48 protein-coding genes and 1 pseudogene (2 of these 49 cut by a window edge) are annotated in these 57,671 nt (G+C 52.3%); 37 read left to right on the forward strand and 12 right to left on the reverse strand.

Annotation, left to right across the window (positions count from 1 at the left end):
* The 3 genes from FW415_RS10670 to FW415_RS10680 form a co-directional block, all read right to left on the reverse strand.
* A protein-coding gene (locus FW415_RS10670; protein ID WP_168208767.1) for a SusC/RagA family TonB-linked outer membrane protein crosses the window boundary here: on the reverse strand, positions 1 to 3,209 show its 5' portion. Its footprint begins 250 nt before the window's first position; the window shows 3,209 of its 3,459 coding nt (coding positions 1-3,209); its start codon is at positions 3,207 to 3,209; the stop codon falls past the left edge of the window.
* A gap of 234 nt (positions 3,210 to 3,443) precedes the next feature.
* Positions 3,444 to 4,559, reverse strand: a complete 1,116-nt coding sequence (locus FW415_RS10675; protein ID WP_148384598.1) for a FecR family protein — start codon at positions 4,557 to 4,559, stop codon at positions 3,444 to 3,446.
* 60 nt (positions 4,560 to 4,619) lie between these two features.
* Entirely contained in the window at positions 4,620 to 5,243 is a 624-nt protein-coding gene (locus FW415_RS10680) for an RNA polymerase sigma factor (protein ID WP_168208768.1), read from the reverse strand.
* 258 nt (positions 5,244 to 5,501) lie between these two features.
* Here FW415_RS10680 and FW415_RS10685 point away from each other — a divergent pair, with 258 nt between their 5' ends.
* Positions 5,502 to 5,900, forward strand: coding sequence for a hypothetical protein (locus tag FW415_RS10685; protein ID WP_148384602.1), 399 nt, complete (start codon positions 5,502 to 5,504; stop codon positions 5,898 to 5,900).
* A 125-nt stretch (positions 5,901 to 6,025) separates the two neighbouring features.
* On the opposite strand, the gene FW415_RS10690 is transcribed toward FW415_RS10685, so the two are convergent.
* From FW415_RS10690 to FW415_RS10700, 3 genes are all read right to left on the reverse strand, one after another.
* Positions 6,026 to 6,760 carry an endonuclease gene (locus tag FW415_RS10690; RefSeq protein ID WP_148384604.1) on the reverse strand — a complete coding sequence of 245 codons (735 nt, stop codon included), beginning with the start codon at positions 6,758 to 6,760 and terminating at the stop codon, positions 6,026 to 6,028.
* Between the two features lie 29 nt (positions 6,761 to 6,789).
* On the reverse strand, positions 6,790 to 8,097 hold the full coding sequence (locus tag FW415_RS10695) for a GntP family permease (RefSeq protein WP_148384606.1): 1,308 nt from the start codon (positions 8,095 to 8,097) through the stop codon (positions 6,790 to 6,792).
* 106 nt (positions 8,098 to 8,203) lie between these two features.
* A complete protein-coding gene (locus tag FW415_RS10700; protein WP_148384608.1) occupies positions 8,204 to 9,433 on the reverse strand; it encodes an ROK family transcriptional regulator in 1,230 nt (409 codons plus the stop codon).
* Between the two features lie 493 nt (positions 9,434 to 9,926).
* Between FW415_RS10700 and FW415_RS10705 the strand changes: the two genes are divergently transcribed.
* The 13 genes from FW415_RS10705 to FW415_RS10765 all read left to right on the forward strand — a co-directional run bounded on the left by FW415_RS10705 (position 9,927) and on the right by FW415_RS10765 (position 28,416).
* Positions 9,927 to 11,789 carry an FAD-dependent oxidoreductase gene (locus FW415_RS10705; RefSeq protein WP_148384610.1) on the forward strand — a complete coding sequence of 621 codons (1,863 nt, stop codon included), beginning with the start codon at positions 9,927 to 9,929 and terminating at the stop codon, positions 11,787 to 11,789.
* Positions 11,790 to 11,948: 159 nt separating this feature from the next.
* Complete coding sequence (locus FW415_RS10710) at positions 11,949 to 15,119, forward strand: TonB-dependent receptor (RefSeq protein ID WP_168208769.1); 3,171 nt, start codon at positions 11,949 to 11,951, stop codon at positions 15,117 to 15,119.
* A gap of 13 nt (positions 15,120 to 15,132) precedes the next feature.
* Positions 15,133 to 16,839 (forward strand): RagB/SusD family nutrient uptake outer membrane protein, encoded by a 1,707-nt coding sequence (locus FW415_RS10715; RefSeq protein ID WP_148384614.1) that lies wholly within the window; start codon positions 15,133 to 15,135, stop codon positions 16,837 to 16,839.
* Positions 16,840 to 16,939: 100 nt separating this feature from the next.
* Entirely contained in the window at positions 16,940 to 18,616 is a 1,677-nt protein-coding gene (locus tag FW415_RS10720; protein ID WP_148384616.1) for a DUF5018 domain-containing protein, read from the forward strand.
* A 45-nt stretch (positions 18,617 to 18,661) separates the two neighbouring features.
* Positions 18,662 to 20,068: an alpha amylase family protein gene (locus tag FW415_RS10725; RefSeq protein ID WP_148384618.1), complete on the forward strand. Its 1,407-nt coding sequence runs from the start codon at positions 18,662 to 18,664 to the stop codon at positions 20,066 to 20,068.
* A gap of 79 nt (positions 20,069 to 20,147) precedes the next feature.
* Positions 20,148 to 21,479 carry a DUF5009 domain-containing protein gene (locus tag FW415_RS10730; RefSeq protein WP_148384620.1) on the forward strand — a complete coding sequence of 444 codons (1,332 nt, stop codon included), beginning with the start codon at positions 20,148 to 20,150 and terminating at the stop codon, positions 21,477 to 21,479.
* Between the two features lie 10 nt (positions 21,480 to 21,489).
* Positions 21,490 to 23,322, forward strand: coding sequence for a sodium:solute symporter family protein (locus FW415_RS10735; protein ID WP_148384622.1), 1,833 nt, complete (start codon positions 21,490 to 21,492; stop codon positions 23,320 to 23,322).
* Positions 23,323 to 23,402: 80 nt separating this feature from the next.
* Complete coding sequence (locus FW415_RS10740) at positions 23,403 to 24,086, forward strand: GDSL-type esterase/lipase family protein (RefSeq protein WP_148384624.1); 684 nt, start codon at positions 23,403 to 23,405, stop codon at positions 24,084 to 24,086.
* Between the two features lie 26 nt (positions 24,087 to 24,112).
* Positions 24,113 to 24,790, forward strand: a complete 678-nt coding sequence (locus FW415_RS10745) for a GDSL-type esterase/lipase family protein (protein ID WP_210420859.1) — start codon at positions 24,113 to 24,115, stop codon at positions 24,788 to 24,790.
* A gap of 98 nt (positions 24,791 to 24,888) precedes the next feature.
* A complete protein-coding gene (locus FW415_RS10750) occupies positions 24,889 to 25,824 on the forward strand; it encodes a DUF4434 domain-containing protein (RefSeq protein WP_148384626.1) in 936 nt (311 codons plus the stop codon).
* 175 nt (positions 25,825 to 25,999) lie between these two features.
* Positions 26,000 to 27,184: an AGE family epimerase/isomerase gene (locus FW415_RS10755; protein WP_148384628.1), complete on the forward strand. Its 1,185-nt coding sequence runs from the start codon at positions 26,000 to 26,002 to the stop codon at positions 27,182 to 27,184.
* A gap of 60 nt (positions 27,185 to 27,244) precedes the next feature.
* A complete protein-coding gene (locus FW415_RS10760) occupies positions 27,245 to 28,099 on the forward strand; it encodes an alpha/beta hydrolase (protein ID WP_148384630.1) in 855 nt (284 codons plus the stop codon).
* Between the two features lie 122 nt (positions 28,100 to 28,221).
* The gene (locus tag FW415_RS10765; RefSeq protein WP_148384632.1) at positions 28,222 to 28,416 is read left to right on the forward strand and encodes a hypothetical protein; all 195 of its coding nucleotides are present in this window, start codon (positions 28,222 to 28,224) and stop codon (positions 28,414 to 28,416) included.
* A gap of 1 nt (position 28,417) precedes the next feature.
* On the opposite strand, the gene FW415_RS10770 is transcribed toward FW415_RS10765, so the two are convergent.
* From FW415_RS10770 to FW415_RS10780, 3 genes are read right to left on the reverse strand one after another with little or no spacing between them, the layout of a single operon-like run.
* Positions 28,418 to 29,278, reverse strand: a complete 861-nt coding sequence (locus tag FW415_RS10770; RefSeq protein ID WP_148384634.1) for a phosphatase PAP2 family protein — start codon at positions 29,276 to 29,278, stop codon at positions 28,418 to 28,420.
* A gap of 19 nt (positions 29,279 to 29,297) precedes the next feature.
* Entirely contained in the window at positions 29,298 to 29,987 is a 690-nt protein-coding gene (locus FW415_RS10775) for a LytTR family DNA-binding domain-containing protein (RefSeq protein WP_148384636.1), read from the reverse strand.
* The gene (locus FW415_RS10780; RefSeq protein ID WP_148384638.1) at positions 29,956 to 30,990 is read right to left on the reverse strand and encodes a sensor histidine kinase; all 1,035 of its coding nucleotides are present in this window, start codon (positions 30,988 to 30,990) and stop codon (positions 29,956 to 29,958) included. The genes FW415_RS10775 and FW415_RS10780 overlap by 32 nt, the downstream gene beginning before the upstream one ends.
* Before the next feature lie 119 nt (positions 30,991 to 31,109).
* Between FW415_RS10780 and FW415_RS10785 the strand changes: the two genes are divergently transcribed.
* Positions 31,110 to 31,850, forward strand: coding sequence for an EcsC family protein (locus tag FW415_RS10785; protein ID WP_148384640.1), 741 nt, complete (start codon positions 31,110 to 31,112; stop codon positions 31,848 to 31,850).
* Here FW415_RS10785 and FW415_RS10790 read toward each other — a convergent pair.
* Positions 31,836 to 33,227 (reverse strand): aminopeptidase P family protein, encoded by a 1,392-nt coding sequence (locus FW415_RS10790; RefSeq protein WP_148384641.1) that lies wholly within the window; start codon positions 33,225 to 33,227, stop codon positions 31,836 to 31,838. The genes FW415_RS10785 and FW415_RS10790 overlap by 15 nt on opposite strands.
* Positions 33,228 to 33,605: 378 nt before the next feature.
* Between FW415_RS10790 and hisG the strand changes: the two genes are divergently transcribed.
* The 20 genes from hisG to FW415_RS10890 all read left to right on the forward strand — a co-directional run bounded on the left by hisG (position 33,606) and on the right by FW415_RS10890 (position 54,049).
* On the forward strand, positions 33,606 to 34,460 hold the full coding sequence (gene hisG, locus FW415_RS10795; protein WP_148384642.1) for an ATP phosphoribosyltransferase: 855 nt from the start codon (positions 33,606 to 33,608) through the stop codon (positions 34,458 to 34,460).
* Positions 34,461 to 34,470: 10 nt separating this feature from the next.
* Positions 34,471 to 35,748, forward strand: a complete 1,278-nt coding sequence (gene hisD / locus FW415_RS10800) for a histidinol dehydrogenase (RefSeq protein WP_148384643.1) — start codon at positions 34,471 to 34,473, stop codon at positions 35,746 to 35,748.
* A 9-nt stretch (positions 35,749 to 35,757) separates the two neighbouring features.
* Positions 35,758 to 36,822, forward strand: coding sequence for a histidinol-phosphate transaminase (gene hisC / locus FW415_RS10805; protein ID WP_148384645.1), 1,065 nt, complete (start codon positions 35,758 to 35,760; stop codon positions 36,820 to 36,822).
* Between the two features lie 25 nt (positions 36,823 to 36,847).
* Positions 36,848 to 37,981 (forward strand): bifunctional histidinol-phosphatase/imidazoleglycerol-phosphate dehydratase HisB, encoded by a 1,134-nt coding sequence (hisB, locus tag FW415_RS10810; protein ID WP_148384647.1) that lies wholly within the window; start codon positions 36,848 to 36,850, stop codon positions 37,979 to 37,981.
* A 263-nt stretch (positions 37,982 to 38,244) separates the two neighbouring features.
* On the forward strand, positions 38,245 to 39,654 hold the full coding sequence (locus tag FW415_RS10815; RefSeq protein ID WP_148384649.1) for an anthranilate synthase component I family protein: 1,410 nt from the start codon (positions 38,245 to 38,247) through the stop codon (positions 39,652 to 39,654).
* A gap of 1 nt (position 39,655) precedes the next feature.
* A complete protein-coding gene (locus FW415_RS10820) occupies positions 39,656 to 40,228 on the forward strand; it encodes an aminodeoxychorismate/anthranilate synthase component II (protein ID WP_148384651.1) in 573 nt (190 codons plus the stop codon).
* Positions 40,229 to 40,281: 53 nt separating this feature from the next.
* Positions 40,282 to 41,274, forward strand: a complete 993-nt coding sequence (gene trpD, locus FW415_RS10825) for an anthranilate phosphoribosyltransferase (protein WP_148384653.1) — start codon at positions 40,282 to 40,284, stop codon at positions 41,272 to 41,274.
* Between the two features lie 45 nt (positions 41,275 to 41,319).
* A complete protein-coding gene (gene trpC, locus FW415_RS10830; protein ID WP_148384655.1) occupies positions 41,320 to 42,147 on the forward strand; it encodes an indole-3-glycerol phosphate synthase TrpC in 828 nt (275 codons plus the stop codon).
* A gap of 34 nt (positions 42,148 to 42,181) precedes the next feature.
* Positions 42,182 to 42,811 carry a phosphoribosylanthranilate isomerase gene (locus tag FW415_RS10835; RefSeq protein ID WP_148384657.1) on the forward strand — a complete coding sequence of 210 codons (630 nt, stop codon included), beginning with the start codon at positions 42,182 to 42,184 and terminating at the stop codon, positions 42,809 to 42,811.
* A gap of 8 nt (positions 42,812 to 42,819) precedes the next feature.
* A complete protein-coding gene (gene trpB, locus FW415_RS10840) occupies positions 42,820 to 44,025 on the forward strand; it encodes a tryptophan synthase subunit beta (RefSeq protein WP_148384658.1) in 1,206 nt (401 codons plus the stop codon).
* A gap of 5 nt (positions 44,026 to 44,030) precedes the next feature.
* Positions 44,031 to 44,801 carry a tryptophan synthase subunit alpha gene (gene trpA, locus FW415_RS10845; RefSeq protein ID WP_148384661.1) on the forward strand — a complete coding sequence of 257 codons (771 nt, stop codon included), beginning with the start codon at positions 44,031 to 44,033 and terminating at the stop codon, positions 44,799 to 44,801.
* An 86-nt stretch (positions 44,802 to 44,887) separates the two neighbouring features.
* A complete protein-coding gene (hisH, locus tag FW415_RS10850) occupies positions 44,888 to 45,481 on the forward strand; it encodes an imidazole glycerol phosphate synthase subunit HisH (protein WP_148384663.1) in 594 nt (197 codons plus the stop codon).
* Positions 45,482 to 45,483: 2 nt separating this feature from the next.
* Entirely contained in the window at positions 45,484 to 46,623 is a 1,140-nt protein-coding gene (gene hisA / locus FW415_RS10855; protein ID WP_148384665.1) for a 1-(5-phosphoribosyl)-5-[(5-phosphoribosylamino)methylideneamino]imidazole-4-carboxamide isomerase, read from the forward strand.
* Complete coding sequence (gene hisF / locus FW415_RS10860) at positions 46,623 to 47,378, forward strand: imidazole glycerol phosphate synthase subunit HisF (RefSeq protein WP_148384667.1); 756 nt, start codon at positions 46,623 to 46,625, stop codon at positions 47,376 to 47,378. Before hisA ends, hisF begins: the two co-directional genes overlap by 1 nt.
* Before the next feature lie 136 nt (positions 47,379 to 47,514).
* Positions 47,515 to 48,111: a bifunctional phosphoribosyl-AMP cyclohydrolase/phosphoribosyl-ATP diphosphatase HisIE gene (gene hisIE / locus FW415_RS10865; protein WP_148384669.1), complete on the forward strand. Its 597-nt coding sequence runs from the start codon at positions 47,515 to 47,517 to the stop codon at positions 48,109 to 48,111.
* Positions 48,108 to 49,196, forward strand: coding sequence for a TlpA disulfide reductase family protein (locus FW415_RS10870; RefSeq protein WP_148384671.1), 1,089 nt, complete (start codon positions 48,108 to 48,110; stop codon positions 49,194 to 49,196). Before hisIE ends, FW415_RS10870 begins: the two co-directional genes overlap by 4 nt.
* A 79-nt stretch (positions 49,197 to 49,275) precedes the next feature.
* Positions 49,276 to 50,406: a TlpA disulfide reductase family protein gene (locus FW415_RS10875; protein WP_148384673.1), complete on the forward strand. Its 1,131-nt coding sequence runs from the start codon at positions 49,276 to 49,278 to the stop codon at positions 50,404 to 50,406.
* A 281-nt stretch (positions 50,407 to 50,687) separates the two neighbouring features.
* A complete protein-coding gene (locus FW415_RS10880; protein ID WP_148384675.1) occupies positions 50,688 to 51,824 on the forward strand; it encodes a carboxypeptidase-like regulatory domain-containing protein in 1,137 nt (378 codons plus the stop codon).
* A gap of 22 nt (positions 51,825 to 51,846) precedes the next feature.
* Positions 51,847 to 52,206, forward strand: coding sequence for a BlaI/MecI/CopY family transcriptional regulator (locus FW415_RS10885; RefSeq protein ID WP_148384677.1), 360 nt, complete (start codon positions 51,847 to 51,849; stop codon positions 52,204 to 52,206).
* A gap of 37 nt (positions 52,207 to 52,243) precedes the next feature.
* Positions 52,244 to 54,049 carry a T9SS type A sorting domain-containing protein gene (locus tag FW415_RS10890; protein WP_148384679.1) on the forward strand — a complete coding sequence of 602 codons (1,806 nt, stop codon included), beginning with the start codon at positions 52,244 to 52,246 and terminating at the stop codon, positions 54,047 to 54,049.
* A 69-nt stretch (positions 54,050 to 54,118) separates the two neighbouring features.
* Here FW415_RS10890 and FW415_RS10895 read toward each other — a convergent pair whose 3' ends face one another.
* The gene (locus FW415_RS10895) at positions 54,119 to 55,165 is read right to left on the reverse strand and encodes a formylglycine-generating enzyme family protein (protein WP_148384681.1); all 1,047 of its coding nucleotides are present in this window, start codon (positions 55,163 to 55,165) and stop codon (positions 54,119 to 54,121) included.
* A 174-nt stretch (positions 55,166 to 55,339) separates the two neighbouring features.
* Between FW415_RS10895 and FW415_RS10900 the strand changes: the two genes are divergently transcribed.
* The gene (locus FW415_RS10900; RefSeq protein WP_148384684.1) at positions 55,340 to 56,680 is read left to right on the forward strand and encodes a GH1 family beta-glucosidase; all 1,341 of its coding nucleotides are present in this window, start codon (positions 55,340 to 55,342) and stop codon (positions 56,678 to 56,680) included.
* 19 nt (positions 56,681 to 56,699) lie between these two features.
* On the opposite strand, the pseudogene FW415_RS25355 reads toward FW415_RS10900, so the two are convergent.
* Positions 56,700 to 57,287, reverse strand: a pseudogene (locus FW415_RS25355) (helix-turn-helix transcriptional regulator); the annotation flags it as partial.
* Between FW415_RS25355 and FW415_RS10910 the strand changes: the two are divergent.
* Positions 57,273 to 57,671, forward strand: partial view of a lysophospholipid acyltransferase family protein gene (locus tag FW415_RS10910; protein ID WP_148384689.1) — the 5' portion only. The gene runs 468 nt beyond the window's last position; 399 of the gene's 867 nt are visible here — the first part of the coding sequence; it begins with the start codon at positions 57,273 to 57,275; its stop codon lies beyond the right edge, outside the window. The pseudogene FW415_RS25355 and the gene FW415_RS10910 sit on opposite strands and share 15 nt — an antisense overlap.

A 57,671-nucleotide genomic window follows, 5' to 3' on the forward strand; every position in this document is an offset into this window, starting at 1 on the left:
TCCCAGAAATAATAGCGGTCTTCGATATCATTCAGGGGCAGGGGAACGATCCTGGAAGGATCGCCGTTCGCCACTTCCGAATACTTCGCATTGGGCAACAGGCGGCTATACCACAGCGGCGGATAGTTGAAGCCCATGCGCTGGAAGACATGACCGAATTTGCCGGTGATGATGAAGGAGAGATCGAAATCGTATATGCGGAAAGTGTTCATGAAGCCCAGTGTGTACGGCGCCACAGTGGTGCCCATGTTCAGCAGGTAGTCCCGTCCGTCGCCGGGCGTCCATGCGCCGAAATTATACAAGGCGCCTTTTTCTCCCTTTACGACAGGCTGGTTGTCCTGTATGCCGGCATATTCAAAACGCCAGAGCGCGTCGGCATTTTCCCCTTCCACATAGGCGCCGGTACCGCCATTGAACAGGCTGTAAGCGGAATAGGTGGCCACGAACAGTTTTTCTATCCTGTTCCTGTTATAGGAAAAGTTCAGATTGCCCTGCCAGGAGATCCTTTCCGCGATACGCTGGCTTGTTCCCAACTCTATTTCAATACCCCTGTTGCTGATCTCGGCATTGTTCAGCTTCTGGGAAGTGGTGCCGTTCACAGCGGGAATGGAGAGTTGCGCGATCTGATCCCTGCCGTATTTGCTATACACATCGATCTTGCCGAACAGCTTGTTGGAAAACAGGCTGTAGTCCACACCGGCGTTCCAGGTGGCTGTTTTTTCCCAGCGGAGGGTAGGATTGCCATAGCTGGCTATCGTGGCCGTGTAATCGTTCGTATAGATGTTTGGTGTGGGATTGGCGGATATCAGCGGTTTGAAGGAGGTGGAACGGTCTTCGTTGCCATTGAAGCCGTAAGTGAGGCGCATATTCAGCCGGTTGAGCCAGCTGGCATGACTGAGAAAATCTTCTTTGTGCATCTGCCAGGCCAGGCCGGCGGACCAGAAAGGAGAATAGCGGTATTTCGGATCGTCTGCAATGATATTGGAGGCGTCCGTACGGAAGCTGCCGGATACCGTGTACTTGCTCAGGTAAGTATAGGCCAGGTTGGCGAAGGACGAGAAGTAACGGTTCGTGCTGTAGCTGAAAGTGTTGGAGTACGGGAATGTTATATTGCTGCCCAGCCAGTTCTGAATCGTTCTGAAAGTACCGCCGGGGCCGTTGGGGAACGTGCCGGAAGTAAGCGTTTCATCGTTGTATCCGTAGGTGAGCGGATTGCCGAACCCTTCGGATACCTGGTTGGCGATCTCCACACCGGCGATGAAGTTGACCTCATGGTCCCTGCCCAGCAGGTTATTGTAACTGACAGAATTCCGGATGTTGTAAGATTGGGAGCGGCTTCTGTATTGTGACAGGATGCCTCCTTTCGGGAGGTTGGGCGTCATCACATCGGTCGCCTGGTCCCAGGATGTGGCGATGTTGACGCGATTCCTGACATAAAAGGTGTTTTCGTTGTTATGCTGCCTGTCCCATGCATTGTGCAGTTCATATTGCAGCTTGCTGTCGAACGTAAGACCTTTCATCAGCTTCAGGGTGATGCCGGCCTGGAGCCGGGCATGCAACTGCGTGTTCGTCCGGTCACGGTTCCGGATCTCCTGCACAGGATTATAGGTCCAGTCCGCATACGGGAACAGCTCGGTGGGCACGAACCTGTCGATGATCGGGTAGTAATACTGATGGATATTGGTCAGGGAGCCATCTTCATGCTGCAGCATTTCATATGGAGCCAGCCCTTGAATATCGGCCAGTGATACACCGTTGCTTTTTTCCTTGTTATAATGCACCATGCCGCCTATGTGAAGGTCCAGCCACTTCGTGATGTTGGAAGTGGAGCGGAAGTTGAGGAGGTATTTCTGGTAACCGCTTTCCTTAAAGTTGGACTGGTTGTTCTCAAAGAGCATGGAGAGCATATTGGTCATTCTGCCGGTGGAGCCCGAGAGGCTCAGGTTGTATTGTTGTGTGGCGGGATTGGCCAGCAACAGGTCCCTGATCTGCTGTTTGTTGCTTTGGGTCGCCAACCTGGCGATGATGGCTTCTCTTTCCGCCGCGGTGATGAATCCCAGGGTTTCCTCGCTGAGCGCGATGGTGGCTTCGGACCATGCGAAACTGTACCCGCCGGCAAGTGAACCGGGATTGACACGGGCGCTCCATTTGTTGAAAGCGCGTTGCTCGTAATCTACTGTTTCCGCGGATGAAGCGAGGGGATTGACATAATCCAGGTCAAACTTGCCGCCCATTTTGGTAAAAGCGGAAAATTCCACCTTCAGCGGCGTGTTCCTGCGGCCCTTTTTGGTCACCACCACAATCACGCCATTGGCGGAGCGGGCGCCCCAGATAGATGCGGCGGCAGCGTCTTTCAATACCGTTACGCTTTCCACATCATTCGGATTGATGGTATTGAAATCACCCTGGATGGGGAAGCCGTCCACAACCACCAGTGGCCTGGCGGTAGCGTAAAGGCTGGTCTTGCCGCGGATCTCGAAAGTAGGGTTCCCGTCCACATCCAGCGTTGCCTGTACACCGGCAGTGGTGCCGATAATGCGGCTGGCAATGTTGGTGGTCGGGCGTGCCAGCTGTTCTTTGTCGATATACCCGAAAGAGCCCGTTGCGCGTTCCTTGTTGAATTGCTGGAAACCGGTGTTCACAACGGTAACGGTGCTCAGTTGCCGTGCGCCCTTCATCACCACTTCGATCGTTTTCCTGCCTTTCAGGGGAATGACCTGTGTTTCGAGGCCAACATAGCTGAATACGAGCTCGGCATTTTCATCAGGCACATCCAGCGAAAAGAACCCGTCTGCTGCGGTAAATGTGCCTCCGCTGGATCCTTTGATGGTGACGCTGACCCCTTCGAGCGGCTCGCCGTTCGCGTCCGTCACTTTACCGCCGATGCGAACGACCTGGCGGATACTGTTGCGATCCGCCACCACGATCATGTCGTTCTCCAGCATCCTGAAATCAAGATTGGAATGGTCCAGCGCATGACTGAGCACTTCGGATACAGCGGTGTTCTGTACATCGATACTGACCTTGATGTTTTCGGGGATGACATCATTGCTGAACACAAAACGGTAAGCCGTTTTCTTTTCTATAGCATTGAAAAGATGTTGGATAGAGACGCTCTTCAGCTTAAGCGAAACTTTTGTGTCCTGCGAATAGATCTCGGCGCTGACGTGCAGACAGGCGAACGCTGTCAGAAAAACGGTCAGTTTCATAAACATAAGTACTTTGATGAATCCCACAGGGAATCCCTTTCCCCAGCCTGGAAGTTGGTTTTTTTGCATACTTTCGTACAGGTTTTAAGTTAATAAAAGGGAACAGGCGCAGGTGTCAAACAGTTCCTGTTTCCAAACTTGGAATTGAGGGGGAATGTGTCACCATTCCCTCTTTTTTATGTTCACGTCTGATGTATGATGCAGGAATGTGTCACCATTCCTTTTCATGCATGATCATTGATCCAGTACCAGGCTGTGGCCGTTCTCAAACCGGAAGCTGAAGTCCCTGGATAATTGCAGCACTTCCAGTACACGCTGAAGGTTCTCTTTGTCAAAATTCCCGGTGAACCGGTATTGTTTCATGTTTTCAGATTCGAACCTGATCTTTACATCGTACCAGCGTTCCAGTCTCCTGGCGATTTCTCCGAAAGGCTCATTGACAAATATCAGGCGGTTGTCGATCCATGACAGTTCAACTGCCGTGCTGTCCAGCGGAATGTGTGTGAGAGAAGCAATGGAGTAGTTTTTGGCTGGTTCGGACACCCTATCATCAGGTGCCGGTTTGATTTGCTGTTTGGTTGTTTGTTGCAGCGGCACCACTACCTTTTCATTGGGATGCAGCAGCAGTTCGTGTGCGCCGGATCTCAGGGAAACTTTTACAAGCCCTCTGACCAGGGATGTTTCATTGGTTTCGTCGTTTTTATAGGCTTTTACATTAAATGCTGTTCCCAGTACGGTGATGTCCATTGCGCTGGTATGGATCACAAAAGGCATGGAGGCATGCTGTGCCACATCAAAAAAAGCTTCCCCTTCCAGTGTCAGCGAGCGTTTTGCGGTATTGAAACTGTCTTCAAGGAACAGAGTGCTTCCCGCGTTGAGCATGACCTTGGTGCCGTCCGGCAGCTGGAATGATTTTCTTTCACCGGCTTTGCTGGTATAGGCCAGCCGGGATTCTTCCGGTGCTCCTTCCGCGCCGGGCTGCTCGTCCCGCTGTATCCAGAGCGTGGTCATGATAATACCGAGCACTGCGGCAACGGCCAATGCATACCAGCCCCAGCCGTTCTTCGGGTGTACGATCCTGGCGGGAGGTATTTGCTTTCCGGGGCGAATGCCCCGGGCCTCCAGGGCTTCGCTGAACTGCCGGTGATGCGATTGGAAAACGGCTTCGTTCAAGCCCCCGTTCAATTGCAGGTATAACGTTTTGGCAATGCTGACCAGCTCGCTTTTTTCCGGATGCTCCTTTAGCCATTGCTCCCAGAACCTTGTTGCTGCGGGATTGGTACCGGAGCAATATTGCTGGAAAGATTCATCCATGATCAGATCTTCTGCCTTGAAACGCAGGTAATTCATTCCCTTTTTTATTATAGAGGGCGCGATCCGGTACTTTTACTATGAAAAAATGATCTTTTTTTAATGGAAGAGAAAATAAATGCCCATAACGATCAGCGTAGGGGTGGGGATGACCAGTCCTGTTGACTGTTCATGCCCTTTCAGCTCGTTCTTGAGCTGTTTGAGGGCATCATGGATGATGTTGTAAGCGGTACGCCTGGTGATACCGCAGGTTTGTGCAATGTGATCGTAATCCAGGTTCTCGAAGAACTTCATACGGAGCAGCTGTTGCTGCCTTTGGGTGAGGAGCCGGAATGCCGCGGCAAAACGCCGGGTAAATTCATCATTTCCCTCGGCAATGGTCAGGTAAGTTTCATAGGGCACTTCGCCCGGTTCTTCCTGCAACAGCCGGAGATGACTGTCGTTCCGCCTTTTGTCTGAACGGATCTCCTGCAATATCCGCCGGTGCAGACAGGTGATCAGGTATGCCCGTACGTTCGAGACGTCCGGCAGCGTGCTCCTTTTGTCCCATAGTTCGAGTAAAACGTTAATGAAGCAGTCATTTGCCAGGTCCCGGTCACCCGTCATTTTTACACCATAATTGATGAGCCCCACATAATGCAGCTGATATAAAGCTGACAGTGCATCCGTATTGCCTTTTTGCAGTTGGCGCCAGTATTCCTGCGTGTACAAATTCTCACCCATGCCTGATGATTGGTTGATAAAAAAAGGATCTTTGGGGCAGATGAAACTCAATAAAGATTGCTTCAAGTTACTGCGAAAATTTGTAAAAGTGAAGAGAAGGCCCGGCCTATTTATCTTGTTGCTGTCCGGAGGGCGCTTTCGGGATAGGCTGCAAAGGCTTTCCCCCGGCTGTCTTCCGGGTACTTTTGGCCCCGGCCCCGAAACAGGCATGCTTTTTGACTTCTTCCGGTAGATTCACTCATCTGTAATACCCTTTATATGAAGATCATCTACATTTTTTCCGCTATGCTGTCCTTTGGCATGCTGTTCTCTTCCTGCAAAAAAGAAGAAGTGGTCATTCCCAATAGAACCATTTTTGTGGATGTAACGCCTGATATGTGGGAACTGGTGCCGGCCAGCAATACTTACCAGGTGGCGATCGATATGCCTGAGCTGGATAATTATACCAGTGATGCCAACAGCGTGCAGGTAGACCTTTCCTTTAATGACGGCGCTTCATATGAAGCCCTGCCCCAGGTGTACGGAGGGGTGACCTACCTGTATTCCTACGGCCCGGGAACGCTTTACCTGGATGTGCAGACGGCGGACGGCGTGGAGCCTGTGAGACTGAATTCTACTATCCTGGTGAAGATCGTGCTGATCGCCTCGCAATATTGACAAACACAACCTGATATTATACAAGCGGCCGCATCAAAATTTTGATGCGGCCGCTTGTGTTTTTATCAAAAGAAAGTTCATGCAGGCAGTTCCTCTTACAGATATCTTTCGCTGACCGGCAGGGGTTAGCGGGCATACCTTACCTGGCAATTGTCACAATAAAAGGTCCGCCTGTTGGTTTTGCCCATGTGTGCTTTTTCCAACGGGATGTGGCAGCGGGGGCAGGTTTTCTTCGTATGTGCCTGCCAGTGTTTTTTGAGTACGCCCGCTTTTTTCCAGTGCAGGAAATCAAAGCTGTATCGTACCGCTTCGCGCACCAGTTCTTTCCGCTTTTTGAGCGGCAAGGCGCCCGTCGTGCTGGCGGGGTGTATCCGGATGCGGAAGAGCACTTCATTCTTGATGATATTCCCGACCCCTGAAAATATCTGCTGGTCCAGCAAGGCGTCACAAACCAGCATATCCGGCGCCTGTTTGAGTTTGTTCAGCGCTTTGGCGGCATCCCATGCGGGGTTCATAACATCAGTGGTCCAGTCATAGATATCATCCAGCGGCTCGTCAATGATCCGGATAGCGGAAGCGTAGAAGTTCACTTCGCCGTTGGTGAACCGGAGCTGCAGGCCGGGTACGGTTTTCTTGCGCTCGTTGATCAGACAGGAGCCGAACAGCATAAAATGTATCCTGACTGTGAACCTGGGGAAACAGATGAGGAAATGTTTGCCCCAGGTCTTGAAGGTCACCACCGTCTTGTTGCTGATCTTCGCGAAGTCAATATTAGCCTGTCCGGTTGCGGACAGTACTTTCTTACCGGCGAATGGCGCCAGTTCTTCTTTCAGGATGAGGATGGAAGGTCCTTCGGGCATATCGTATAACCTTCAAATGACGGGCCATTTTACAACAGGAACCAGGAAAGGGCATATACCATGACCAGGGTGGTCAGCCCCATGAGCAGGGTAGATACCACAAATACCCGCAGCATTGGCTGCATCTCCAGTCCGGAGAATTTGCTGATCACCCAGAAGTAGGAATCGTTGGCGTGGGAGACCGTCATGGAACCGCCGCCCAGCGCCAGCATGCACAACAGCCTGCCCATATCGCTATCCAGCCCAAGGGCCGGCAATAGCGGGAATACGATGGACGCGGCGGTAATCACGGCCACAGAGGAAGAGCCTTGTGCCGTTTTCAGCAATGCGGCCAGCAGAAAGGGAAAGATCACGCCCAGGTTGCCCAGATGGATGGCATCATTTACATGCGACCCGATATTGGTGGTAGCCAGCACCGCGCCGAATGCGCCGCCTGCGCCGATGATCACGAGGATGCTGCCGGCTTTTTCAGCGGCTTCCGCTACCAGCCTGCTCATGGTTGCTGTACGGAAAGAACGGATGGACAGCAGTACGCCGATGAACAAGGCGATCACCGGATCACCCAGCACATGGAAGATCTCCAGTCCCCTCAGCATATTGCCGAAGGTGCCAAGGCCGATCAGCACGATCGGCACCAGTATGGGCAGAAATGCCCTCCACACCGGAATGTCCGGTATATCGATATCTTCCGTTTCCGCTTCCTCCACCTCCTTTACCGGGATCTTTTTGCCCATGAACGATGCCCACCAGCAGCCTGCGATCACGGCCGGAATGGCCACGAGGCCACCGGTAAGGATCAGCCGGCCGATATCCACACCAATGATCCCCGCCGCAGCCGTTGCGCCGGGATGCGGCGGCACCAGGCAATGCACGGCATACAGACCCGAGGCCAGGGATACGGACATCACCAGGATGGAAGCCCCGCTGCGGCGGGCAACCGACTTGTTCAACCCGCTCAGCACAATATATCCGGAATCGCAGAATATAGGCAGGCCAACAATGAAGCCCGTGATGCCCATAGCAGCAGTGACATTCTTTTCTCCTACAAACCTCAATATCGCTGCGGCCATTACCCGCGTAGCGCCGGTATGCTCGAGGATCACGCCAAGCGTGGTACCGAGCATGATCACGAATCCAAGGCTTTTCAGGATACTCCCGAACCCCTCTTTCATAGCGGTGATGATATCCGCAAAAGGAAGCTGAACACCCAATCCCACCACAAAACAGGCCAGGAACAATGCGAAGAAGGCATGTACGCGGAATTTAACGGTCAGCAGAACGATCAGGCCAATGCCCGCTGCCAGCGAAAGCAGCACCTGTAGGAATGCAGTGCTCATACGAATGGTTTATCCGCACAATATAATATTCCTGCATCGGAATGTATAAGCTGATTTTGATGCAGCAGAGCGGTGGTTACCTGCTTCCCTGTGAACGGGCCCTGTTTCATGGAAGCGACAGCAGCTTGTTCCGCACCAGCAGACAGGCGCCGATAATGCCGGCCCTTTCCCCGAGACGGGAGAGGATCAGCTGGGTATCGTTGTTAACAAGACTTAAAGAGTATTTATTGATGGCGCTTTTTACCGGCAGGCGGATGTAATCGGCCGTAGTGGAAATACTGCCGCCGAGGACCACCAGCTCCGGGTTAAAGAGGTTGATGAGCATGGCAATGCCCTTGCCGAGTTTTTCCCCCACTTCCGCGATCAGTTCTATGGCCAGCATATCATCGTTGTTGGCCGCATGAATGATATCCGTCAGCGTTACCTGTTCCGGCTGTTTGTGTTTGCGCATGACTGCGGAAGAAAACCCTTCTCTCAGCTTTTCCTGGAATTTGCGCAGCAGCGCCTGCCCGGAGGCTTCCGTTTCCAGGCAACCCTTTTTGCCGCAATGGCAGATCAGCTCGTTGTTGAAGAAAGGGATATGCCCGAACTCACCCGCGAAACCGGACTTGCCATAATATAATTGTCCGTTGATAAGGATGCCCAAACCGATACCATGATCATGATTGACGAACAGCACATTCTTTTCGTTGTTGACGGTGCCGCTGCTGAACTCGCCGTAGGCCATGGCACGGGAATCGTTCTCCAGGAAAGTGCGGATGCCGATGCGGGCTTCGATCACCTTGCTCAGCGGCTCTTCATCGAAATGGAAAAAGCTGTAGCTGTATCCCGTAGCATAGTTGATACGGCCGGAGAGGTTCACGCCCGCCCCGAGTATCTTCTCCCGGCCTACCGGCAGCTCATCCACGAACTTTGCCACGATCTTGCACAGCTCATCCAGTGATGGCGCGGTATTCTGCAGATCATACGGCACCTTCTCCACGAACTTCACGAGGTTCTTCTTGAAGTCGAGCAGTCCCAGGTTAATATGATATTTCTTTACTTCCACGCCGATAAAAAAGCCGGCATCCGGGGCCATGCCATATAAATTAGGCCTGCGGCCGCCGGTACTGTCCACTTTACCGTAGTCATGCACCAGCCCTTCCTGCAGCAGTTCATTCAGCAGGTGCGTTACCTTGGGTGTGCTGGCGTTCAGCTCCTTGGCGAGGTCCGCAATAGTGGCATTATTGATGTTGGCGAAATAGGCGATGATCTTTTTCTTGAGGCTCAGGTTCTTGTAAGCAACACCACCCAGGTTTTCATTATTTAACTCTTCGAAGAATGTTGGCTGACTCATCAGGGGGAGAGGAGGTTTTTTTAAAAAGTTTTTTGCCGATGTCACAATTATTAAACGTATCGTCTACACAAAGATAATCTTTTTAAAAAAAATTAAAAACAAATTCTTCTAAAACCTGCATTTTATATGTTTTCCCTGGTATCTGATCGATGACTGCCCAATGAGGTAATGGTATTTTCAATTATGAGGCTACTTTTAATAATATTCGGGTTAATTATTTTGAAGTTAGAAAAAATAATTAAAAAGTACTTGTCTTTTAGTAAAAAATATTCTTATTTAGAGGAATCATTTTAAATATTTGGATCACACAACCTACATCTGAATATTATTACACGGGAGAGGAACAATTAATACGCAAACAATACAAGGCAAAACGGAGACGGATATACGCAAACATCAATCGATCTTCCTTCAAAGCTGATGATAGGGCTGTTTATAACGGCCGGGGCATTTTTTGCCCGGAATTATTTGAACAACACGTAACGAATTACGCATGCAGAAACGTACGCAGCTATTACTGGTATTCAGCCTGTTTTTCTCTACAGTGAGCGCACAGCAGCAGGTGGACCTGCTGATCGTTGGCGGCGGCGCCAGCGGTACAACGGCAGGGATCCAGGCTGCAAGGATGGGCACCCGTACATTAATTATAGAGGAAACGGACTGGCTGGGCGGAATGCTGACGGCCGCAGGCGTTTCCGCCATAGATGGCAATCACCGCATGCCCTCCGGTCTCTGGGGGGAATTCCGCCGGCATCTTTATGATCATTACGGTGGCGCAAAAGCAGTATTCACCGGCTGGGTAAGCAATACACTCTTCGAACCGCATATAGGCAATCAGATACTCAAGCAGATGGTGGCCGCGGAAAAACTGCTGGAAGTAAAATACCGGACGAAATGGACGGCCATCCGCCGCGCCGGCAGCTATTGGCAGGTGACCGTGCAGCAAGGCAAAAAACAATCGGTCATCGAAGCAAAACTGGTGATCGATGCGACCGAACTGGGTGATGTAATGGCGGCCGCAGGCGCAAAATATGACATCGGGATGGACAGCCGCCACGAAACCGGCGAAGCGCAGGCGCCTGAACAGGCGAACGATATCATCCAGGACCTGACCTATGTTGTGGTGCTGAAGGATTACGGCAAGGGGGCCGACAAAACGATCCCCAAACCCGCAGGTTACGATCCTTCCCTGTTCGCCCGCTGCTGCGACGTGTCAGACCCGGCTTCGTTCGACTCCCCGGATAACAACTGCCATCATATGATGCAGTATGGCCGTCTGCCGAACAACAAATACATGATCAACTGGCCGAAGCACGGCAATGACTATTACCTCAACATTATTGAACATACCCGGGAACAAAGGGAAGCGGCGCTTGAAGCCGCCAAACTGCACAGTCTGCGTTTTGTCTACTACCTGCAAACAGCGCTGGGCTACAAAAACCTGGGCATTGCGGATGATGAGTTCCCAACAAAAGACAGGTTGCCGATGATCCCCTATCACCGCGAATCCCGCCGCGTAAAAGGAGAAGCGCAGCTGACCGTGAATCATGTATCCAGACCGTACGACCAGCCGGAAGCGCTGTATCGTACAGGCATTGCCGTTGGTGACTATACCATCGATCATCATCACGATAAAAATGAGTCCGCGCCGAAGATCGACTTCGTGAAGATCCGTGTGCCTTCCTATAATGTACCGGTGGGCAGCCTTATCCCGAAAGGAGTGAATGGGCTGATCGTCGCGGAAAAAAGCATCAGCGTCACCAATATCGTCAACGGCGCTACCCGCCTTCAGCCGGTGGTGCTGGGCATCGGGCAGGCTTCCGGCGCACTGGCGGCATTGGCACTGCAAAAGCAGGTGCAGCCCAGGGAGGTGGCTATCCGGGAAGTACAGCAGGCTTTGCTGGATGCCAAAGCATACATCATGCCTTTCATCGATGTGCAAAGCACAGACCCGCATTTCGCCGCCATCCAGCGTATCGGCGCTACGGGCATCCTGAAAGGAGCGGGCGTGCCGTTCAAATGGGCGAACCAGACCTGGTTCTATCCTGACCGCAAACTCAGCGGTTATGAACTGGCGGAAGGGTTGCGGCCTTACTTCGAACCGTTGCGCAACTATTGGGGCGCTTCCGGTGATCCGCTCACCCTGCAATACCTGGTGGAGCTTTTCAACCATGCGGGTGTGAAAATAACATGGCAACAGATACAGGGCGACTGGCAAAAACTTTTGCTGAAAGGTCAGCCTGCAGAAAATATGGAACTGGACCGCCGCAGCGCTGCGGTATTGACAGACCATTACCTGCAGCCATTCCGGCGGCCGGTGGATGTCAGGGGCAGTCTCGTAAAAGCTCCCGAATAAATACGGAGAAAGAACCAATCATTCCGTTCACCGGAGCAGTGGTAAAGCACACCACGCTCCTCCGGTGTGCGCGATCTATGCAACGCAATACAATTTTTCAATAAATCTCTACTCACCTAATCTAATTGTTTTATGGAGTTTTTATCAATCAAAAGGAACATGGGACGATGGCTGATATGCATGGCGATGCTGATTGCGCCGGCCCTCGCTACCTATGCGCAATCCGGCGCCGTCAGCGGTACGGTGACCGATGATCAGGGAGGCCCGCTGCCGGGTGTTACGGTGCAGATCAAAGGCACCTCACAAGGCACAAAGACCGATGTATTCGGTAAATTCTCCCTTTCGCTGACCAACTCGCCGGCCACGCTTGTATTTAGCTTTATCGGTTATGAGACAAAAGAAATTACGACCACCGCGGTGGAAAATCTGACCATTAAGCTCGGTGAAACGGCCAGTGGCCTGAATGAAGTGGTGGTGATCGGTTACGGTACGCAGAAACGCCAGAATGTGATCGGTTCTGCGGTACAGATAGGCAGCGACCAGATCAAACAGGCGCCGGTAATGAACATTACCAATGCCCTGTCCGGCCGCCTGCCGGGTTTAACTACCCTGCAGCAATCCGGCCGCCCCGGTGCTGATGATGCCACGCTCCGCATCCGCGGTGTGGGCACATTCAGCGGCAACCAGGGCCCGCTTGTAGTGGTAGACGGTGTTCCCCGTCCGAATTTCTCCGGCATGGACCCTAACGAGATAGAGACCATCACCCTGTTGAAGGACGCGGTATCCACAGCCGTATATGGTTTGCAGGCTGCCAACGGCATCATCCTCATCACTACCAAACGCGGTAAAGTGCAAAAGCCCACGATCACTTATGACGGTGGCGTAACCATGAGCCAGAACACCCGCTTCCCGAAATTCCTCAACGGTCCGGATTACATGACCTGGTACAACAGAGGCACGGATATGGATAACGATTACCATGAGCATACCGGCGGCGATCCTGTTCCCTACATCTATTCCCAGGAACAGATAGAAGCGGTGCGCAATGGCACCAATACGAATCCTTTGCTGGGTAATACCGACTGGGTGGGTAAACTGGTAGGCCGCAATGCTTTCTCCCAGAACCACGCCCTCAGTGTAAGAGGCGGTACGGAAAAAGTAAAGTACTTCGCCAACATCGGTATGCTGGACCAGGATGGTGTGGTTGAAAATACCGGCTTCAAACGATATAACGTCCGTACTAATTTAGATGCCCAGCTGAATGATGTGTTCTCTGTGGCATTAGACCTCTCCGTCCGCCAGCAGAACACCCGCACACCGGGCATTTCCCCGGATAACACGGCTTACCTCAACCCGTTCTACCAGGCGGTGCGCATGCTGCCCAACCTGCCGGAATATGCACCGAACGGCTTGCCTGTTGCCTATAACAGTAACGCAGGCTGGGTAAACCCGATCGCCTCCGTGCAGCAGTCAGGTTATCAGCGCCAGCAGTCCAATATCTTTCAGGGTAACATCACGCTGAAAGCGAAAATTCCCTGGGTAGAGGGCCTGGAAGCGAAATTGCTGACGGCTTACGATAAAACAAGTAGTGAAAATAAAGGCTGGACAACGCCCTATAGCCTGATGGGCCGTGCCAGGGACCAGGTGAGCGGCGATTATGTGATGCTGACCACCGTTCCGGGTATCACCAAAACCACGCTGCGCCAGTCATTCTCCCAGAATAACCGGCAGACGTTCCAGCCCAGTATTACTTATAACCGCACTTTCAATAAAGACCATGAAGTAAGCGTACTGGCCCTGTATGAATGGTCGCAATACAACAGCAACCTGTTCTCCACCGGCGCCAGCAACTTTCCGCTGACGGATATTCACGAGATCAATTTCGGCAGCTCTGCTACGGAAGACTTTATCAGTCCTACCGGCAGCAGCACCGTAGATTCCAGAGCAGGTTACGTAGGCCGTATCAACTATGCTTACAAGGGAAAATATCTCTTTGAAGTAGTTACCCGTTACGATGCTTCTATCAACTTTGCGCCGGAATACCGCTGGAATGCTTTCCCCGCGGTTGCTGCAGGCTGGATCGTGAGCAAGGAAGATTTCTTTGAGAAAGCCAGCGATGTGATAGACTTCCTGAAAGTAAAGGCATCCTGGGGTAAGGCCGGTAACGACGCCATCGGGAGGTTCACTTATCTGCAGACCTATCAGCTGACATCCGATCCGGTGATGGTGATCGGCGGAAAACCCGCGAACGCCATCTATACCAGCGCACCACCTTATCCAACCGTAACCTGGGAAACGTCTACCATGACCAACGTTGGTTTTGAATCTAATTTCCTGAAAGGAAAACTTGGATTTGATTTTGAGTGGTTCTACAAGCTGACCAACGACATCCTTGCTTCACAGGCAAACCTCTATCCGCTGTCCAATGGCGGTTACAACCCGAGCGCGGTGAACTACGGCATTATGGACAACCGCGGCTTCGATCTGCAGATCCGCCACAATAACACGATCGGTAAATTGGAGTATGGCGTTACCGGTAACTTCAACTGGGCGCGCAACAAGATCATCCGCCTGGATGAAAGCAGCTCGCTGCCGGAATGGATGCGCCGTGTAGGCAAACCGTATGGTACCAAGTTCGGTTTCCAGGCAGACGGTATGTACCAGACCTGGGAAGAAGCCCGCAATGGTTCTTCTCCCGCCGCTGGCGTGATCGCTCCCGGTTTCTTCAAATACAGGGATATCAATGGCGACGGCCGCATTACCCGTACGGATGACTTCGTAGAGATCGGCCGCAGCAACCTGCCCGAGATCATGTACGGTCTGAACCTCTACCTGAAATATGCCGGCTTCGATTTCTCCGCATTGCTGCAGGGCGCCGCATTGAGCAGTGTAAACCTCGCCGGCACTTACGAAGGTTCCAGCGGTACCAGCGGCGTAGATGATAATACACCGTTTACCCGTGCCTTCTACGGTTATGGCAACTCCCCGTATTTCCTCGTGGAAAACGCCTGGACGCCGGATAACCCGAACGCCGAGTTCCCCCGTCTCTCTGCCTACAAGGCACAGCTGACCGCGCATAACGCGCACATCAACTCCGGCTGGGTACGCGATGGTTCCTACCTCCGCCTCAAATCCATGCAGCTGGGTTATAATGTGCCGCAGCAATTGCTGAACCGTGCCAACATCCAGTCGCTGCGTGTGTTCGTGACCGGTTACAACCTGGCGACCTGGGACAAGCTGAAATACCTCGATCCGGAAATGCCGAACGTGAACAACGGTTTCTATCCGCAGCAAAGGATGTTTTCCGCAGGCGTAAACCTTTCATTATAAAAAGTACACAGCGATGATCAAGATATCTTCAAGAATACAGAAATCACTTTTACTCGCCGGCATCGTGATGGCATCGCACGGCTGTAAAATAGACATAGCGCCAACGGACAGGTACACGGAAGAAGCGATATGGAAGAACCCTTCCAATATGGAGCTGTACGTGAATGGCCTGTACGCTGAATTCCAGACCTTCAAGTTCGGACAGTTCCCCATCGGGTACAGCAATGCTACCGATGCGCTGACGGACATCATGAAATATACTTCCTCCACTGCAGGCAACGGTACAGTGAACATCCTGGCCACAGATGCCAGTCGTGTTAACGCCGCCGGTCCGCAGCTGAACTACTGGCAATCTGCCTACACCCGCATCCGCCGCATCAATGAATTCATCGATGGTTTGCGTAAATATGCGATAGTGAGCGATGCGGAAAAGGACCAGTACGAAGCAGAAGCCCGTTTTGTTCGCGGCTACGTGTACTTCTGGCTGGTGAAACTGCACGGCAGCGTGATCATCATGGATGATATTTCCAAGCATACGGTGAAAGACAATCCCCGTTCCAGCGAAGAAGATTGCTGGAAATTCATTGCGGCGGATTTTGCCTATGCTGCGGATATACTGCCTCCGGCACAACCTGCCGCAAGGACAGGCCGCGCTACCAAAGGCGCCGCTTACGGCATGCTGGCCCGTACCTGGCTATATGCCGCGTCCATCGCCAAGTTCGATCGCAAACAGTTCAATGACGACCCGCTGACCGGTGTGCCCGAGGCCAATGCCCAGGCATATTATAAAAATGCTTCGGATGCAGCAGGGGAAGTGATCAAGCTGGCCAACGAAGGTTATTACGAGCTGGAATCAGATTTCACGGCGCTCTTCACCAACAAAAATTCCAAAGAAGCAGTATTCAAACTGGATTTCGTAGCGCCGCAGTTCACCCATCAGTATGACCTCGGTTTCACCCCTCCGGGAGATGTGCCGGGCCAGTGCCTCGTGTACGGTGTACCAACGGCTGAGCTGGTTGATGAATTTGAAATGAGCGATGGTACCAGATTCTCCTGGAGCAATCCCGCTCAGGCCGCCGATCCATATGCCAACCGCGAGCCGCGTTTTTATGGCACTATACTCTACAACGGCGCTTCCTGGAAGAGCAGAACGATCAATACCACTCCCGGCAGCGCAACGGAAGGGATCATGGAGTATGGCGTTTCCACGGAACCGCGCAAAACCGTTACCGGCTACTATGTGCGCAAAATGCTGGACCAGAGCAATACCAACTTCATTCAGAACAAAAGCACACAGCCCTGGATGGAAATGCGTTATGCGGAAGTGTTGCTGATCGACGCGGAAGCAAAAGCCAATATGAATGATGTGAACGGCGCGCAAACTTCCCTGAATGCCCTGCGTAACAAACGTGGTTTGCCGAACACCCCGGCCAGCACTCCGGCGCAGCTGCAGACCGCCATTGAGCATGAAAGGAAAGTGGAGCTGGCATTTGAAGGCCACCGTTACTGGGATCTCCGCCGCTGGCGTAAAGCGCATACCGTGCTGGACGATGTGCGCTTCTCCGGCCACAGGGTTACCGCCGAAGGTGCAGGCTTCAAATATGAAGTGGTGAGCGCGGATAATGCAGACCGTGAATTCGATCCGGCCATGTACTATATGCCGATCATCGTCAATGAATTGCAGAACAACGATGCTCTTGATCAGATCAAGGGCTGGTAGCCGCCGCTGTTCATAACCAGTATCAACCTTTTCATTATTATCAGATGAAGCCGGTATCCAAGGCTCCATCCGGCCCGTAAAAATTTAAAAAAATAAACGGATGAAACGTATCAGTTCACTTATCATATTTTCCCTCGCAGCAGCAGGAACCTTTGTGTCCTGCCGCAAAGCGGACCCTGTCATGCGCAGCGAGGAGAACCTGCTCAGCGACATCTACGCCACAAATGACGGGAATGGAGGGCAGCGCCTGTTCAATCCCCGGTACAGCAACGATACCATTTATTTCGATATCCCTTATTTCTACCCGGAAGACAGCGATAATGAAACGGACCTGAGCAGGATCATCCTGCGCGGTTCCATTCCTTCCGATGCAAAGCTCAGCCCCGCGCTGGGCAGCTTTGCCGATCTGAGGAACCCTTATCCGATCAAAGTGACTTCCGGCACAGGGGAAGAAAAACATTACGTGGTGATAGGCAAAAAAGTGGGTAACACCACCATTGAAACCATTACCGTTACCTATATGGATGCGGATGGTGAGGAACAGCAGATCGAAGGTGTGGTGCAACCCTCCGGAGATGTACTGTTCTATGTACTGCCCGGCACTACCCTCACGGACGCAAAGATCAGCTATGCGATCAACCGCCATTCCACCGCTTCCATCGCGCAGGATGGCGCAGTAGACTTCGCGCAGCCGGTGCCTTTCGTTATCACCGGTGTGGATGGTATAGCCAAAACCTATACTCTGAAGGCCACAGAGCCTGTCAAACTGGACTATGGTATCGGTATCAACCGTAAACTGTGGACAAAAGCCGGTGCTGACCTCGGGTTCGGCGCCAACAATGAAGTATGTCTCGCTGTCAGCGGAGACAATATCGTGATCACCAGGAGAACGAACCCTTCCAAATTCAGCGTGTACAATCGTTTCACTGCCGCTTTTGTAAGGGAAATCCCCAGTCCCTTCGGTTCCCAGCTTTCCTTCCAGATGGTGGAAGACACTGTAGGGCACCTGCTGGCTGCATCCTGGGCGCCGAAGAACGCGAAGTTCATACTCTACAAATACAACGATGCAATGGACAATGCGCCGGTGAAATTCCTGGAATGGACCAATAACAATCCCGCCGGCATTACGGGAGACGGCGGGGTAGGCCGCAGAATGAACATTTATGGCAACCTGGACGGCGATGCCGTGATCATGGCGCCTGCCGGCATATCCAACATCATCTACAAATGGAGGGTTGTTGGCGGCGCACTGCTGAGCCAGACGCCCGAAGTGATCACCTACAACGGTCTCGCTAACGGCGCTACTTCCTTCGGTTATTATGCGGAAGCACAACCGGTTTCAGCTGATGCGAATGCAAACTATTTCATCAACTACCAGTTTGATATCGCTCTCGTGAACGGCACCACCCATGAACGGATGAGCGCTTTCTCCTACGATACCAGGGTGTATGGCGTATTCCACATGCCTACGGCCTATGTGACCTTCAATAATGCCACCTACCTGGCTATCGTCAAATACAGCGATTACAACCTGAACAAGATCAATATGTGCCTGTTCGATGTGACCAGCACTTCCAAGATATCCACACCATTCACCGACCCGAACTACGGTACGTTCAATGTGTTCGTATCCGATGAATTTGCCGGTACGGCGAACGGGAACGGAACGGCGGACATTGCGGTAGGTTTCTCCCAGAACAAGGAAAGAATGCAGGTGTACACGCTGCTGACCAATGGTGGTGTAATGGCGCATGAATTCACACTTTACGCACCCTGATAAAAGGAACAGGAATATTCCGGACATGAAAAATAATATGAACACATGAAAAATACTTTTCTTTCCATCGGCATCGTACTGGCACTCGGATTGTCAGCCACGGTAAGCTGCAAGAAATCAGACGGTCCTCCACCACCCAATCCGGGTGGTGGAGACACCACCGTCAACCCTGAGCCCAAGCGCGATGTATTGGCCTGGGTGGATGCCCGCTCCAATGTGTTCGGTACCTACGGCCGTCTTAATGATACCACCGAATTGAAAAAAGTGCTGGATACCCTGAAGCAGGTAGGCGTGAACGGCCTGGTCGTGGATGTGAAAGGCAGCAGCGGATACACTATGTATCCCAGCGCCATCGCGCAGCAGATCACTTCAATGGACGGGAAGACCATTACCCCCGGCGTGGATTATGTGGGCTTCATGATACAGGAAGCGCGGAAAAGAGGGTTCAAAGTGTACGGCTCCATCGTCACCTTTGTGGAAGGGGACGGCAACCGCCAGATCGGCACCGTGTTCGATGATCCGGATTTCCGCAGCAAATACGAAACCATCGTCTGCGATGTAAACGGCAACCGTGTACCGGTAACCACCACGGGCCGGAATGCCTTCGTGAACCCTGCGCAGCCTGCCGTACAGGAACGCGTGCTCAATATTATCAAAGAGATCGCAACCAAATACACTTTCGATGGCCTCATGCTGGATTATGCCCGTTATACGGACATCGATGCAGACTTCTCCGATTTCTCCAAAGCGGAGTTCATCAAGTATCTTGAAAACAAGTACAATGATAACGATGCGAAGAACATGAAGTTCCCTCAGGACATCGTGACCACCTGGAGGACCAGTTCCGGCCAGACGCTGCCCGCCACCACCGGGAAGTATTACAAAAAATGGCTGATGTACCGTTGCTCCGTGATACAGGATTTCTTTATCAAAGCCCGCGCAGCCGTGAAAGGCGTAAAAGCCGATATGACATTCGGCACCTATGTGGGTGCATGGTACACCACCTATTACCAGGTAGGGGTGAACTGGGCCAGCAAGGATTACGATCCTTTTAACGACCAGGGAGTGCGTTTCGACTGGGCTTACCCGGGTTATGGCGAAACCGGTTACGGAGAGCAGCTGGACCTGCTGATGACCGGCAACTATTTCACGCAGATCCGCCTGGCGGACAATCCGGCCACAGCATCGCTGAAATACCATTGGTGGAGCATTGAAGGTTCGCTGAACGGCGGCATGTACATCACCCGCAATAAAATGCCGCTTTACGGCAGTATGGACCTGGGCAATGTGAGCTGGGCCAATACCGGCGAGATCACCAAGGCCATCCGCTACATCCTGGATAAAGCCAGTGGGGGGATCATGCTCTTCGATATCGTACACATCTACGCACCCCAGTACAACAGGCTGAAACAGCCATTATGGGATGCTGTGAAGAATGGATTGAATAATTAATGGTTAGCAATAAAGAAAGGCAGCAAACACGGGGGCTGATGGAACATGTCAGCCCCTTTTATGAACACCGAAAAAGAATATGAACCGAAGCAACAGTCTTGATGCCCTCCGCGGCTTTGCCATCCTGGCTATGGTGCTGTCCAGCAGCATAGCTTTCGGCATTCTGCCCGGCTGGATGTATCATGCACAAACGCCGCCGCCTTCGCATCAGTTCAATCCGGACCTTCCGGGCCTGACCTGGGTGGACCTGGTGTTCCCTTTTTTCCTGTTTAGCATGGGCGCCGCTATTCCGCTGGCGCTCAAAAAAAAGACTTCCACATTAAAAGTATCCGGGCATGTACTGCAACGTTACCTGTTGCTGGTATTCTTTGCCATATTCACGCTGCATGCCAGGGCATGGGTACAGTCAACACAACCCGGCATAACGGAACAGTTGATGTCCATAGTGTGCTTCGGGTTGCTGGCCGTCATGTTCGTCCGTGCAACATCCCGTTGGATGCTACTCTTTAAGATCGCTGCATTTGCGGTTGCATTGCTGTTCCTGTACAGCCAGCCGCATTTCGACATCAACCGGAGCGATGTCATTATTATTGTGCTGGCTAACATGGCCTTTTTCGGATCACTGGCCTGGTGGTTCACCCGCAGGCACCCGCTTGTGCGCATCGGGATACTTCCCTTCGTTGCAGCAGTATTTATCGCCGGGGACTGGGCGCAGGAGGTGTACAACTGGTCACCTTTCCCCTGGATGTACAAGTTCTATTACCTCAAGTACCTGTTTATCATCATTCCCGGTACCTTTGCGGGAGAGTGGCTGATGCAGGCTGTTCCCGAAGGGACCGGTACAGACAAGCGGAGCTGGATGATAATGGCCTGCTGCACCTTGTTGCTGGTAGTGCTGAACCTCGTTGGCTTGCAGGCCCGGTGGCAGTTGCTGAACCTGGTATGGTCTGTAGCCATCGGCACGTTCATGCTGGTGTTGAACAGCCGTTTGCAGATGCGGGTACCCGCCTGGAGCAATTTCCTGCAGGCCGGAATTTACCTGTTGTGGCTGGGCCTTTGTTTCGACAGTACGCAGGACGGCATTAAAAAAGACCCGTCCACCTACAGTTATTATTTTGTGACCGGTGGGCTGGCATTCCTGGTATTGCTGTGCTTTTGTATCCTGGAACACTATGGCCGGGCCACATCATTGATCCGTTATCTCGCTGCCAACGGAAGGAACCCGATGGTAGCCTATGTAGCAGGGAACCTTTTGCTGTTGCCGCTGCTTCGCCTTACCGGCGCCATGGAGCTTTTCAGCCTGATGGAAAAGAACGTTTGGCTGGGCGTATTGCGCGGCCTGCTGTTCACCGGTATCGTATCGCTCATTACCATCTTTTTTGTCCGCCGTAAATGGTACTGGAAAACATAAATCAAACGAAATGTCATTAAGTGTATTAGATATCGGGATCATTATCGGTTACATCATCGCCATTCTCTTCATCGGTTTTTATATCGCGAAGAAGGCGTCGAAGGACCTGCAATCCTATTTCCTCGGCGGAAATAAAATGAAATGGTATATGCTCGGCCTGAGCAATGCCTCCGGTATGTTCGATATCTCCGGTACGATGTGGACGGTGAGCATCCTCTTCATCTACGGTCTGAAAAGCGCCTTCATTCCCTGGCTGTGGCCCGTCTGGAACCAGGTGTTCGTATTTGTGTACCTCGCCATCTGGATGCGGCGCTCCAATGTAATGACCGGCGCGCAGTGGATCACCTTTCGTTTCGGTGATGGAAAAGGCGCCCGGCTTTCACATATCATCATCGTGGTATTCGCCATTGTCAGCGTGATCGGTTTTATTGCGTATTTCTTTGAAGGGATCGGCAAGTTCTCTACCTCCATATTACCCTGGGACCTCTCCGTACAGATGGGCAGTTTTTATCTCAGCTCGGAAAGAAGTTATGCGCTCATCCTTTGTATCATGACCACCCTGTACACCATCAAAGGCGGTATGTACAGCGTAGTGGCCACCGAAGTGATGCAGTTTTTCATTATGACCATTTCCTGCTTCGTGATCGGCTACATTGCTTATACCGCAGTAACGCCGGAGCAGGTGAATGCGGCTATTCCCGCGGGTTGGAAAGACCTTTCTTTCGGCTGGACGCTTGATCTGGACTGGAGCAAAACACCATTCCCGGCTGTAGACCAGAAGATCGCGGCGGATGGGTTCGGATTGTTCGGTATTTTGATGATGATGATGCTCTTCAAAGGTATTTTTGCATCCATCGCGGGCCCGGTGCCGAGTTATGATATGCAGCGCGTGCTGTCCACCCGCACTCCGGGAGATGCCGCCAGGATGAGCTTCACCACCATCTGGGTGATGTATATCCCGCGGTACCTGATGATCGCAGGGTTTGCAGTGCTGGCGCTGGTGTACCTGCAAACGGAACTGGGGGCGCAGGGCAGTAATATCGATTTTGAGAAGATAGCGCCGGAAGCCATTGCCAAGTTTGTGCCGGCAGGTTTTAAAGGCTTGCTGCTGGCGGGGCTGCTCGCGTCTTTCATGGGCACCTTCTCCGCCTTTGTGAACGCAGCGCCGGCCTATATCGTGAACGACATCTACAAGAAATACATCAATCCCGCCGCCTCCAATGCAAAATACATCCGCATCAGCGTGATCGCTTCACTGGTGCTGGTTTTTGTGGGCATTCTCTTCGGGTTTATGGGCGCTTCGCTGAACAAGCTCACCCTCTGGATCACCTCCGCCCTGTACGGTGGATACGCTGCAGCGAATGTTTTGAAATGGCTCTGGTGGCGGTTCACCGGTTACGGATATTTCTACGGGATGTTGTTCGGGCTGATCGGGTCTACCATCAAACTGTTCTTCTTCCCGGACATCGTGGATATCTATGTATTTCCGGTGATCCTCGCATTCTCCTTCCTGGGCTGCATCATCGGCACTTACCTGACGCCGCTGGTGAACATCGAAGCGGTAAAGGCATTTTATAAACAGACGAGACCCTGGGGCTTCTGGGGGCCGGTGAAAAAAGCAGTGATGAAAGAAGATCCGTCCTTTGTACCGAACAAGGATTTCGGCCGGGATATGCTTAACATCGTAACGGGCATTATCTGGCAGATGGCCCAGGTGGTGATCCCCATTTACTTTATGATCAGGGAGAACTACCGGATGCTGGGCTGGGTGATCATCTTCATCGCCACTACCTGGTTATTGAAGAAGAACTGGTGGAACCATCTCGGTAAAGCAGATAAATAGCATTCCACCTGCCGGTAAAAAATTAAATAAGAGCAGATGTGAAAACATTCCATCTGACCGTAAAGTATAAATAAGAATAGATGAAATTTTCATGTAAATATGCATCATTAGGCTGGATACTGGGTATAGTTACCTTTACCGGCGCCAGCGCACAGACGGTTGACAGCACTTACGACAATTCGCATTACCGGGAGCGGCAGGAGCTGTTTGCCACGCTGCCGAAGCAGAAGAAAGCCATCGTATTCCTCGGCAACAGCATTACGGAAGCCGGTAAATGGAACGAAATACTCCCCGGCAAACCGGTACAGAACCGGGGCATCAGCGGAGACAATACCTTTGGCGTGCTGGCCCGTCTCCCGGATATCGTGGCCGCCCGCCCCGCAAAGCTCTTCCTCCTTATCGGTGTAAATGACCTGAAAAGGGAAGTGCCGGTAACGGTGATCATTGACAATTATCGGAAGATGGTGCAAATGGTGAAGGAAGGATCTCCGAAAACAAAGCTTTACCTGCAAAGCGTACTACCGGTCAATGATACCATCCTGATCGAGCCTTTCCGGAAAGTGACCAATGCCAATGTGGCGAAGCTGAACGAAGCGCTGCAGCAGCTGGCTAAAGACAACAATTGCCGGTTCGTCAATCTGCATGAGCCCTTCGCGGACGCGCAGGGCCAGCTGAAAAGGAAAGATACGCCGGACGGGCTGCACCTTAAAGTAGGCGCTTACGCCATCTGGGTGAATTATCTGCGAAGCAAAAAATATCTGTAGAAAATATTCCGAGAAAAAATATACGAATGAAACGATTATGGATATATATGGCAGCCTGTCTCTTCTCCGCCTCAGCTTTCGGGCAGGACAAGCCAAAGATCGACAGCAGCTACGCCAACTGGTACTACGAAGGAAGGATGGAATTGTATGCGCAGCTGAACGATCAGCCGGCTGATATACTGTTCCTCGGGAACAGCATTACCGAAAGAGGGGAGTGGCATGAGTTGTTGCCTGGGCGTAAAGTAGCGAACCGGGGCATCGGCGGAGATAACACCTTCGGCGTACTGGCGCGGCTGGATGGTGTGATCAGTCAAAGGCCAAAGAAAATCTTCCTGCTGATCGGCATCAATGACATCGGTCGCGGATTGCCGGTGGATGTGATCCTGAATAACTATAGAAGGATACTGGAAAAGTTGTCAAAAGGCCTTCCGAAAACGAAGATCATTGTAGAGAGCGTATTGCCCATGAACGAGAGCAAACTGGCATATGATTATCTGAAGAACAAAGCAGACAAAGTGAAAGCATTGAACGAAGGCATTGAAAAACTGGCATCGGAATTTCGCCTGACCTATCTCAACCTGCATGAGTTGTTTGCAGATGAGAACGGGGCATTGAAAGCGGAATATACGAAGGACGGCATTCATGTACTGCCCGGTGCGTATGTGGACTGGGTGAACTGGTTAAAAAAGAAAAAACAATTGTAGCCATGAAGCCGGCATGTTTAAAATAATCATTCAACACAGGATATGAATATTTCAAACATCAGCAGCTCCATCCGGCCCGAAAAAATAAAAATATACGGATGAAAATAACAGGCACTTTCCTGGATGAGATCAGCCATGACATCCCGCACCAGAATTGGGGGCGGGAGGAATGGGACAGGGATTTCGGTTATATGAAAGCCATTGGCATCGATACGGTGATTTTGATCCGGAGCGGATACCGCCGGTTCATTACCTATCCCTCTGCTTACCTGCAGCAGCAGTTCGGTTGCTATGAACCGCCGGTTGACCTGGTGAAGATGTATCTGGAGCTGGCGGAGAAACACGGCATGCAGTTCTATTTCGGCTTGTATGACAGCGGCCATTATTGGGATACCGGTAACATGCAGCACGAAATAGACGCCAACCGCTATGTGATAGATGAAGTATGGCAGCAGTACGGGCATTACCCGGCTTTCAAAGGCTGGTATCTCAGCATGGAGATCAGCCGCAGAACAAAAGGCGCGGTGGAAGCATTCCGCACATTGGGGAAACAATGCAAAGAAGCCAGTAATGGTCTTTTTACGTTCATCTCCCCCTGGATGGACGGGAAGAAAGCGGTGCTGGCCGCATCTGCGGGGCTTACCAAGGAAGATGCCGTTTCCGTCAGCGAACATGAAAAAGAGTGGAGCGAAGTATTTGACGGTGTGCGCGGCGCCGTGGATGCCGTTGCTTTCCAGGACGGGCATATCGATTACCATGAACTGCCGGAGTTCTTCGCCGTCAATAAAAAGATGGCGGACAAATACGGTATGCAATGCTGGACAAATGCGGAATCCTTTGACCGGGACATGCCCATCAAATTTCTGCCGATCAAATTCGAGAAACTGCGGCTGAAGCTGGAAGCTGCGCGCCTTGCGGGGTACGACAAAGCGCTCACCTTCGAGTTCTCCCATTTTATGAGTCCGCAATCCGCTTACCTGCAAGCGGGACATTTGTATAACCGCTACAAGGAATATCTGCAGGGATTGAAGTGATGATCAGATAAAAAGCATGGAGACCGGGCGTGAAAATTTTCCCGCAGGAGCGTAGTGTGCCGGTAATAGAAAAATAATATTAACTGATGAGATGTGAGTCCTATCAGGCCCGTTAAAATAATGTCAACTGATGAAATACCATTCCGTCAGACCCGTAGAAAAATAATGTCAACTGATGAAACATTTAGCCGCTTTATATAAGAAGGAATTATTGGAAAACGTGTTGCCCTTCTGGATCAATCATTCTAAAGACGAGCAGTCCGGAGGATATTTCACCTGCCTGGACCGCACCGGGAAGGTATTTGATACCGACAAGTTCATGTGGCTGCAAGGCCGCGAAGTATGGATGTTCTCCATGTTGTACGACAAAGTACAGCAGAACCCTCAATGGAAAGAAATGGCGGAGCATGGCGCAGCCTTCATGGAAAAATACGGAAGGGATGAGCAGGGCAACTGGTATTTTTCCCTCACCCGTGATGGTCAGCCCCTCATCCAGCCCTATAACATTTTTTCCGACTGCTTTGCGGCGCTGGGATTCGGTGCTTTATACAAGATAGACCCGAAGCCGGAATACTTCAGGATCGCAAAGGATACTTTCGATAATATCCTGGCACGCCGCAATAATCCCAAAGGATCGTACACGAAGAATGTAGCAGGCACCCGCAACCTGAAGAACTTCGCCCTCCCGATGATCCTCTGCAACCTCTCGCTGGAGCTGGAGCATATCCTCGGCAGTGAGAAAGTGAATGAATTCATCCCCGAGGTGCTGGAAGAAGTGATGCACGTTTTCTACCAGGAAGACAGCGGCCTGGTGCTGGAAAATGTGTATGAGGATGGCAGCTTTTCAGATTCCTTTGAAGGCCGCCTGATCAATCCCGGGCATGCCATCGAAGCCATGTGGTTCATTATGGACCTTGGGGTGCGCCTGAAAGACGAGGCGCTGATTCACAAAGCCCTGAAGATCGGCTTGCATATGCTGGAATACGGCTGGGACAACCAATACGGTGGTATCCTGTATTTCATGGATATTAAAAATCATCCGCCGCAACAACTGGAATGGGACCAGAAACTCTGGTGGGTACATATGGAAACGCTGGTGTTTCTTGCCAAAGGCTGGCAACTGACCGGCAGCGAGGCCTGCAAGGCCTGGTTCGAAAAAGTGCATGCCTATACCTGGGAGCATTTTAAAGATAAAGAGCATCCTGAATGGTTCGGTTACCTGAATCGGAGAGGGGAACCTTTGCTGCAGCTGAAGGGCGGGAAATGGAAAGGATGTTTTCATGTGCCGCGCGCGCTTTACCAGGTCTGGCAGGCGCTGGAGAAGGCGCCAGCTTTCGTTGCGCAACCGGCAGCCGTGTAAAGTGAAGGCAGCGATGCCCGTGGATGTTGCGATATAAAAATTGATTGTCTATATTGAGATATGAGAAGTCTGCTTTTATTGCTGCTCACTGGCAGTGTAGCACAGGCGCAAACGCGCATCACATACGATATCAAAGGGGAAGATACCTTATACATGGATCATTATGCCCCTTCAGGAAACCCGAATGGCATGTCCGTTATCTTTGTGCATGGCGGCGGTTTTTCCAGCGGTGATCCGAAGAATCAGCGGCCCTTCGCGGAAGGGATGAGCCGGCGTGGGTATAATATCTTCGTGATATCCTACCGGTTGTATCTGAAAGACAGCAGCTTCAGCTGCAACACCCCCACGCCCGTAAAGCTCAAAGCGGTGCGCCTGGCGGTAGAGGACGCGGCAGATGCCTCGAAATACATTATCAGCAACGCCGCATCCCTGCAGGTGGATACCGGCAGGTTGTTCATCGCAGGCAGCAGCGCCGGCGCGGAAACAATCCTGCAACTGCTCTACAATCCTTTCGCCTCCTCAGACCCCGCGCGGTTTGATTTCTTCAGGCAGCAGCGCTTCAAAGGCGCGATGGTTTTCGCCGGCGCTTTGATCGATATCAATACCATGCGCAAGGATAATTACATTCCTACTTTGCTGATGCACGGCACAAAAGATCAGCTGGTGCCTTTCGGTACGGCAGCACATCATTATTGCAATGGCAATGCCGCCGGATGGCTGATGCTTTTCGGGGCAAAGACCATCTATGAACAGGTAAAATCCTGGAGAAAGCAGGTAGTGTTATATACTTATGAAGGCAAGGGGCATGAAGTGAGCAACCGGATGTTCCGGGAATTTGAGAAGATGGATGGATTTATGAAAAGTGTTGCCGCCGGGAAGAAAATAGGGGCCAGGGAATTTTTTGTTAATGATTGATTATCAATTGTTTGATGAAAGTTTACTGGAGAATTGCCCCCAAAATGGGTCTGTAAAGTGAAGAAATTGCCCCCTAAATGTGCCTGATTTCACTTCAGTTGCCCCCAAAATGGGTCAAAAAAATGAAAAAATTGCCCCCTAAATGTGCCGCTCCGCACAACCTCGCAGTACGGTTATATAACGGGAAGGTTAAAATAGACAAGCTGACTACCATAAAAGGGAAAGATTACCAATTGCTGAATCTCCCTTATTACTTAAGCACACATATCGGAAAGTACCTGGACTGGATGATTGCTGCCGCAACAGCATCAGGTTAACTCAAAACGTTCTGTACTCCACCTTTTTCTTTTGACTGCTTTGCCATACCGCTTTGGTCACGAAATGCCCCAGCAGCGATCCCATCACCACATCGCTCGCCCAGTGCCGGTTATGGTATATTCTTGATATAGCCGTAACGCCGGCAATGGTGTACACCAGCGGCGGCACCCATTTCGTATCCCTGAATTCCAGCGCCAGCGCTGTGGCTACGGTAAAGATCGTATTGCTGTGGCCTGAAGGGGAGGAGGTGTAACCCTGTTTGGCGAAAGGAAGCGCATAATCAAAAGCAGAGTTGGTGGCATCGGGCCTGGCCCGGCGGATCAGTTTTTTGCTGGCCGTGTATATAACCGTGGAGATCGCCAGCGCCTTGACCCCGGTAAGCCCGGCGGATTCAAATTTGGGCTGCCTGGTAATAAGGCCGGCCACGTACATGGCGGGGAAGATATATACGCCATAAGTATTGCCGAATGGCTCCGCAGTATTGGCTACTTTTTCACCTATACCGCCGCGGTTATGCTGCACGATATGGCGGATCTCCCAGTCCGCCGCCATTAATGCGCCAATGCTGGCGGTGGCAACGGAAAACCTTACCCAGTCCTTCTTTTCCCAATGTGCCGGCCGGGAAACGGTATAGGTGAAGGATGGCCAGAAGCTTTTCAGGTAGCGGGCATTGAGGCGGTAATATTGGGGTTCGGGGGCGAGGGTATCCGCCTGTCCGCTCCCATATTGCCCGTCCGGAGCCAGGGTATCCACCTGAAGCTGTTCCTCCCGCGGAATGGTATCCGCCTCGTGATAATGGCCCATGGCCGCCGCAGCCGCGATCAGAAAATTCGCCAGTAAGACAAACGCTCGAAAAAACATGCTGCGAATATATGAACTTCTACCGCTCCTTCAGCTTGTTCAGATTGATCTTGAAGGTTTGGCCTACCGGAAGGCTTTCGTCCAGGATCACCACATGCCGCGGCCCCCATTCTTCCACTTTATCCGCCGCAATGATGTAGGACTTGTGTATCCTGACGAATGTGCCGGATGGCAGCAGCTTCTCCATCTCCGCCGTGGTGGCGTTCACCACCAGGCATTTGTTTTCGAGGTACACTTTCACATAGTTGCCCATGCTTTGCACATAGTAGATATCCTGCGGGTCCACGGTGGTCTGGGTGCTGCCGGTTTTCAGCACCAGCGGCTCTTCCGGCTGATTGCTGGGAGGCGCTTCCTGCTGCAGGATCTTGTTCACCGCTTTGAGAAAGCGGGGAAAGCTGATGGGTTTCAGGATGTAGTCCACCACATCGTACTCATAACTCTCCAGCGCAAACTCGCTGTAGGCGCTGGTAAGAATGATCTTGGGATGATTGTTGTTCAGGATCTTCAGCAGGTCCAGCCCGCTTAGTTCCGGCATATTGATATCCAGGAAAACCAGGTCTACCTTCTCCCGGTGCAGGAAATTGGCGGTTTCCATGGCATTGTAGCAATGGCCTGTGATCTGCAGGGCCTGTACTTTTTCGATATGGGCTTCGAGCACATAATGCGCTCCCGGTTCATCATCTACGATCAGGCAACGGAGTGCTTGCATGGCGTTCAAGTGTTAACAGGAGTTCTGTATGATAAATATTGTTCTCTTCATGGGTCACCAGCGTATGCTTGTCCGGGTACGCCAGGGCCAGCCGCTGCTTCACGTTGTTCAATCCCACCCCTGTCGAAGATACGGAGGATTTGTTTGCCGGTACGGTATTGCGGATACGCAGCAGCAGCGTTTCATTCCTGATCTCCAGCTCTACCTTGATATAGCTGGCCTGGATACTGGATGGCGCATACTTGAAGGCATTCTCCACAAAGGTAATGAGTATCAGGGGAGTGATCAGCAGGTCTTTCTCACTGCCCTTTTTCTTGAAATTCACCTGGCACCGCTGCCGGACCCGCGCCCTTTCCAGGTGTACATAGTTGCGGATGAACTGCAGCTCATCTTCCAGCGGCACCAGCTGCTTGCGGGAGCTTTCCAGCTGGTAGCGCAGCAGCTCGGAAATACTGAGGATCAGCTCCGGCGTTTTATTCGGATAACGGAGACTGACGCCGTACAGATTGTTCAGGGTATTGAAAAAGAAGTGCGGGTTCAGCTGGCTTTGCAGGTACTGGATCTCCTTATCGCGCATCAGCAGCGAATTGCGCAGCTCCATCGTATGGAGGGTTGCCTGGCGGTACATGAACCACAGGCCGATCCCCACCAGCAGGCAGGTCACCGCAAACACAAGGTCCCCGATCCAGAACATTTCTATATCCACCTTGAAGATATGTACCCGCAAGCCATAGGTGATAGCTGTCGTTACCGTCAGCCACCCCGCCAGCAGCCAGATATACTGCCAGTATTGCCGTTTCATGATCAGCAATTGCAGCATGTACTTGTTGTGCAATACCGCCATGATGTATACCGCCAATACCGAGATCCCCTGGTACAGGTACACTTTCGTATTGCTGAGTGGCGTATATTGAATATTGATGAGCACATTCAGCGTCAGCAATATGATCAGAAAAAGTATGTTGACAACCCAGCTCCTGTTCAGAATGTTTTTGAAAGCCATACAGCAGGCAATTTAAGGCGATCCGGCGCTATTTTGAACAAATATCTGATGATTCGCATTCATCAACCGGCTTTTTGTATCCCGGGTTTACCGGTATCTTTATAAAAACAAATATCAGGATGTACGATCAGCAGACAAAACGGGAGATGGAAACCTGGCAGCAAAAGATGCGCAAAGACCCTAATTGGGTGGACCGTACCGCGAAATCTGTGCAGGACCGTATCAACCGTGTGATCCCGGAGAAAGTGCATCATGCCATTACGGCTACGATCAAGCAGATGGTGCGCGGAGTGCTGTTCGGCGCAAAATATACCGTGCCTGCGCTGCCGCGCCACGTTTCCCTGATGCAGACGGAAACGGCCGTACGCAGACAGATCGATATCTACCGGAAAACGGCCGCGGCCGAAGGCGGGATCACCGGTGCGGGAGGCATTTTGCTGGGGCTGGCGGACTTCCCCATCCTCCTGGGCATCAAGCTGAAGTTGTTATTCGATATCGCCACGCTGTACGGCTATGACGTGAAAGATTACAAGGAACGGGTATATATGCTCCATATTTTCCAGCTGGCCTTCAGCAGCCCGCAGCACCGGAAAATGGTATTTGAACAGATCACGGACTGGAATACGAAAAGCAAAGCACTGCCGGATGATATTCATGCCTTCGACTGGCGCAGGTTCCAGCAGGAGTACCGGGATCATCTGGACCTCGCCAAGATGGCGCAGCTGATACCCGTGATCGGCGCTGTGGTGGGTGTTGTGGTGAACTACCGCCTGATCAACAGGCTGGGAGAAACGGCCATGAATGCTTACCGGATGCGGTATTGGGCGGACCTAGCGGAAGAGCGGTCAATACTGCCTTAAAGCCTCTATCTCCTTCAACGTTTTCGGGAGGTGCTTGCCCAGCTTATGGCTGCCATCTGCGGTGATGAGGAAATTGTCTTCTATCCTGATGCCTCCAAAGTCTTTGTAAGCCGCTACAGCCTTATAATTGATGAACTGTTCCAGTTTCTTTTCGGCCATCCAGCGGTCGGTCAGCTCCGGGATCATATAAATGCCCGGTTCTACCGTCAAAACAAACCCCGCTTCCAGCTCGCGCCCCAGGCGGAGGGATTTCCAGCCGAATTCCCGGCTTTTTTTCAGGCTGTCCGTATACCCCACATATTCCTCACCCAGGTCTTCCATATCATGCACATCCAGGCCCATCATATGGCCCAGTCCGCATTGAAAGAACAGGGTATGCACACCGGCGGCCACTGCTTCCGCAGGGTCGCCTTTGATCAGCCCGATGGCCTTCATGCCGCTGAGCAGGGTTTCGCAGGCCTGCGTATGCACTTCCCGGAAGGTGATGCCCGGCCGCAGGAGGCTGATGGCATGGTCCATTGCCCCCAGCACGATCTGGTAGATCTCCTTTTGCCGGCTGGTGAACTCCCGGCCCACCGGGAAAGTGCGGGTAAGGTCGCCGGCGTAATGCATCGCGTTTTCCGCGCCGGCATCGTTCAGGACCATCTGTCCATCCCCGATGGTATTGCCATGATAGTGATTATGCAGGATCTCCCCGTTGACGCTGAGGATCACGGGATAGGCCAGGCGCCCATTGGCCGCGGCCGCCACTTCTTCCACTTTTGCCACCAGCTCGTATTCCTTCATGCCGGGCCGTGCATGCCGGATGGCGGCCATATGCATATCCGTGCTGATGGACACGGCATCTTCTATTTCCCTGATCTCGATATCCTCTTTATAGGCCCGTTGCCGTATCACGGCTTTGATCAGGGTAACGGAATCCGCCAGCTCCGGTGCTGTTTGCAGCCAGGCGGCCAGCTGTATGCAGTTCTCCGGACGGTAAGGCTTCAGTATATGCACCGGCCGGCCATGTGCCTGCGCATCCTGCACCACTGCTCCGGCCTTTTGATAGGGCGCAGTGGAGGAAACGCCCACCAGCTCCGCCATTTCCCGTACCGTGGGCAGCGGCCCCGTCCAGATAATATCATCGATACCCTGCTCATTCCCGTAGATGGTCGCTTCCCCGCTGGCCGTATCCATTATAGCGGCCAGGCCCGGCACATCCAGCCCGAAATAGTACAGGAAAGTACTGTCCTGGCGGAAAGGGTAGCAGTTATCTTTATAGTTCATACTGCTCTCCTGGTTGCCCATCAGGAGGATCAGGCCGGTGCCTACTTCCTGCAGCAGCTTTTTTCTTCTGTTGATATAGACTTCTTTCGGGAAAAGACTGAAATGCATGGTAATGATAATTGATATTCAAATGTAAAGAATGCAGCGCAGAGGCCGGCCATTTTTAGATATTTTCAAAAAATGACCGCTATTTCAGCATTTTACAAGAAATTAATTTGATTATCCGGATTACTTCCTAAATTTGCACTCGAATTATAAAACATGAACAACAACGTACATACACATCATCACCATACTTACCCGAACGGTAGGCAGGGGATGCTGTAATGTACATGCAGATATTCACCATAAAAGGCTTACCGCATCCCGGTAAGCCTTTTTTGTTTCAAACCGGATGAAACGGAGGTTTCTCCCGGCCCGTGAAAAATAAAAATGAACTGATGAGACGTAAGTCCCATTTGGCCCGTAAAGTATAAAAATGTACAAATGAAACTGCGAATTGCCATCCAGAAGTCCGGCCGCTTACACGACGATTCTATCAAACTGCTGAAAGAATGCGGGATAGATATCAACAACGGCGTTAACAAACTCAAGACAGAAGCCAGTAACTTCCCGCTGGAAGTATTCTTCCTCCGCGATGATGATATTCCGCAGTACGTGGAAGACGGTGTGGCAGACATCGGTATTGTCGGAGAGAATGTCGTGCTGGAAAAGAACCGACCTTTGCGCACCGTGGAAAAGCTGGGTTTCGGCAAATGCCGTTTAGCCATGGCCGTTCCCAAAGCAATGGACTACAACTCCATCCAGGACCTGAACGGGCAGCGCATCGCCACCAGCTATCCCGTGATCCTGGGCGATTATCTGCAAAAAATGGGGATCACCGCCGAGATCCACGAGATCAGCGGCTCCGTGGAAATAGCGCCCGGCATCGGGCTGGCAGATGCGATCTGCGACCTCGTGAGCAGCGGTTCCACCCTGTTCATGAACGGATTGAAGGAAGTGGAGACCATCCTCCGCTCCGAAGCCATCCTGGTATCCAACAACGCACTCACCCCCGAGCAGGAGCAATTGCTGGGCAAACTGATCTTCCGCATACAGGCCGTGAAAAAAGCCAAGAATAATAAGTACGTGCTGCTGAATGCCCCAAACAACAAGTTGCCCGAGATCATCGGCCTGCTTCCGGGCATGAAAAGCCCCACCGTACTGCCGCTGGCGGAAGCCGGATGGAGTTCTGTGCATTCGGTGCTGAATGAAAATGATTTCTGGGACATCATCGAAAGCCTGAAAGCCGCAGGGGCACAGGGCATACTGGTGGTGCCGATCGAAAAAATGGTGATTTAAAAAACTCGTTATGCAGATCATCCGCTATCCGGAAAAAGATACCTGGGGCCAGCTGTTGCAACGCCCCGCACTGGATACCCGCCAGCTGGAAGCCACCGTGTCCGCCATCCTTGCCGATGTAAAAGCAAAAGGGGATGCCGCACTGATACAATACACCCAACAGTTCGATAAAGTAACGTTAACGGATATACAGGTTTCTCCGGAAGAATTTGCCGAAGCGGACGCAATGCTGGAAGAATCGCTGAAGGCTGCCATCCGCCTCGCTGCTGCCAATATCGAAGCCTTTCACCGCCCGCAGGTGGAAGCCGTGAAGATGGTGGAAACCATTCCCGGTGTGCAATGCTGGCGTAAACCCGTGGGCATTGAAAAGGTGGGCCTCTACATCCCCGGCGGCACGGCGCCGCTGTTCTCCACCATCCTCATGCTGGCCATCCCCGCCCGCCTGGCCGGTTGCAGCCGCATCGTATTATGCACGCCGCCCGGAAAGAACGGGACGGTGCATCCCGCAGTGTTATGGGCGGCGCAATACACCGGTATCACCGAGGTGTTCAAGACCGGCGGCGTACAGGCTATCGGCGCCATGGCTTACGGTACCGAAAGTGTTCCGAAAGTCTACAAGATCTTCGGTCCGGGTAACCAGTATGTCACCTGCGCCAAACAGCTGGTGAACAGCGCCGGCACGGCTATCGACATGCCTGCCGGTCCATCTGAAGTAGCCGTTTTTGCGGATGACAGCTGTGTACCGGCCTTCGTAGCGGCAGACCTGCTCTCGCAGGCGGAACACGGGGCGGACAGCCAGGTATTGCTGGTGACCACCTCGGAAGCTGTGCTGACAGCGGTGGAAGCTGCCGTACAGGAACAGCTGGCGTTGCTTCCGCGGAAAGACCTTGCCGCCAAAGCCCTCGGCAACAGCAAACTGGTACTGGTGAGCGACCGGGATGAAGCGATGGACATGCTTAACGCCTACGCTCCCGAGCATCTCATCATGGCCTGTGAAAATGATGAGGCCCTCGCCACCAGGGTCATTAACGCCGGCTCCGTATTCCTCGGCAACTATTCCCCCGAAAGCGCGGGCGACTACGCTTCGGGTACCAATCATACGTTGCCGACCAATGGGTATGCCACGGCTTACAGCGGCGTGAGCGTGGACAGCTTTGTGAAAAAGATCACCTTCCAGCGCCTGAGCCGGGAAGGCCTGCAATCCATCGGTCCCGCTATTGAAGCCATGGCTTCCGCCGAAGGGCTGGAGGCACACCGCAGGGCCGTATCCATCAGAATAAATCCGTAATTACAATATATGTTCGATCTGAATAGTCTGTTAAGGGACAACATCAAACGCCTCGTACCGTATTCCTCCGCCCGCGATGAATTCAAGGGTGATGCATCCGTTTTCCTGGATGCCAATGAGAACAGCTTCGGCTCCCCGCTGCCGGTGGCGTATCATCGTTATCCGGACCCGCTGCAATGGAAAGTGAAGTACAAGCTGGCCGATATCAAAGGTGTGCCGCCGCAGAACATCTTCCTGGGCAATGGCAGCGATGAGGCCATCGACCTGCTGTTCCGCGCATTCTGCCGCCCGGGCACCGACAATGTGCTGCTTTGCCCCCCAACCTACGGCATGTACGAAGTAAGCGCGAACATCAATGATGTGACGGTGCGGAAAGCTACGCTTACGGCCGATTTTCAGCTGGACTTACCGGCCATGGAGGCTGCGATAGATGCCAATACCAAGCTCATTTTCATCTGTTCCCCCAACAATCCTACGGCGAATGCTATACGAAGGGAAGACATCGAGATGGTCCTGAATAATTTCGATGGCATTGTGGTGGTGGATGAGGCCTACATCAACTTCTCCCGGCAGAAAACACTGATACAGGAATTGACGGAATACCCGAATCTCGTCATCCTGCAAACCCTTTCCAAAGCCTGGGGCCTCGCAGCTCTGCGGGTAGGGATGGCCTTTGCCAGTGAAGACATTATCAATGTGTTCAACAAAGTGAAACCGCCGTATAATATCAACCAGGCCTCGCAGGAACTGGCGCTGGAAGCACTGAACAATATTGAACAGGTCAATAGCTGGATCAGGGAAACCGTGGAAGAGCGGGGTAAACTGGAGCAGGCGCTGAATACCCTGCCCATCGTGGAAAAAGTATATCCAAGTGACGCCAACTTCCTGCTGGTGAAAACCACCGATGCCAAAGGGATCTACCAGCACCTGGTGGATAAAGGCATTATCGTGCGTGACCGCTCCAGGGTGGAACTTTGCGCCGGATGCCTGCGGATCACCATCGGCACACCGGTAGAAAATGTACAGTTGTTTACCGCTTTGCGGGATATGGCGGGGCTGCAAGGCTCCATCTGACCCGTAAAAGAATAAAAATGAACTAATGAAACGCGTATTATTTATAGACAGGGACGGCACTATGATCAGGGAGGTGCCGCCTACTTACCAGATCGACAGCCTCGAAAAAGTGGTGTTCTACCCCAAAGTGTTCACCTACCTCGGCAAGATAGCGGCGGAGCTGGATTACGAACTGGTCATGGTCACGAACCAGGACGGTCTCGGTACGGCCTCATTCCCCGAAGAAACGTTCACCGCCCCGCACCGGCACATTATGCAGTCCTTCGAAAACGAGGGTATCACCTTCGCCGCCGTGCATATCGACAAAAGCTTCCCTGCGGATAACCTGCCTACCCGCAAACCCGGTACCGGTATGTTGCAGCAGTATTTTTCCCCGGAATATGATCTGGCCAATTCCTATGTGATCGGTGACCGTATTACCGATGTGAAACTGGCGCAGAACCTCGGCGCCAAAGCCATCTGGCTGAATGCCGATGCCTCGCTGGGCGCCGCGGAAGTAACGGATATAGATAGCCTGAAAGATGTCATAGCGCTGGAAAGCACGGACTGGGCGAAGATATACGAGTTCCTGAAGATCGGTCTCCGGAAAGTGGAGCACGTCCGCACCACGAAGGAAACGGATATCCGGATATCGCTGAACCTCGACGGGAAAGGGCAGGCGAATATCCACACCGGCCTCGCTTTCTTCGATCATATGCTGGACCAGATCGCAAGGCATGGCAGCATAGACCTGGACATCCAGGCGAAAGGGGACCTGCACATCGATGAACATCACACCATCGAAGATACCGGCATTGCCCTGGGAGAAGCCTTTGCCATGGGGCTTGGGGACAAGAAAGGAACAGAGCGATATGGTTTCTGCCTGCCGATGGACGACTGCCTGGCGCAGGTGGCGATAGACTTCGGCGGCCGTAACTGGATCGTCTGGGATGCAGCATTCAAAAGGGAAAAGATCGGGGAAATGCCTACGGAGATGTTCTTCCACTTCTTCAAATCCTTCTCCGACGCGGCCAGGTGCAACCTGAACATCAAAGCCGAAGGGGAGAACGAGCATCACAAGATCGAAGCGATCTTCAAAGCCTTTGCAAAAGCCGTCAAGATGGCCGTGAAACGCAATCCGGACAATATGCAATTGCCAAGTACAAAAGGGGTGTTGTAAGATGATCAAAATAAAATTTGCATTTTTGAATAAATCCCCCCATATTTGCCCTCACAATGCAAACGAACATCACATACAAACATTGGTGGCACACAGAGAAATTCTCCGCTGTGTAACAGTGCCATGTTTGTATTGAACATACTTTAAGAAGGCTCGCTGTACACAGCGGGCCTTCTTCGTTTTTGGCCCTTTCCTGACGGAGAGGTAACAATGGCCGGATGGCAGAAAAACACCATCTGGCTGATAACAAACAACCTTAACGGATGAAAAAAATTCAGGTAAAAACACGATCCAAACAGATGCTGGCGGATGTCTTCACCCCGGTGAGCATCTACCTTCGCATCCGCGACAAGTTCCCCGGCAGCATCCTCCTGGAAAGCACGGACTCCCACGCCAGCGAGAACAGCTTTTCCTTCATCGGTATCAAACCCATTGCAGGCATAGAGGTAACTTCCACCGATATCTTCGAGTTCAAATATCCCGGTCAGCCTGTTGAGCGTAAACAGCTCAAAAGCCGTCAGGAAGTGCTTAAAGAGATGGAGTCGTTCCTGAAAAGCTTTTCCTTCTCCGAAAAATCACCGGTGCCATTCGCGGAAGGACTGTTTGGATACAGTACCTATGACTCCGTTCAGTTCTTTGAAAAGATCGCTTTCAACAAACGTCCGGCAGCAGGGAATACCATTCCGTTGATGCGTTACCGTTTTTACCAGTATGTGATCGCCATCAACCACTTCAAGGATGAGATGCACCTGATCGAGAACGCTGTAGACGGTCAGGAGAGCGAATTCGATTTCCTGGAAACACTGATCCGCAACAAGGATTTTCCCAGTTATCCGTTTTCCGCAAACGGCACGGAAGAAAGCAATATGACGGATGAGGACTACATGGCGATGGTGGAAAAAGGCCGGCAGCACTGCTTCCGCGGGGATGTTTTCCAGATCGTATTGTCCAGGGCCTTCAGCCGTGCTTTTTCGGGGGATGAGTTCAACGTATATCGCGCCCTGCGCTCCATTAATCCATCTCCTTACCTTTTCTATTTCGATTATGGTGACTATAAACTGATGGGTTCCTCTCCGGAAGCCCAGCTGATCATTAAAGACCGTAAAGCCGTGATACACCCCATCGCCGGCACTTTCAAACGCACCGGCAATGATGAGCAGGATAAAATTCTGGCGGACCAGCTGCTGGAAGATCCCAAAGAGAATGCCGAGCATGTGATGCTGGTAGACCTTGCGCGTAACGACCTGAGCCGCTATGCGAAGGATGTGGAAGTGGAAACCTACCGTCAGATCAAATATTATTCACACGTCATTCACCTTGTCAGCGAAGTCACCGGCAGGCTTGAAGGAGATGTAAACCCCTTTGATATCCTGGCTGCCACCTTCCCGGCAGGCACGCTTTCCGGCGCGCCGAAGTACAAGGCCATGGAGCTGATCGACAGCTATGAACCGACCGCGCGTGGTTTTTATGGCGGCTGTGTGGGATTTGTAGGGTTCAACGGCAACTTCAATCATGCCATTATGATCCGCTCCATCCTCAGCAGGAACAACACATTGTACTACCAGGCCGGCGCGGGAGTGGTCGCCAAAAGCGTGGCCAGTTCAGAACTTCAGGAAGTGAACAACAAACTCAATGCATTAAAACAGGCCATCAGCCTGGCTCAAAATATCTGATATGAATATTCTGGTGTTTGACAATTATGACTCATTTACCTATAACCTGGTACACCTTGTTGAAAAGATCATCGGCGGGAAAGTAACGGTCGTGCGGAATGATGAGATCAGTCTGGATGATGTGGAGCAATATGACCGGATCATTTTGTCCCCCGGCCCGGGAATCCCTGAGGAAGCCGGATTGCTCCTGCCGCTTATCAAACGGTATGCAGCCACCAAATCCATCTTTGGAGTATGTCTTGGTCAGCAGGCGATAGGGGAGGCCTTCGGGGCAAAGCTCATCAACCTGAAAGATGTATATCATGGCGTGGCAACGCCGGTACAGATCACCGCCCGCAGCGGCCGCCTCTTTAACGGGCTGCCCGATCAGCTGGAAGTAGGAAGGTATCACTCCTGGGTGGTAGATGAAAAGACCCTGCCTGAAGCGCTGGAAGTGACCGCGCGTGATCAGAACGGTTATGTTATGGCCGTACAGCATAAACAGTATGATGTCAGCGGCGTGCAGTTCCATCCGGAAAGCGTGCTGACGCCGGAAGGAGAGCGGATATTGCGGAACTGGCTGAACCTGCCCTGATCAGGCACCGGAGCGTAAACATATCTGAATCAACATCAACGAATGCAACACCCATGAAAAAGATACTGAACTACCTGTTCGAACACAAGACCTTCTCCCGGGAAGGCGCCCGCGAGATACTCACCAATATCTCCAAAGGCACATACAACGAAAGTGAGCTGGCGGCTTTTATGACGGTCTTCCTGATGCGCAGCATCACCATCGAAGAGTTGCTGGGTTTCCGCGATGCCCTTTTGGAACTCTGTGTACCGGTGAACCTGGACGGCCATGCCGTGCTGGATATCGTAGGCACCGGCGGCGATGGCAAGAATACCTTCAATATCTCCACGCTTTCCTGCTTCATTGTGGCCGGTGCAGGCGGGAAGGTAGCCAAACACGGTAACTATGGCGTATCTTCGATCAGCGGGGCTTCCAACGTGATGGAATCCGTAGGGTACAAGTTTAAAAGCGATCAGGGCAAGCTGCGGCAGGAGATAGAAGAAGCCGGCATCTGTTTTTTACATGCACCGCTCTTCCACCCGGCGCTGAAGAATGTAGCCGGTGTACGGCGCCAGCTTGGGGTGCGCACATTCTTTAACATGCTCGGGCCGCTGGTGAACCCGGCTTTCGCGCAGCACCAGCTGATCGGCGTGTACAACCTGGAAATGGCGCGCATTTATAATTATCTGTTCCAGCAGACCGATAAACAGTTTGCCATCGTACACAGCCTGGACGGATATGACGAGATCTCCCTCACCGGAGATACCCGCATCATCACCAATAAAGGAGAACAGGACTGGACGCCCGAAGCGCTCGGCAAACGCAAGGTGCATGCGGAAGACATTTATGGCGGCAACTCCCCGGAAGAAGCCGCGAAGATATTCATGAAAGTATTGAAAGGCGAAGGCAGCTGGGCGCAGCATTCCGTTGTGATGGCCAATGCCGCCATGGGCCTCTATTGCCTGGAAAAATACCCGACTTATGAGGAATGCTTTCTGGCAGCGGTGGAATCCCTGGAATCCGGCGCGGCTTACAGAACATTCAGCAAACTGATCGCATTACAGTAATCAAGGATGAGCCTTAAATAATGCTCATCTGATCAACAAGAACAAATGAAGAACATCCTGGCAGAAATTGTCGAGCATAAAAAAACAGAGGTCACAGAGCGCAAGAAAAGGCGTGGTGTGGATGAATTGAAGCATTCCCAGATGTTCAGCCGCCCGGTGCATTCCCTTCGCGCTTTCCTGAAAAGCCCGGGGCGTAACGGCATCATTGCCGAATTCAAGCGGCAGTCCCCCTCCAAAGGATTGATCAATGGTACCGCAAGTGTGCAGGATGTAACCGCCGCATATGCCCGCAATGGCGCATCCGGTTTGTCGGTACTGACCGACCAGCAATTTTTTGGCGGATCGATGGATGACCTGCAGCAGGCGCGTGCCGTGAACAGCATCCCCATTTTGCGAAAGGATTTCGTGATCGATGAATACCAGATAGCGGAAGCCAGGGCCATCGGCGCCGATGTGATCCTGCTGATAGCCGAATGCCTCAGCAAAGCCGAAGTGGCGCATCTGGCGAAATATGCGGTGGACCTGGGCCTGGAAGTATTGCTGGAAGTGCATAGCGCAGAACAGCTGAAGAAGATCACCCCCGATACCCAACTGGTGGGGATCAATAATCGTGACCTGACCACCTTCAAAGTAGATATTCACCGTTCCATGGAACTGCTGAAGCAGATCCCGGCGGAATACAGCAAAGTGGCGGAAAGCGGTATGGATGACCCGGCTACTATCGTTACGCTGAAAAACGCAGGTTTTGACGGGTTCCTGATCGGAGAGCATTTTATGAAGGCAGAGAACCCCGGCAGTGCATTCGAAGCATTTACACAACGGTTGAAAGAGTTGACGGATGTGCAGGCTCAACCCCCGCATACCGGCGGTTGAGAGGGCTTGAACGTAAAAGCATAATATCAAAAGCATGAAAATAAAAGTCTGCGGTATCACCAGGCCTGAAGACCTGGAAGCATTAGTAGAACTCGGCGCCGACTACGCCGGTTTCATCTTTTACGGCAAATCGCCCCGCTTTGCAGGCAACAAACTCGATGGCAGAACCGTGCGCGAAAAAGGGAAGAATATCAGCAAAGTAGGCGTATTCGTTAATGCCGATGCCCGGCAGATCATGCAGACCGTCAAAGATTATGCGCTCGACCTCATCCAGCTGCATGGAGAAGAAAGCGCTGCCCTGTGCGGACAATTGCGGGAGACCGTTCCGGTAATGAAAGTGTTTCATGTGCATGAAAAAGGATACGAACAGGTGTCCCCGTACCTCGGCGCCAGCGATTACTTCCTGTTCGATACCGCCAGCGCGGATTACGGAGGTACCGGCCGGCAGTTCAACTGGGAACTGCTGAAAGATTACGGGTTCGATCAGCCCTTTTTCCTGAGTGGCGGTATCGGTCCGGCTGATGCGGATACCCTGCGGCAATGGGCACATGAAAAACTGTTTGCCGTTGACGTCAACAGCCGGTTTGAAACATCCCCGGGTGTGAAAGACCTGGAAAAGGTCGCGGCATTCATCAAACAATTAAAAGGAAAAACAAAAAAATAGCACGCATCATGGATATAGCGGTGGATACCTTGCAATCCAGGTATCATGTAAACGAAAAAGGCTACTATGGAGAATTTGGCGGAGCGTACATCCCCGAGATGCTCTATCCCAATGTGGAAGAGCTGCGGTTGCAATACCTGCAGATCATGGCGGAGCCTGCTTTTCAGGCGGAGTTTGAGCAATTGCTGAAAGATTATGTAGGCCGGCCTTCTCCCTTGTACTTCGCCAAACGCCTCTCCGAAAAGTACAAAGCAAAGATCTATCTCAAGCGGGAAGACCTGAACCACACCGGCGCGCACAAAGTGAACAACACCATCGGCCAGATATTGCTGGCCAAACGCCTGGGCAAAAAACGCATCATCGCGGAAACAGGGGCCGGTCAGCATGGCGTGGCCACCGCCACCGTATGCGCCCTGATGGATATGGAGTGCATTGTGTACATGGGCAGTGTGGACATCCAGCGCCAGGCCCCCAACGTAGCGCGGATGAAAATGCTCGGCGCCACCGTAGTGCCGGCCACCAGCGGCAGCAAAACCCTCAAAGACGCCACGAACGAAGCTATCCGCGACTGGATCAACAATCCCGTGGATACCCATTATATCATCGGCTCTGTGGTAGGCCCGCATCCGTATCCGGATATGGTGGCCCGCTTCCAGTCCGTTATCTCCGAAGAAATTAAACAGCAGCTGCTGGAAAAAACAGGCAGTGAAGATCCGGGTTATGTGATCGCCTGCGTAGGTGGCGGCAGCAATGCCGCAGGCGCATTCTTCCATTTCACGGATCGCGAAAACGTGAAGCTGGTAGCCGTGGAAGCCGCCGGAAAGGGGCTGGACAGCGGGTACTCCGCCGCCACATCGCAGCTCGGCAAACCGGGCATCATACATGCCAGCAAAACCCTGCTGATGCAAACGGAAGACGGCCAGATCGTGGAACCGCATTCTATTTCGGCGGGACTGGATTATCCCGGTGTAGGGCCGATGCATGCACATCTCTATCAGACCGGCCGCGCGCAGTTCCTCAACGCCACCGATGAAGAATCCCTCGCCGCCGCATATGAACTGAGCCTGCTGGAAGGGATCATTCCCGCGCTGGAATCCGCGCATGCGCTGGCGAAGCTGAAAGAGCTGCCGCTGAAGCCGGAAGACGTTGTAGTGGTATGCCTCAGCGGCCGCGGAGATAAAGACCTGGAAACCTATATCAAACATCTAAAGTAAAGGCCATGAACCGCATCGACCAGTTATTCAGCAACAGATCCTCCAACATACTCAACATATACTGTACCGCGGGGTTCCCGGCCCTGAACGACACCCTCACCGTTGTGGAAGCGCTGCAGCAAAGCGGCGCCGACATGGTGGAACTGGGCATGCCCTTTTCCGATCCCCTGGCGGACGGGCCGGTGATACAGGACAGCAGCACCCGCGCCATCGCCAATGGCATGCGCATCAGCGTGCTGTTCGAACAGCTGAAAGGGTTCCGGGACCGTATAAGCCTTCCCGTTATCCTCATGGGATATATGAACCCCGTATTGCAGTTCGGCGTGGAGAACTTCTGCAAGAAATGCGCGGAAACCGGGATAGACGGGCTTATTCTGCCTGACCTGCCCATGGATGAATATGAAAGTCAATACCGGCCCCTGTTCGAACAGTACGGCCTGCATCTCATCTTCCTGGTGACACCCGAAACCAGTGAAGCCCGCATCCGCAAGATCGACAGCCTGAGCAAAGGTTTTGTATATGCCGTTTCTTCCTCTTCCACAACGGGGAAAGACAAGGTAATGGCCGATCAGCAGGCCTACTTCGCCCGTCTCAAAAGCATGCAGCTGAAGAACCCGGTGCTGATCGGTTTCGGCATCAGGGATAAGGCCACATTCAACACTGCCTGCGCCAACAGCAACGGCGCCATCATCGGCAGCGCTTTTGTGAAAGCCATCGAAAACAGTACTAACTTGCAGCAGGATATCCTGCAATTCGTGGAAAATATAAAAAAGTAAAAGGGACGATGTGTGCAAGAAACCGGGCATGAGCGGCATGCTGATGCGAGGTTCCACCCGGCCCGTAAAAATTCAAATATTGACCGATGAAAACAGCCATCATCAAATATAACGCCGGTAACATCCGTTCCGTGTTGTTCGCCCTGGAACGCCTGGGAGTGGAAGCAACGGTAACTGACGACCCGGAAGAGCTGCGTTCGGCGGATAAAGTGATCTTTCCCGGTGTGGGAGAGGCCAGCACCGCCATGAACTACCTCAGGGAAAGGAAGCTGGACCTCCTGATCCGTGATCTCCAACAACCCGTGCTCGGCATTTGCCTCGGCATGCAGCTGTTATGCAAACATTCGGAAGAAAATGATACGGAATGTCTCGGCGTGTTCGACCTGCCGGTGAAGAAGTTCGTTTCGCCGGTGGACAATCTGCTGAAGATCCCGCAGATCGGCTGGAACAATATTGCCGGCTTGCACAGCGTCATCTTCGAGCATGTACCGGAGAACAGCTACATGTACTTTGTGCACAGTTATTATGTAGCGCTGGGTCCCGAAACCACCGCTATTGCGAACTACGTGATCAACTACAGCGCCGCCCTGCAAAAGGATAATTTTTATGCTGTGCAGTTCCATCCGGAAAAATCCGCGGAAGCCGGTCAAAACCTCATTGAAAGTTTCCTGAAATTGTGAGCGTGACCATCAGAAATATTACAACGGAAGATACCCTGCCCCTGCGCAGGGATGTACTGTATCCGCACTGGCAGCTGGAACAGGTGCGTGTGGACCATGACGATGAAGGATGGCATTTTGGCCTGTATGAAGGGAAAGAACTGGTAACCGTAGTGTCCCTCTTCATCAGCGGCCCTGCTGCGCAGTTCCGGAAGCTGGCCACCGCAGCCCATTACCGCGGTAAAGGTTACGGTAAAAGGATGATGCAGCATCTGCGGGAAGTCTGCCTCCGCCACGGTGTGCGCACCCTCTGGTGCAATGCGCGCGATTCCGCGGAAACCTTCTATTTACAGCTGGGCTTTACCCGCACCAGTGATATATTTTACAAAGACGATATTGCGTTCTATAAAATGGAGATCAATCTGAAAGCCCCGGATACCGGGCGTTTTAATATCATTCCCGCCATCGACATCATCGATGGTAAATGTGTGCGCCTCACACAAGGGGACTACGATCAGAAAAAGGTGTACAATGAGCATCCGCTCGAAGTAGCGAAAGAGTTTGAGAACAGCGGCATCAAACGCCTGCACCTCGTGGATCTGGACGGCGCGAAGAAAGGCGCGGTAGTGAACTGGAAAGTGCTGGAAACCATCGCCGGAAAAACCGGGATGGTTATCGATTTTGGCGGCGGCATCAAAAGCGATAAGGATGTAGCCATCGTATTTGAAAGCGGCGCCGCCATGGCCACCATCGGCAGCGTAGCCGTAAAGCAGCCGGAGCTGTTTTTTCACTGGCTGAAAACATACGGTGCGGAAAAAATGTTCCTCGGCGCGGATGTGAAGGAAGAAAAGATCGCCGTAGGCGGATGGCTGGAAACAACGGAGCTGAGCGTATTCGATTTCCTGAAAGCCAATAAGGAAAAAGGCGTCACACAGGTATTCTGTACCGATATCGCAAAGGATGGCCTGTTGCAGGGCGCTTCCACCGACCTTTACCGCAAGATCATCGAAAATGTGCCGGGCATACAGCTCACGGCCAGCGGGGGCGTCAGCCATATCGGGGACGTGGAGGAACTGAAAGAAGCCGGCCTGGCCGGCGTGATCATCGGCAAAGCGATCTATGAAGGACGCATCACATTAGCGGAATTAAAGAAATTTATATAATGCTCACAAAACGCATCATCCCCTGTCTGGATATCAAGGACGGACGTACCGTAAAGGGCGTCAACTTCGAGAACATCCGCGATGCCGGAGACCCGATAGAACTGGGCGCATTGTATGCGCAGCAGGGAGCGGACGAACTGGTGTTCCTGGACATCACCGCCACCAACGAGCGCCGCAAAACGCTCTCCGAACTGGTGACCCGCATTGCCCGGCATGTGAATATTCCCTTTACCGTTGGTGGCGGCATCTCCTCCGTGGAGGACGTTAGCGTACTGCTGAATGCCGGGGCGGATAAAGTGTCCGTAAACACCGCGGCATTCAAAGATCCGGGATTGCTCAACGCCCTTTCCCGCGAATTCGGCAGCCAGTGCATCGTACTGGCTATCGATACCCGCTTTGAGGATGGCGACTGGTTCGTGTACCTTAACGGGGGCCGGGTGAAAACGGATACCCGTACGACCGACTGGGCAAAGGAAGCCGTAGAACGCGGCGCCGGAGAGATACTCCTTACCTCCATGAATAACGACGGCACCAAGCAGGGCTTTGCCCTGGATATCACCCGCCGCCTGTCTGAAAACCTGAACGTACCGGTCATCGCTTCCGGAGGCGCAGGCACTATGGAGCATTTTGCCGATGTATTCGAAAAAGCGCATGCCGATGCCGCCCTGGCCGCCAGCATTTTCCATTACAAGGAGATAGCCATCCAGGACCTGAAGAACTACCTCTACCACAGGGGGATACAGATCCGGTTTTAGGCAGCTGCCCATGGACGGATACATCACCGGCTTTTTACGGCGGCGGCAAACTATCACCAGCGGGCTTTCAGGGCCCATGTGTCCGCTTTTAGCCGTAACTTTACAGATTATTTTATTATATTTAATCATAATATAGATGCAGGTAGATTTTTCAAAGTCACCGGACGGGCTGGTTCCCGCCATTATCCAGGACGCCATTACCAACAAGGTGCTGATGCTTGGATATATGAACCGTGAAGCGCTGGACAAAACGCTGGCGGAGGGAAAAGTGACTTTTTTCAGCCGTTCCAAGAACAGGCTGTGGACCAAGGGAGAAGAAAGCGGCAATTTCCTGCACCTGCAGCATTCGGCGATCGACTGCGATGGTGATACGCTGCTGTTGAAGGTAAATCCCGCAGGGCCTGTCTGCCATACCGGCACCGATACCTGCTGGGGCGAAACGAACAAAGCGGCCGCCACGTTCCTGCACTCGCTGGAACAGGTGATCCGGGACCGGAAGAACAACCCGACCGAAAAATCCTACACGGCATCCCTCTTCGCCAAAGGCATCAACAAAATTGCCCAGAAAGTAGGGGAGGAAGCAGTGGAAGTGGTGATTGAAGCGAAAGACAATAATGATGAGCTTTTTCTGAATGAATCGGCGGACCTGCTGTTTCATTATTTGATACTGCTGCAGGCCAAAGGCTTTACGCTGGAGGATGTAGTGACCATATTAAAAGACCGGCATAAATGAAAAACATTGCGCTCCTGGCGCTTTGCATGGCAACAGCCGTGGCAACCAGCGCACAATTTACCGTAAAAGGCAGGATTAGCGGGGCAGACAGCCTGCAGCTCGTTTTCCTGAGTGAAGATGGCCAGACCAGGGATACCACCCAACTGCTGGATGAAGGGGATTTTTCTTTTACCACGTTACATAAACCCGGTAAGGACGATATGTTCGCCCTCCTTCTGGAAGGCCTGCCTGCTCCGTTATTGCTGGTAGCGGACCAGCCTGTTGTAGAGCTGGAAGGAGAGAAGCAGCATTTTCCCGTTGCGGCCGTTCAGGCCGGGCAGCAAACCCGATGGATGCAGGATTATCACCTCGCCTATCAGCCCGTGATCCGGAAAGCCATGGCCCTCAATATGGAAGCTGCGGAGATCGGTGGTGACGATGATGCCGCCAAGGAAGATTTCCGCCGGAAGGCGCAGGAATTTGAGAAAGAAGTGATGATGACGGGCCTGAATTTCATAAAAGATCATCCAAAGGCGCATGCCAGCCTTTTTCTGCTGACCAATGAGCTGAAAGGCCGTTTGCAGGATGAACAATTCATTGCGTTATTCAAAGGGCTGGACCCGGTTGTCAGAAACAGCCGTTTGGGCAAAAACGTCGCCGCCCAGGTTGCGCAAATGGAGCAATCCGCAAAAGATGTTGGCCTTGCAAAGGACTTTGAACAGAAAAATCCGGAAGGCCAGCCCGTAAAGCTCTCTTCCTTCCGGGGAAAATATGTGCTGATCGACTTCTGGGCCAGCTGGTGCGGGCCCTGCAGGATGGAAAATCCTAATGTGGTGGCAGCCTATCACCGTTTCAAAGACAAGAATTTCACCATACTCGGCGTATCGCTCGATAAAAGCCGTGGCGACTGGCTGGAGGCCATCGAGCAGGACAAACTGGTGTGGACCCAGGTATCCGACCTGAAAGGCTGGGGCAACGAGGCTGCGCAATTATACGGCGTTCGCGGCATTCCGCAGAATTTCCTCATCGACCCGCAGGGAAAGATCATTGCCAGCAACCTGCGCGGCAAAGCCCTGGAACAGAAACTGGCGGCCATCCTGCAGTGACCGCTTATCACTTTAGCCTTGCTTTTCCCTGCCGGATAAGCCAAATTTGTCAGAGTTAAAATCATAAACGTAACCAAGCATGAAGAAATTGATCCTTGCAGCGGCGCTGTTATGCCCCGTTGTGCTGACAGCACAAAAAAAAGCGAAGGAAAAACCTTACACCATCCAGGGCACGATCGTTCAACAGGAAACACCCACCAAAGTAACCCTCAGATATAGAAAAGACGGCAAAATAGTTACCGATACCACGCTTACCGCAGATGGCAGATTCGTGTTCAAAGGCACGGTCCCCGAGCCCATGCAGGTACAACTGCTGGCCGATGTTCCAAAATCCGCCACCAATATGAACGGAAAAACGGAAGTCGCCCCCATCTTCCTCGCTCCCGGCACCACCACGGTGACCATGGAAAGCCTGGACAAGAAAGGCACCGCTACCGGTACCACCGCACAGGATGATTATAACCAGCTGAATGCCCTGCTGGACCCGCTGTATAAACAAGGCGCCGAACTGAACAAGGAATACCGCGCCTTACGCGAAGCAAAGGACGAAGCGGGCATGAAAAAGCTGGAAACCCGTTTCGAACAGCTGGAAGCCAGCCGCAAAGCTGTGCTGAACAAATACCTGGAAGACCGTCCAGGATCGCCGCTCGGCATCTTTGTGCTGTCCCAGGTGGCAGGGTACGACCTGGACCCCGAGAAAATCGATCCCCTGTTCAACCGGTTGTCCAAATCCGTGCGCAAGACCCCTTCCGGCAAGCAGTTCGAAGAGCGCCTGGACATCGCCCGGAAAGTACGGGTAGGCAACCCCGCTATGGAATTCAGCCAGAACGATCCCTCCGGCAAGCCCGTGAGCCTGGCCTCTTTCCGCGGAAAATATGTGCTGGTGGACTTCTGGGCAAGCTGGTGCGGCCCCTGCCGCGCTGAAAACCCCAATGTGGTGAAAGCCTTCAATATGTATAAGGACAAAGGGTTCACCGTCCTCGGCGTATCTTTTGACGACAACAAGGAGAAATGGGTGGAAGCCATCGATAAGGACGAACTGCACTGGACGCAGGTGTCCGATCTGAAAGGCTGGAGCAACGAAGTAGGCAAAATGTACGGTATCCGCGCCATCCCGCAGAACCTGCTGCTTGACCCGGAAGGCAAGATACTGGCCAAGAACCTCCGCGGCGAAGCTCTTGAAAGCAAACTGGCAGAGCTTTTCAAATAATTATACCGGTACCGTCCCGGAAAAAAGACCCCGGTTGCCACTGGCAGCCGGGGTCTTTTTGTTTATGCCTTCCCCGACTTGAGCCGTTTGCCACTGTGCCGTGCTTCCCTGCCGCCAAAGTCCTTAATCAGCCGATTTCCCCCAACCGGAATCATTTTCCTTCTCCTGAAGCCCCGATCCCTGCCGGTATCCCGCCAATTCCCCATCCTCCCCCAAAAAAAATATCCTCCCGAATTTGTTATTCTACGAATTATTCGTAGATTTACGATAGGTTCGTATTTATGAAGTATGTTTTCGGTTTTTGGATATGGATGATCGTCTGCACAACACCCGTTTTCGCGCAAACGGATTTCCGCATCACCGGAAAAGTACTGGATGAGAACGGGAAACCGATGCCTTTTGCCAGCGTGTTCCTCAATCAGACCACCATCGGCGACCGCACCACGGAACAGGGTGATTTCACCATCCGGCAGGTACCGCCCGGCAAATATGAGCTCATCGTTTCTTATCTTGGTTATGAGCCGCTGCTGATACCGCTGACAGTAGATAAAAACATCAGCGGCATCACCGCTGGCCTGAAGCCGAAAGCAGGACAGCTGAAAGAAGTGGTCATCAAAAGAAATGCGGAGCGGGACCGGTGGATGAGGGTCTTTAAAGAAACCTTCCTCGGCAAAAGCAACAACGCCGGGCAATGCACGATCCTGAACGACGAGATCATAGATCTGCAGTACGATCAGGCGAAACACAAACTCAGCGCAACTTCAGATGACTTCATCATTATCGAGAACAAGGCGCTCGGATACAGGATCAGGTTCCTGCTGATCAACTTCGAGATCAATTTCAGCACGGGTTATTCGATCTACTATGGTAATCCGTTGTTCGAACTGATGCGGCCAAAGAACAGGAGACAGGGCAAGAAATGGGAAGAAGCGAGAGAAAAGGCGTATTACGGATCATCGATGCAGTTCTTTAAAAGTCTTGTCAACCACCAGTTACAGGAAGATGGATTTGAAGTGAGGAAACTTGTGCGGATAAAACGGAGCAGGGATTTTACACCGCCAACCGGCAACGACAGCGCGAAAGTGCTGAAACCGGGCTTCCTTTCCAGTTATGTCAACTACCTGTACAACAAGATACTGCCGTACGACAGTATTTACAGGAAAACGGCTGACGGTTATGCGCTCCATTTCCGGGATCACCTGCACATCACCTATACGAAGGAAAAAGAAGGGAGGGATTATCTGGGTGAAGGCAATACCGCCAAACCAGGCCACCAGCTTTCCGTGATGAGGCTCCTGGAACCGGAAGTGCCGCTGGACGTGAACGGAATACTGGAATCGCCTGTTCATGTATTGTATGAACAATACTGGGGATGGGAAAAAATGGCGGAAATGCTGCCGCTGAACTATAAACGTTAATATCAATTTCAATCGTTTCAATATGGAAAAACTGACCAAACAGGAAGAAGCGGCCATGCAGGCCATATGGAAAGCAGGGAAAGGCTTTGTGAAGGAATTCCTGGAAGCGCATGCCGCGCCTGTGCCGCCATATACCACACTGGCATCTACCATCAAAAACCTGGAGAAGAAAGGATATGTGGACGCCAAAAAGATAGGTAACGTGTATGAATACACGCCAACCATCGGTGAAGGGGAATACAAGCAGAAGTTCATGAACGGATTTGTGAAGGACTACTTTGAGAATTCCTACAAGGAACTGGTCACATTCTTCGCCAGGGACAAGAAGATCAGTCCTGATGAACTCAAGGAGATCATCAACATGATCGAGAACAAAAAATAACCTGCAGGTCTGCATTCATGACGTAAATATCAATGGCATGTCTGAATTCTTTTTATATCTGATCAAAGCGAATATTGCGCTCTGCCTGTTTTACCTGGCTTATCAGCTTGGGCTTCGCAGGCTGACCTTTTATACCCTCAACCGTTACTTCCTGTTGTCGGGGATCGTTTTTTCCTCACTGTTCCCGCTGGTGAATGTGAATGATTTTGTGAACCGGCATGAAACGCTGGCGCAGCAGGCAATTATTTATCTGCCTGATCTGAATGCCTGGCAGCAACCTGTGCAGCCAGAGCCATTCAGCGTCTGGAACCTCATGGAATGGGTGTTCTGGGCCGGTGTGGCGGTGATGGCCCTGCGGCTGGTCCTGCAATTATTTTCCCTGCTGTTCCTGCACCGCAAGTCCCGTCCGGCTAAACTGATGGACCGCAGGGTACGCCTGATGCCGGACTCCATGAACCCGTTCTCTTTCTTCCGCCATATATACGTGAATCCATCGTTGCACGGCCCCAATGAATTGAAAGCCATCCTGCAGCACGAGGCCATTCACGTCAGAGAATGGCACTCTGCGGATGTGCTGATGAGTGAAGTGAACCAGGTATTCTACTGGTTCAATCCCGGGGCATGGCTGATGAAAACCGCGGTAAAGGAAAACCTCGAATTCCTGACGGACCGCACCATGCTTCGTACGGGAGTGGACAGAAAGGCGTACCAGTACAGCCTGGTACAGGTGAGTGCCGCGCAGTATGCCGCCGGCATCGCCAACAATTTCAATTTTTCCCATCTTAAAAACCGCATCAAAATGATGAACAAAGAAAAATCGTCCCGCCTGCAAATTACCCGTTATGCGGTACTGGGCATCATCGTTTGCGGTGCCTTATTATCCCTGAACTTTACCCGTGCCGGCGCTGTTGTGCAGGAGGCCGTGCAGGATGTGCAACGCGTGCTTGTAGCGCCGCAAATACAGCCGGTGGATACCGTGGTGCCCGCACAACCTGCGGCGGCGCCGGTGAAGCAGGAAACAAAAGAAAAGGTGATAAAAGGGCAGGCAACCGGTATTATTATTTCAAGAGATAACATCATTAGAGAAGTGGAAGAAGCGCCGCAGGCAGAATCCGCCCCGGTAGCTACTGCTTTCGGCGGAGAGCCGGCTCAGATCAGGCTCACCGGCCCCATTGATACCACAAGAAAACCACTGATCGTAGTTGATGGCGTGCCGATGGATGCAGACAAGTATCCTAGTCCGCTGCAGCAGCTGAACCCGAATGACATTGACGCGATCACTGTACTGAAAGACGCCTCTGCTACCGCGATCTATGGTAAAAAAGGACAGCATGGGGTGATCCTCATCACGACCAAAAAAGGGAAGCCCGCATTGCAGGAAGTGACCGTAGTAGGATATCCCGCCAGAGACAAGGATGCGGTGAATTTTGAAGCAGCAGGCGATGATGGTACCCGTTCACTCAAAGGCGTGGTAGTGGTAGGGTATGGGAAAACTGATGCGGCAACCACCTTGGCTGCGGGCGCCACTGGTACAGACAAGGCAGGTCTGAATGAAGTGACCGTAACCGGGAAGCCTGCCGCGGCAACAAGCATAGGGCCTTTAAAAGCTTATCCGAACCCTACCTCCGGCATCGTGTCCGTAACATTTACGGTGGATAAACCCGGCAAGGGATATATTGAAGTGACCGATGCCAACGGCAAACCGGTCTACCAGAAATCGATCTCGGATTTTAAAGGCACGTATAACGGTCAGATCGACCTCAGCCGTTTCCCGGCAGGGATATACTACCTGGTGGTGGTGAAAGACGGTGCAAAAATATCTTCCCGTATTGTAAAGAATTAGCGCGGCTGTTATCCTCTCATGCAGCCATGCCGTGGAAAGGGAGAATTGCTGAAGGAGCCCGATTCTCCCTTACTGCAGGCTTCTGGCGCAGCGGAAACCGAGGTTGGACAATCCTGATTCCGGCGTTGTTTTCATCCTTGCCGAAACGCGGTATCCCCTGCAATATTCATCACTGCACATAAAAGATCCGCCCCGGATCACCCGCTTGGGAGCGTTCGGGTCCATAGCGTCATAAGGTTGAGCGGGACCGGTGGGATTTGCAGCGCCGGATTGCATTTCTTTGTAATAGTTGGTGGAATACCAGTCCGCCGTCCATTCCCATACATTTCCGGCCATGTCGTACAGCTGATAACCGTTGGCGGCGAAGGATTTCACGGGAGCGATATGATAAAAGCCGTCCGTTTCCGTGTTCTCATACGGGAAATGACCGTTCCAGATATTGGCTTTTGCTTTACCCGTTTGCGGCAGTTCCGTGCCCCAGGGGAAGGGTTGCTCTTTCAGGCCGCCCCTGGCTGCAAATTCCCATTCCGCTTCTGTTGGAAGGCGTTTTCCCGCCCATTTCGCGAAGGCCTGGGCATCTTCCCAGGAAACATGGATGACCGGATAATGGTCCTTGCCATTGATATCGCTGCCCGGCCCTTCCGGATGCTGCCAGTCCGCCCCCAGCACAAAACGCCACCACTGGCCTACATCATTCAGGTCTACCGCCTGGGCAGTGGGTGTGAATACGAGGGAGCCAGGCGATAACATGGAGCTGTCCGGCTCAGGGGAACCGGGAGGAAGGCTGCGCATGTATTCTTCTTTGGTGATCGGCCTTTCCGCCGTGGTGATATATCCCGTGGCTTTTACAAAGGCGCGGAATTCCGCGTTGGTCACCTCATGTTCATCAAGCAGAAAGGAATCTACTTTTACGGTGTGCGACGGATATTCATCCGGCATGCCGCTGTCATCATCAGCCCCCATCCTGTATTCTCCCGCCGGGATCAGGATCATCGGGTTAAGGAGGGCTATGCTGGCAGGAACTTCCGTCTTTCCCTGCTCCGGTGTTGCGGTATGGCAGGAGGCCAGCATACAACTCAGGGAAACAATGATAGAGATAGCGTAAAGTTTCATCATACCCTGCAAATTTATAGCACAGGATCGTGAATCTGTAATTTGAACAGGATTAATCCTGTACGGCTGTTACCGCTGCTTTGCATTGTGAAATTGTTAAATTAGCGCCGGAAATCTTTCATATTGCCGGAAGCGGCCATATTATCCGTATTTTAATCCCGTAATTATTGAAACTGCATGTCTTTCAGCCGTAGCGACTTTGGTACTGATTTCAAATGGGGGGTAGCGATCTCCGCTTTTCAGAACGAAGGCGCTCACGATGCGGATGGCAAAGGCCTCTCGGTCTGGGATACCTTTACAGCCCGCCGGGGCAAGATCAAAGACGGAACGCATGCCCGCACTGCCTGCAATTTTTACCACTGTTACCGGGACGATATTCTGCTGGCAAAGGAAATGGGGTTCGATGTTTTCCGCTTTTCCCTTTCCTGGCCGCGCATCCTCCCTGACGGCACCGGCCGTGTGAACCAGGCTGGTATCGATTTCTATCACAAGGTCATCGACGCCTGCCTCGAAGCCGGCCTGGAGCCGTATATAACGCTGTATCACTGGGACCTGCCACAGGCGCTGGAGCATAAGGGCGGCTGGTGCCACCGCGGCACCGTGCATGCTTTTGAGGACTTCGCCGTGATCTGCGGCAAGGCATATGGCCATAAAGTGAAGCACTGGATCGTGCTGAATGAGCCTTTCGGTTTTACATCACTGGGATATATGCTGGGCGTACATGCTCCCGGAAAGTTCGGACTGTCTTACTTCCTCCCCGCCGTGCATCATGTGGCGCTGGCCCAGGCTGCCGGAGGGCGCGCTATCCGCGCGGAAGTACCGCAGGCAAAGATCGGCACCACTTATTCCTGCTCCCATATCATCCCATATACGCAGAATAATAACGACCTGCAGGCCGCAAAACGCGCCGATGCATTGTTTAACCGGCTTTTTATTGAGCCGGCGCTGGGCCTGGGCTATCCGGTGGAAGCATTCCCCCTGCTTCGCCGCATCGAAAGGCGCTATGCGTTGTGGCGCGACTGGGACAAGCTGGCTTTTGATTTCGATTTTATCGGCATACAGAATTATTTTCCGCTGGTGGTCAGGTACAATGCGTTCATGCCCTATGTGCAGGTATCGGAAGTGAAAGCGCGCTATCGGAATGTACCGCTCACAGCCCTGGGTTGGGAGATCAGCGGGGACGGCATGTACAACATCCTGCAGCAGTTTGCCGCATATGATGGCGTGAAAGAACTGATCGTTACGGAAAGCGGCGCCGCCTTCAATGATCTGTTGCTGAACGGCAATGTGGAGGATGAGCAGCGCGTCAGCTACTTCCGGGAATACACCGGGGCTGTGCTCCGTGCAAAGCGCGCCGGCGTTCCCGTTTCCGGATATTTCGCCTGGACGCTTACTGACAATTTTGAATGGGCGGAAGGGTATAAAGCCAGGTTCGGGCTGGTGCATGTGGATCTTGAAACACAGCAGCGCACGATGAAAGCCTCCGGCCGCTGGTTCCGCGACCTGTTGCGTTCATGACCTTCATCTTCAAAGGGCTTGTTCCGAATTTTTTCCGGAAGGCATTGCTGAAATGTGAAAGCGAAGTATATCCCATATCATATGCGATCGCCGTGATGGATTTATTTCCCTGCAATACATCACGCCTGGCCAGTTGCAGCCGGTGCTCACTCAGATAGCCAAATACAGAATTGGAAAATACCGCCCTGAAACCAGCTTTCAGTTTGAACCCGTTCAATCCTGCCAGTGCTGCCAGCGCAGATAATGTAGGCGGGCTTTGAATATCCCGCAGCAGGATTTCCCTTGCCAGCCGCACTTTCCTGATATCGGCATGAGAAAGCTGGAACGGCTTTTGCGGCTTTCCTCCGGTGTTGGCTGTGCCATCCGGCAGAAAAAGGCCGGGCTGTTTTTCATGGATAGTCATCATTACACGCATATCTCCCGTAAAATGTTCAATATAAAGACGGATTTTTGAGCGATCACCCCCAAAGGCACTTTCAAAAGAACCGGTGATCTGCAAAATTAAAATCCCTTTTATGCAACAAAGGGATGGCATGAAACAGGAATTTAGCGGGATAAAAATATTGGAGACATGGCTGTTATACGGAAGGGAATGAATACGAAACATCTGGCACTGGCGCCTGTTTTTGCAGTGGCATATTTACTGAATGTATTGCCGCATTTTATGCAGCGGGGTTTACAGCAGCTGATCTTCACCGTGCTGTTCAGAGTGATCAACTACCGTTACAGCGTAGTATTGCAGAACCTCTCCCGCTCACTGCCCGGCAAGTCTTACGCGGAGATCAGGGCTATCGCAAAGCGGTTCTATCAGCATTTCAGCGGATTGTTCCTGGAGATCACGCAATTACTGGTAGCCTCCGGTGAAAAGCAGAAACAACGTACCCGCATTGTCAATCCCGAGCTGCCGGAATACTATTATCGCCACAACCGCAGCATTATCATGATGATGGGGCATTACGGCAACTGGGAATGCCTGAATGTATTGCCCGGT

This window comes from Chitinophaga sp. XS-30 (assembly GCF_008086345.1).
GTDB lineage: Bacteria > Bacteroidota > Bacteroidia > Chitinophagales > Chitinophagaceae > Chitinophaga.

What these genes read in the sequence shown, in the direction of transcription:
- FW415_RS10755 (WP_148384628.1), top strand. Translation starts at nt 26,000, where the DNA reads ATGAAACATTTAGCCGCTTTATATAAGAAGGAATTATTGGAAAACGTG.
- FW415_RS10675 (WP_148384598.1), bottom strand. Translation starts at nt 4,559, where the DNA reads ATGAATTACCTGCGTTTCAAGGCAGAAGATCTGATCATGGATGAATCT.
- FW415_RS10900 (WP_148384684.1), top strand. Translation starts at nt 55,340, where the DNA reads ATGTCTTTCAGCCGTAGCGACTTTGGTACTGATTTCAAATGGGGGGTA.
- FW415_RS10820 (WP_148384651.1), top strand. Translation starts at nt 39,656, where the DNA reads ATGAATATTCTGGTGTTTGACAATTATGACTCATTTACCTATAACCTG.
- hisC (WP_148384645.1), top strand. Translation starts at nt 35,758, where the DNA reads ATGTTCGATCTGAATAGTCTGTTAAGGGACAACATCAAACGCCTCGTA.
- FW415_RS10695 (WP_148384606.1), bottom strand. Translation starts at nt 8,097, where the DNA reads ATGAGCACTGCATTCCTACAGGTGCTGCTTTCGCTGGCAGCGGGCATT.
- FW415_RS10890 (WP_148384679.1), top strand. Translation starts at nt 52,244, where the DNA reads ATGTCTGAATTCTTTTTATATCTGATCAAAGCGAATATTGCGCTCTGC.
- FW415_RS10750 (WP_148384626.1), top strand. Translation starts at nt 24,889, where the DNA reads ATGAAAATAACAGGCACTTTCCTGGATGAGATCAGCCATGACATCCCG.
- FW415_RS10835 (WP_148384657.1), top strand. Translation starts at nt 42,182, where the DNA reads ATGAAAATAAAAGTCTGCGGTATCACCAGGCCTGAAGACCTGGAAGCA.
- FW415_RS10760 (WP_148384630.1), top strand. Translation starts at nt 27,245, where the DNA reads ATGAGAAGTCTGCTTTTATTGCTGCTCACTGGCAGTGTAGCACAGGCG.
- FW415_RS10745 (WP_210420859.1), top strand. Translation starts at nt 24,113, where the DNA reads ATGAAACGATTATGGATATATATGGCAGCCTGTCTCTTCTCCGCCTCA.
- hisH (WP_148384663.1), top strand. Translation starts at nt 44,888, where the DNA reads ATGAAAACAGCCATCATCAAATATAACGCCGGTAACATCCGTTCCGTG.
- FW415_RS10885 (WP_148384677.1), top strand. Translation starts at nt 51,847, where the DNA reads ATGGAAAAACTGACCAAACAGGAAGAAGCGGCCATGCAGGCCATATGG.
- FW415_RS10780 (WP_148384638.1), bottom strand. Translation starts at nt 30,990, where the DNA reads ATGGCTTTCAAAAACATTCTGAACAGGAGCTGGGTTGTCAACATACTT.
- FW415_RS10740 (WP_148384624.1), top strand. Translation starts at nt 23,403, where the DNA reads ATGAAATTTTCATGTAAATATGCATCATTAGGCTGGATACTGGGTATA.
- hisD (WP_148384643.1), top strand. Translation starts at nt 34,471, where the DNA reads ATGCAGATCATCCGCTATCCGGAAAAAGATACCTGGGGCCAGCTGTTG.
- FW415_RS10715 (WP_148384614.1), top strand. Translation starts at nt 15,133, where the DNA reads ATGATCAAGATATCTTCAAGAATACAGAAATCACTTTTACTCGCCGGC.
- FW415_RS10705 (WP_148384610.1), top strand. Translation starts at nt 9,927, where the DNA reads ATGCAGAAACGTACGCAGCTATTACTGGTATTCAGCCTGTTTTTCTCT.
- FW415_RS10785 (WP_148384640.1), top strand. Translation starts at nt 31,110, where the DNA reads ATGTACGATCAGCAGACAAAACGGGAGATGGAAACCTGGCAGCAAAAG.
- trpA (WP_148384661.1), top strand. Translation starts at nt 44,031, where the DNA reads ATGAACCGCATCGACCAGTTATTCAGCAACAGATCCTCCAACATACTC.
- FW415_RS10700 (WP_148384608.1), bottom strand. Translation starts at nt 9,433, where the DNA reads ATGAGTCAGCCAACATTCTTCGAAGAGTTAAATAATGAAAACCTGGGT.
- hisG (WP_148384642.1), top strand. Translation starts at nt 33,606, where the DNA reads ATGAAACTGCGAATTGCCATCCAGAAGTCCGGCCGCTTACACGACGAT.
- FW415_RS10685 (WP_148384602.1), top strand. Translation starts at nt 5,502, where the DNA reads ATGAAGATCATCTACATTTTTTCCGCTATGCTGTCCTTTGGCATGCTG.
- trpD (WP_148384653.1), top strand. Translation starts at nt 40,282, where the DNA reads ATGAAAAAGATACTGAACTACCTGTTCGAACACAAGACCTTCTCCCGG.
- FW415_RS10725 (WP_148384618.1), top strand. Translation starts at nt 18,662, where the DNA reads ATGAAAAATACTTTTCTTTCCATCGGCATCGTACTGGCACTCGGATTG.
- FW415_RS10880 (WP_148384675.1), top strand. Translation starts at nt 50,688, where the DNA reads ATGAAGTATGTTTTCGGTTTTTGGATATGGATGATCGTCTGCACAACA.
- FW415_RS10895 (WP_148384681.1), bottom strand. Translation starts at nt 55,165, where the DNA reads ATGATGAAACTTTACGCTATCTCTATCATTGTTTCCCTGAGTTGTATG.
- FW415_RS10870 (WP_148384671.1), top strand. Translation starts at nt 48,108, where the DNA reads ATGAAAAACATTGCGCTCCTGGCGCTTTGCATGGCAACAGCCGTGGCA.
- FW415_RS10775 (WP_148384636.1), bottom strand. Translation starts at nt 29,987, where the DNA reads ATGCAAGCACTCCGTTGCCTGATCGTAGATGATGAACCGGGAGCGCAT.
- hisIE (WP_148384669.1), top strand. Translation starts at nt 47,515, where the DNA reads ATGCAGGTAGATTTTTCAAAGTCACCGGACGGGCTGGTTCCCGCCATT.
- FW415_RS10815 (WP_148384649.1), top strand. Translation starts at nt 38,245, where the DNA reads ATGAAAAAAATTCAGGTAAAAACACGATCCAAACAGATGCTGGCGGAT.
- FW415_RS10730 (WP_148384620.1), top strand. Translation starts at nt 20,148, where the DNA reads ATGAACCGAAGCAACAGTCTTGATGCCCTCCGCGGCTTTGCCATCCTG.
- hisF (WP_148384667.1), top strand. Translation starts at nt 46,623, where the DNA reads ATGCTCACAAAACGCATCATCCCCTGTCTGGATATCAAGGACGGACGT.
- FW415_RS10735 (WP_148384622.1), top strand. Translation starts at nt 21,490, where the DNA reads ATGTCATTAAGTGTATTAGATATCGGGATCATTATCGGTTACATCATC.
- FW415_RS10765 (WP_148384632.1), top strand. Translation starts at nt 28,222, where the DNA reads ATGAAAAAATTGCCCCCTAAATGTGCCGCTCCGCACAACCTCGCAGTA.
- FW415_RS10680 (WP_168208768.1), bottom strand. Translation starts at nt 5,243, where the DNA reads ATGGGTGAGAATTTGTACACGCAGGAATACTGGCGCCAACTGCAAAAA.
- trpC (WP_148384655.1), top strand. Translation starts at nt 41,320, where the DNA reads ATGAAGAACATCCTGGCAGAAATTGTCGAGCATAAAAAAACAGAGGTC.
- FW415_RS10790 (WP_148384641.1), bottom strand. Translation starts at nt 33,227, where the DNA reads ATGCATTTCAGTCTTTTCCCGAAAGAAGTCTATATCAACAGAAGAAAA.
- FW415_RS10875 (WP_148384673.1), top strand. Translation starts at nt 49,276, where the DNA reads ATGAAGAAATTGATCCTTGCAGCGGCGCTGTTATGCCCCGTTGTGCTG.
- FW415_RS10770 (WP_148384634.1), bottom strand. Translation starts at nt 29,278, where the DNA reads ATGTTTTTTCGAGCGTTTGTCTTACTGGCGAATTTTCTGATCGCGGCT.
- hisB (WP_148384647.1), top strand. Translation starts at nt 36,848, where the DNA reads ATGAAACGCGTATTATTTATAGACAGGGACGGCACTATGATCAGGGAG.
- FW415_RS10720 (WP_148384616.1), top strand. Translation starts at nt 16,940, where the DNA reads ATGAAACGTATCAGTTCACTTATCATATTTTCCCTCGCAGCAGCAGGA.
- trpB (WP_148384658.1), top strand. Translation starts at nt 42,820, where the DNA reads ATGGATATAGCGGTGGATACCTTGCAATCCAGGTATCATGTAAACGAA.
- FW415_RS10690 (WP_148384604.1), bottom strand. Translation starts at nt 6,760, where the DNA reads ATGCCCGAAGGACCTTCCATCCTCATCCTGAAAGAAGAACTGGCGCCA.
- FW415_RS10710 (WP_168208769.1), top strand. Translation starts at nt 11,949, where the DNA reads ATGGGACGATGGCTGATATGCATGGCGATGCTGATTGCGCCGGCCCTC.